At 64.8% G+C, this 55180-nt stretch carries 59 protein-coding genes (1 of these 59 only partly in view); 27 read left to right on the top strand and 32 right to left on the bottom strand.

Features of this window, described 5'->3' with window-relative positions:
• Positions 1 to 429 carry the 3' portion of a DUF547 domain-containing protein gene (locus ACFR99_RS19240; RefSeq protein WP_390290995.1) on the top strand. The gene continues 312 nt to the left of window position 1, outside the view, so 429 of the gene's 741 nt are visible here — the last part of the coding sequence; the start codon falls outside the window, past its left edge; it ends in the stop codon at positions 427 to 429.
• A gap of 13 nt (positions 430 to 442) precedes the next feature.
• On the opposite strand, the gene ACFR99_RS19245 is transcribed toward ACFR99_RS19240, so the two are convergent.
• Positions 443 to 979, bottom strand: coding sequence for an amphi-Trp domain-containing protein (locus ACFR99_RS19245; RefSeq protein WP_390290998.1), 537 nt, complete (start codon positions 977 to 979; stop codon positions 443 to 445).
• 109 nt (positions 980 to 1088) lie between these two features.
• Here ACFR99_RS19245 and ACFR99_RS19250 point away from each other — a divergent pair, with 109 nt between their 5' ends.
• On the top strand, positions 1089 to 1883 hold the full coding sequence (locus tag ACFR99_RS19250; protein ID WP_390291000.1) for an HNH endonuclease: 795 nt from the start codon (positions 1089 to 1091) through the stop codon (positions 1881 to 1883).
• A 9-nt stretch (positions 1884 to 1892) separates the two neighbouring features.
• On the opposite strand, the gene ACFR99_RS19255 is transcribed toward ACFR99_RS19250, so the two are convergent.
• The 5 genes from ACFR99_RS19255 to ACFR99_RS19275 form a co-directional block, all read right to left on the bottom strand.
• On the bottom strand, positions 1893 to 2621 hold the full coding sequence (locus ACFR99_RS19255) for a nucleoside phosphorylase (protein WP_390291003.1): 729 nt from the start codon (positions 2619 to 2621) through the stop codon (positions 1893 to 1895).
• A gap of 99 nt (positions 2622 to 2720) precedes the next feature.
• Entirely contained in the window at positions 2721 to 3023 is a 303-nt protein-coding gene (locus ACFR99_RS19260; RefSeq protein WP_390291006.1) for a HalOD1 output domain-containing protein, read from the bottom strand.
• A gap of 147 nt (positions 3024 to 3170) precedes the next feature.
• Positions 3171 to 4052 (bottom strand): ATP-dependent ribose-1-phosphate kinase, encoded by an 882-nt coding sequence (locus ACFR99_RS19265; RefSeq protein ID WP_390291009.1) that lies wholly within the window; start codon positions 4050 to 4052, stop codon positions 3171 to 3173.
• 87 nt (positions 4053 to 4139) lie between these two features.
• On the bottom strand, positions 4140 to 4961 hold the full coding sequence (locus tag ACFR99_RS19270; protein ID WP_390291012.1) for a DUF63 family protein: 822 nt from the start codon (positions 4959 to 4961) through the stop codon (positions 4140 to 4142).
• A 172-nt stretch (positions 4962 to 5133) separates the two neighbouring features.
• Complete coding sequence (locus ACFR99_RS19275) at positions 5134 to 6174, bottom strand: ribose 1,5-bisphosphate isomerase (RefSeq protein WP_390291015.1); 1041 nt, start codon at positions 6172 to 6174, stop codon at positions 5134 to 5136.
• Between the two features lie 72 nt (positions 6175 to 6246).
• On the opposite strand from ACFR99_RS19275, the gene deoC reads away from it, so the two are divergent.
• The 3 genes from deoC to ACFR99_RS19290 all read left to right on the top strand — a co-directional run bounded on the left by deoC (position 6247) and on the right by ACFR99_RS19290 (position 10146).
• Entirely contained in the window at positions 6247 to 6888 is a 642-nt protein-coding gene (gene deoC, locus ACFR99_RS19280; protein WP_390291018.1) for a deoxyribose-phosphate aldolase, read from the top strand.
• Positions 6889 to 6926: 38 nt separating this feature from the next.
• Positions 6927 to 8348 (top strand): HPP family protein, encoded by a 1422-nt coding sequence (locus ACFR99_RS19285; RefSeq protein WP_390291020.1) that lies wholly within the window; start codon positions 6927 to 6929, stop codon positions 8346 to 8348.
• A gap of 592 nt (positions 8349 to 8940) precedes the next feature.
• Positions 8941 to 10146, top strand: a complete 1206-nt coding sequence (locus ACFR99_RS19290; protein WP_390291022.1) for a Cdc6/Cdc18 family protein — start codon at positions 8941 to 8943, stop codon at positions 10144 to 10146.
• Between the two features lie 139 nt (positions 10147 to 10285).
• Here the strand turns inward: ACFR99_RS19290 and ACFR99_RS19295 are convergent, their stop codons facing one another.
• Positions 10286 to 11473 carry an NAD-binding protein gene (locus tag ACFR99_RS19295; RefSeq protein ID WP_390291025.1) on the bottom strand — a complete coding sequence of 396 codons (1188 nt, stop codon included), beginning with the start codon at positions 11471 to 11473 and terminating at the stop codon, positions 10286 to 10288.
• Between the two features lie 127 nt (positions 11474 to 11600).
• Here ACFR99_RS19295 and ACFR99_RS19300 point away from each other — a divergent pair, with 127 nt between their 5' ends.
• The 4 genes from ACFR99_RS19300 to ACFR99_RS19315 all read left to right on the top strand — a co-directional run bounded on the left by ACFR99_RS19300 (position 11601) and on the right by ACFR99_RS19315 (position 15522).
• Complete coding sequence (locus ACFR99_RS19300; protein ID WP_390291028.1) at positions 11601 to 12863, top strand: DUF8167 domain-containing protein; 1263 nt, start codon at positions 11601 to 11603, stop codon at positions 12861 to 12863.
• Positions 12864 to 12924: 61 nt separating this feature from the next.
• A complete protein-coding gene (locus ACFR99_RS19305) occupies positions 12925 to 14184 on the top strand; it encodes a TrkA C-terminal domain-containing protein (RefSeq protein WP_390291309.1) in 1260 nt (419 codons plus the stop codon).
• Between the two features lie 31 nt (positions 14185 to 14215).
• Positions 14216 to 14497, top strand: a complete 282-nt coding sequence (locus tag ACFR99_RS19310) for a ubiquitin-like small modifier protein 1 (protein WP_390291031.1) — start codon at positions 14216 to 14218, stop codon at positions 14495 to 14497.
• 86 nt (positions 14498 to 14583) lie between these two features.
• Complete coding sequence (locus tag ACFR99_RS19315) at positions 14584 to 15522, top strand: M48 family metallopeptidase (protein ID WP_390291034.1); 939 nt, start codon at positions 14584 to 14586, stop codon at positions 15520 to 15522.
• Here ACFR99_RS19315 and ACFR99_RS19320 read toward each other — a convergent pair.
• From ACFR99_RS19320 to gatD, 3 genes are all read right to left on the bottom strand, one after another.
• On the bottom strand, positions 15519 to 16469 hold the full coding sequence (locus tag ACFR99_RS19320) for a GNAT family N-acetyltransferase (protein ID WP_390291037.1): 951 nt from the start codon (positions 16467 to 16469) through the stop codon (positions 15519 to 15521). The two genes, ACFR99_RS19315 and ACFR99_RS19320, sit on opposite strands and share 4 nt — an antisense overlap.
• 41 nt (positions 16470 to 16510) lie before the next feature.
• The gene (locus ACFR99_RS19325; protein ID WP_390291040.1) at positions 16511 to 16690 is read right to left on the bottom strand and encodes a hypothetical protein; all 180 of its coding nucleotides are present in this window, start codon (positions 16688 to 16690) and stop codon (positions 16511 to 16513) included.
• A gap of 95 nt (positions 16691 to 16785) precedes the next feature.
• Positions 16786 to 18042 (bottom strand): Glu-tRNA(Gln) amidotransferase subunit GatD, encoded by a 1257-nt coding sequence (gene gatD, locus ACFR99_RS19330; RefSeq protein ID WP_390291043.1) that lies wholly within the window; start codon positions 18040 to 18042, stop codon positions 16786 to 16788.
• A gap of 174 nt (positions 18043 to 18216) precedes the next feature.
• Between gatD and mfnA the strand changes: the two genes are divergently transcribed.
• From mfnA to ACFR99_RS19345, 3 genes are all read left to right on the top strand, one after another.
• Positions 18217 to 19302, top strand: a complete 1086-nt coding sequence (mfnA, locus tag ACFR99_RS19335) for a tyrosine decarboxylase MfnA (protein ID WP_390291046.1) — start codon at positions 18217 to 18219, stop codon at positions 19300 to 19302.
• 216 nt (positions 19303 to 19518) lie between these two features.
• Entirely contained in the window at positions 19519 to 21609 is a 2091-nt protein-coding gene (metG, locus tag ACFR99_RS19340; protein ID WP_390291049.1) for a methionine--tRNA ligase, read from the top strand.
• 122 nt (positions 21610 to 21731) lie between these two features.
• Entirely contained in the window at positions 21732 to 22496 is a 765-nt protein-coding gene (locus tag ACFR99_RS19345) for a potassium channel family protein (protein ID WP_390291052.1), read from the top strand.
• A gap of 1 nt (position 22497) precedes the next feature.
• On the opposite strand, the gene ACFR99_RS19350 is transcribed toward ACFR99_RS19345, so the two are convergent.
• The gene (locus ACFR99_RS19350; protein ID WP_390291055.1) at positions 22498 to 22785 is read right to left on the bottom strand and encodes a GYD domain-containing protein; all 288 of its coding nucleotides are present in this window, start codon (positions 22783 to 22785) and stop codon (positions 22498 to 22500) included.
• Between the two features lie 126 nt (positions 22786 to 22911).
• On the opposite strand from ACFR99_RS19350, the gene pyk reads away from it, so the two are divergent.
• The 5 genes from pyk to ACFR99_RS19375 all read left to right on the top strand — a co-directional run bounded on the left by pyk (position 22912) and on the right by ACFR99_RS19375 (position 27913).
• Entirely contained in the window at positions 22912 to 24669 is a 1758-nt protein-coding gene (pyk, locus tag ACFR99_RS19355; RefSeq protein WP_390291058.1) for a pyruvate kinase, read from the top strand.
• A 91-nt stretch (positions 24670 to 24760) separates the two neighbouring features.
• On the top strand, positions 24761 to 25093 hold the full coding sequence (locus tag ACFR99_RS19360; protein WP_390291061.1) for a DUF7312 domain-containing protein: 333 nt from the start codon (positions 24761 to 24763) through the stop codon (positions 25091 to 25093).
• A 119-nt stretch (positions 25094 to 25212) separates the two neighbouring features.
• Positions 25213 to 25812 (top strand): NfeD family protein, encoded by a 600-nt coding sequence (locus ACFR99_RS19365; protein WP_390291064.1) that lies wholly within the window; start codon positions 25213 to 25215, stop codon positions 25810 to 25812.
• An 81-nt stretch (positions 25813 to 25893) separates the two neighbouring features.
• On the top strand, positions 25894 to 27072 hold the full coding sequence (locus ACFR99_RS19370; protein WP_390291067.1) for an SPFH domain-containing protein: 1179 nt from the start codon (positions 25894 to 25896) through the stop codon (positions 27070 to 27072).
• Positions 27073 to 27295: 223 nt separating this feature from the next.
• A complete protein-coding gene (locus ACFR99_RS19375) occupies positions 27296 to 27913 on the top strand; it encodes a winged helix-turn-helix transcriptional regulator (RefSeq protein ID WP_390291070.1) in 618 nt (205 codons plus the stop codon).
• Between the two features lie 38 nt (positions 27914 to 27951).
• On the opposite strand, the gene ACFR99_RS19380 is transcribed toward ACFR99_RS19375, so the two are convergent.
• The 3 genes from ACFR99_RS19380 to yjjX form a co-directional block, all read right to left on the bottom strand.
• Positions 27952 to 28620: an HAD family hydrolase gene (locus ACFR99_RS19380; RefSeq protein ID WP_390291073.1), complete on the bottom strand. Its 669-nt coding sequence runs from the start codon at positions 28618 to 28620 to the stop codon at positions 27952 to 27954.
• A 192-nt stretch (positions 28621 to 28812) separates the two neighbouring features.
• The gene (locus ACFR99_RS19385; protein ID WP_049911526.1) at positions 28813 to 29034 is read right to left on the bottom strand and encodes a DUF7123 family protein; all 222 of its coding nucleotides are present in this window, start codon (positions 29032 to 29034) and stop codon (positions 28813 to 28815) included.
• Positions 29035 to 29278: 244 nt separating this feature from the next.
• Entirely contained in the window at positions 29279 to 29794 is a 516-nt protein-coding gene (gene yjjX, locus ACFR99_RS19390; RefSeq protein WP_390291076.1) for an inosine/xanthosine triphosphatase, read from the bottom strand.
• Positions 29795 to 30012: 218 nt separating this feature from the next.
• On the opposite strand from yjjX, the gene ACFR99_RS19395 reads away from it, so the two are divergent.
• Positions 30013 to 30993, top strand: coding sequence for a transcription initiation factor IIB (locus tag ACFR99_RS19395; protein WP_390291079.1), 981 nt, complete (start codon positions 30013 to 30015; stop codon positions 30991 to 30993).
• A gap of 58 nt (positions 30994 to 31051) precedes the next feature.
• Positions 31052 to 31726 (top strand): type I 3-dehydroquinate dehydratase, encoded by a 675-nt coding sequence (locus tag ACFR99_RS19400; RefSeq protein ID WP_390291082.1) that lies wholly within the window; start codon positions 31052 to 31054, stop codon positions 31724 to 31726.
• Between the two features lie 110 nt (positions 31727 to 31836).
• Here the strand turns inward: ACFR99_RS19400 and ACFR99_RS19405 are convergent, their stop codons facing one another.
• From ACFR99_RS19405 to ACFR99_RS19415, 3 genes are all read right to left on the bottom strand, one after another.
• Positions 31837 to 32445, bottom strand: a complete 609-nt coding sequence (locus tag ACFR99_RS19405) for a DUF1102 domain-containing protein (RefSeq protein ID WP_390291085.1) — start codon at positions 32443 to 32445, stop codon at positions 31837 to 31839.
• A gap of 449 nt (positions 32446 to 32894) precedes the next feature.
• A complete protein-coding gene (locus ACFR99_RS19410) occupies positions 32895 to 34082 on the bottom strand; it encodes a DUF5305 domain-containing protein (protein ID WP_390291086.1) in 1188 nt (395 codons plus the stop codon).
• Between the two features lie 43 nt (positions 34083 to 34125).
• Positions 34126 to 35289, bottom strand: a complete 1164-nt coding sequence (locus ACFR99_RS19415; protein ID WP_390291089.1) for a signal peptidase I — start codon at positions 35287 to 35289, stop codon at positions 34126 to 34128.
• A 324-nt stretch (positions 35290 to 35613) separates the two neighbouring features.
• On the opposite strand from ACFR99_RS19415, the gene ACFR99_RS19420 reads away from it, so the two are divergent.
• From ACFR99_RS19420 to ACFR99_RS19430, 3 genes are all read left to right on the top strand, one after another.
• Entirely contained in the window at positions 35614 to 36192 is a 579-nt protein-coding gene (locus tag ACFR99_RS19420) for a DUF7344 domain-containing protein (protein WP_390291091.1), read from the top strand.
• Entirely contained in the window at positions 36189 to 36584 is a 396-nt protein-coding gene (locus ACFR99_RS19425; protein WP_390291094.1) for a hypothetical protein, read from the top strand. The genes ACFR99_RS19420 and ACFR99_RS19425 overlap by 4 nt, the downstream gene beginning before the upstream one ends.
• A 110-nt stretch (positions 36585 to 36694) precedes the next feature.
• Positions 36695 to 37120 (top strand): DUF7575 domain-containing protein, encoded by a 426-nt coding sequence (locus ACFR99_RS19430; protein WP_390291097.1) that lies wholly within the window; start codon positions 36695 to 36697, stop codon positions 37118 to 37120.
• Between the two features lie 33 nt (positions 37121 to 37153).
• Here ACFR99_RS19430 and ACFR99_RS19435 read toward each other — a convergent pair whose 3' ends face one another.
• Positions 37154 to 38344 (bottom strand): 3-dehydroquinate synthase II, encoded by a 1191-nt coding sequence (locus ACFR99_RS19435; RefSeq protein WP_390291100.1) that lies wholly within the window; start codon positions 38342 to 38344, stop codon positions 37154 to 37156.
• 569 nt (positions 38345 to 38913) lie between these two features.
• Here ACFR99_RS19435 and ACFR99_RS19440 point away from each other — a divergent pair.
• On the top strand, positions 38914 to 39585 hold the full coding sequence (locus ACFR99_RS19440) for an HAD family hydrolase (RefSeq protein ID WP_390291102.1): 672 nt from the start codon (positions 38914 to 38916) through the stop codon (positions 39583 to 39585).
• A gap of 32 nt (positions 39586 to 39617) precedes the next feature.
• Here ACFR99_RS19440 and ACFR99_RS19445 read toward each other — a convergent pair whose 3' ends face one another.
• Both ACFR99_RS19445 and ACFR99_RS19450 read right to left on the bottom strand, forming a co-directional pair.
• Positions 39618 to 40151, bottom strand: coding sequence for a hypothetical protein (locus ACFR99_RS19445; RefSeq protein ID WP_390291104.1), 534 nt, complete (start codon positions 40149 to 40151; stop codon positions 39618 to 39620).
• Positions 40152 to 40286: 135 nt separating this feature from the next.
• Positions 40287 to 40859, bottom strand: coding sequence for a SprT family zinc-dependent metalloprotease (locus ACFR99_RS19450; protein ID WP_390291107.1), 573 nt, complete (start codon positions 40857 to 40859; stop codon positions 40287 to 40289).
• Positions 40860 to 41031: 172 nt separating this feature from the next.
• Between ACFR99_RS19450 and ACFR99_RS19455 the strand changes: the two genes are divergently transcribed.
• A complete protein-coding gene (locus tag ACFR99_RS19455; protein WP_390291109.1) occupies positions 41032 to 41988 on the top strand; it encodes a cation diffusion facilitator family transporter in 957 nt (318 codons plus the stop codon).
• Positions 41989 to 42114: 126 nt separating this feature from the next.
• Entirely contained in the window at positions 42115 to 43557 is a 1443-nt protein-coding gene (locus ACFR99_RS19460) for an amidase (RefSeq protein WP_390291112.1), read from the top strand.
• Positions 43558 to 43616: 59 nt separating this feature from the next.
• On the opposite strand, the gene ACFR99_RS19465 is transcribed toward ACFR99_RS19460, so the two are convergent.
• From ACFR99_RS19465 to dapA, 8 genes are all read right to left on the bottom strand, one after another.
• A complete protein-coding gene (locus ACFR99_RS19465) occupies positions 43617 to 44411 on the bottom strand; it encodes a 2-amino-3,7-dideoxy-D-threo-hept-6-ulosonate synthase (protein ID WP_390291115.1) in 795 nt (264 codons plus the stop codon).
• Positions 44412 to 44435: 24 nt separating this feature from the next.
• Positions 44436 to 45302, bottom strand: a complete 867-nt coding sequence (gene trpA / locus ACFR99_RS19470) for a tryptophan synthase subunit alpha (protein ID WP_390291118.1) — start codon at positions 45300 to 45302, stop codon at positions 44436 to 44438.
• Positions 45299 to 46561 (bottom strand): tryptophan synthase subunit beta, encoded by a 1263-nt coding sequence (gene trpB / locus ACFR99_RS19475; RefSeq protein ID WP_390291121.1) that lies wholly within the window; start codon positions 46559 to 46561, stop codon positions 45299 to 45301. Before trpB ends, trpA begins: the two co-directional genes overlap by 4 nt.
• 25 nt (positions 46562 to 46586) lie before the next feature.
• Complete coding sequence (gene trpC / locus ACFR99_RS19480; RefSeq protein WP_390291124.1) at positions 46587 to 47384, bottom strand: indole-3-glycerol phosphate synthase; 798 nt, start codon at positions 47382 to 47384, stop codon at positions 46587 to 46589.
• Positions 47385 to 47532: 148 nt separating this feature from the next.
• A complete protein-coding gene (locus ACFR99_RS19485) occupies positions 47533 to 47937 on the bottom strand; it encodes a DUF8146 domain-containing protein (protein ID WP_390291127.1) in 405 nt (134 codons plus the stop codon).
• An 85-nt stretch (positions 47938 to 48022) separates the two neighbouring features.
• A complete protein-coding gene (locus ACFR99_RS19490; RefSeq protein WP_390291130.1) occupies positions 48023 to 48664 on the bottom strand; it encodes an RPA family protein in 642 nt (213 codons plus the stop codon).
• A gap of 1 nt (position 48665) precedes the next feature.
• Positions 48666 to 49595, bottom strand: a complete 930-nt coding sequence (locus tag ACFR99_RS19495; RefSeq protein ID WP_390291133.1) for a replication factor A — start codon at positions 49593 to 49595, stop codon at positions 48666 to 48668.
• A gap of 168 nt (positions 49596 to 49763) precedes the next feature.
• Positions 49764 to 50654, bottom strand: coding sequence for a 4-hydroxy-tetrahydrodipicolinate synthase (gene dapA / locus ACFR99_RS19500; protein WP_390291136.1), 891 nt, complete (start codon positions 50652 to 50654; stop codon positions 49764 to 49766).
• Between the two features lie 113 nt (positions 50655 to 50767).
• On the opposite strand from dapA, the gene ACFR99_RS19505 reads away from it, so the two are divergent.
• Together ACFR99_RS19505 and ACFR99_RS19510 are read left to right on the top strand one after the other, a co-directional pair.
• Positions 50768 to 51079 (top strand): DUF7091 family protein, encoded by a 312-nt coding sequence (locus tag ACFR99_RS19505; protein ID WP_390291139.1) that lies wholly within the window; start codon positions 50768 to 50770, stop codon positions 51077 to 51079.
• 1 nt (position 51080) lies between these two features.
• Positions 51081 to 52124, top strand: coding sequence for a mannose-1-phosphate guanylyltransferase (locus ACFR99_RS19510; protein WP_390291142.1), 1044 nt, complete (start codon positions 51081 to 51083; stop codon positions 52122 to 52124).
• Between the two features lie 26 nt (positions 52125 to 52150).
• Here the strand turns inward: ACFR99_RS19510 and ACFR99_RS19515 are convergent, their stop codons facing one another.
• The 4 genes from ACFR99_RS19515 to ACFR99_RS19530 are packed head-to-tail and all read right to left on the bottom strand — an operon-like array spanning position 52151 to position 55100.
• Complete coding sequence (locus ACFR99_RS19515; RefSeq protein ID WP_390291145.1) at positions 52151 to 52354, bottom strand: CbaC protein; 204 nt, start codon at positions 52352 to 52354, stop codon at positions 52151 to 52153.
• A gap of 1 nt (position 52355) precedes the next feature.
• Positions 52356 to 54098 (bottom strand): b(o/a)3-type cytochrome-c oxidase subunit 1, encoded by a 1743-nt coding sequence (locus ACFR99_RS19520; RefSeq protein WP_390291148.1) that lies wholly within the window; start codon positions 54096 to 54098, stop codon positions 52356 to 52358.
• Positions 54085 to 54876 carry a cytochrome c oxidase subunit II gene (locus tag ACFR99_RS19525; RefSeq protein WP_390291151.1) on the bottom strand — a complete coding sequence of 264 codons (792 nt, stop codon included), beginning with the start codon at positions 54874 to 54876 and terminating at the stop codon, positions 54085 to 54087. The genes ACFR99_RS19520 and ACFR99_RS19525 overlap by 14 nt, the downstream gene beginning before the upstream one ends.
• The gene (locus ACFR99_RS19530; protein WP_390291154.1) at positions 54873 to 55100 is read right to left on the bottom strand and encodes a hypothetical protein; all 228 of its coding nucleotides are present in this window, start codon (positions 55098 to 55100) and stop codon (positions 54873 to 54875) included. Before ACFR99_RS19530 ends, ACFR99_RS19525 begins: the two co-directional genes overlap by 4 nt.
• Positions 55101 to 55180: the final 80 nt, after the last annotated feature.

A 55180-nucleotide genomic window follows, 5' to 3' on the forward strand; every position in this document is an offset into this window, starting at 1 on the left:
GGGCTGCTCCGGAGTTCGAAATTGCCCTGGGGGATGGGCTATCTGCCGCGACTGTTCCCCTCGCCGTTCGAACGGCAGTTCCGCCTCGAGAAGTGTGATCCACGGGTTCACTTCGCGCTGAGTCACGGGGCTGACCACTGTCCGCCGATCGCGGTCTACTCACCCCGCGACGTCGACGAGGAACTGGACATTGCTATCGAGTGGTTCCTGGAGGAGAACGTCTCCTACGATCCTCAGAAAACGACGGCGACGGTGCCACGACTCTTCCGCCAGTATCGGGGAGACTTCGGGGGAACGAGCGGCATCGTCGCGTTCCTCAAGGAGTACAACGCCGTGCCGGCCGACACCACTCCGTCGCTCGAGTACGAGCGCATCGACTGGTCGGCCGATCTCGACGTCGACCTCGATGGGGACGACGTTCGGCGGTAGTCCGTCGCCCGTCTCAATCGCGCCGCTGAATAGTCGCTGTCGGCGCGGTGCGCATGACGCCTCGAGCCGCTCGTTCGGCGTTGAACCGAGAGGCGTAGCCTTCGCCGCTGTCGGCGATGATGTTGCCGTTCCAGTGGACGAGCCGCCAGCGCCACTCCCCGGCTGCGTCCTCGTAGACTTCGAAGCGGCTGGTTCTCCCGTCGTCGTCCGTCGCTCCGGCGTCCGTCGACTCGTGTTCGTCACGATCGACGACTTCGATACTCGAGCCGTCGGGGTCGTCCCATTCGAGCGCGAGCGTCAGGTCGGCGACCGGCGGGTCGCCATCGGAATCACTCGTTGCCTCGAGTCCGGCGACGACACGGTCTGGAAGCGTGACTCTAACCGCCTGACCGTCGCCAGAGAGGGTAACCGGCTGCCCGGACTCGGTAGCGGCCGTCAACTCGCGGAAGATCTCGGCGACGTCCGTGCGGTCGTATGCACGCTCGAGGGAGAAGCCGTCGCCTGTGTCCGATTCATCTGATCGATCGCCAGCATCCGAGGGGTCGGTCATAGCGGGAATTCGTGACGCTGTGTGTTAGTGTTGGTTCTCTCTCCCGTCGGCCGAGACCGATCGTGTCTCTGCCGGTGTGTTTTTGTCGCCGCGCTGTCTTCGCTCGCTCGTGACTGCACGCGACTGGACCGCCGATCGGGACGCTGTATTCGACCGCGACGCGTTCACGTGTCGCCACTGCGAAACCGTCGGCGACGATGCGACGACGCTTCGACTCTCCCCTGTCGGTGATGTACCACTCGAGGGAACGGTTCACGAAAGCGCCCTTGTCACCGTCTGTGCGGACTGTTTCGCGACGCTCGAGGCCGATCCCGCGACGGCCCCCGTCGACCCCGACGCGCTGTTTCGTCGCGTCCGCGAAACGACCCAGTTACAGGGTGCGACGATCGCTGCCGTCGCCGACTTCGCGTCGCTGGCGACGTCGCTCCCGGGGACGCTCGAGACCGCGCTCGACGACGAGACCGACACCGACCTCGCGGACTCGGTATCGGACTACCGCCGCACGCGACGCGACGTGTTGCTCGCGATCGCGGTCGTCGACGCCCACCTCGAGACTCTCGTTGCCCTCGAATCGACCGTCGACCCCGACGTTCGGCCGTCGCTCGTGGCGTTTACCGAGACGGCGGCGGCGCTACAATCGGGACTCACCGAGACCGTCGAACTGAGCGAGACGGTCGTCGGGGCACTCGAACGCTGTCACGGCTGTTTCAGCCCGCTCGAAGGAACGACGTGTGCGACCTGTGGGCTCGACGCGCACGGGATAGACGACTGGCGCAACGATGATGGGACGGACGCGTTCGACCGGCTGTTCGGGACGATCACCGAGACGCTGCAGGACGCCGCTGAGACGACCGACACGCTGACCGACCGGACGACGGCACTCGCAGAGCGGCTGACGGCGTAGTCCGCAGGCTCAGAGGGTCCGGGCCGCCTCGAGCGTGATGTCGATCGCACGACCCACGTTGTTCTTGGCCTTGTCGGGCAGTTCGTCGTCGTCGGTGTCGGTTCCTTTCTGGGTGCCTTCGACGAGGTTGCCGTCGACGGTACAGATCGCGCCGGCGCGCAGTCCCTTCCGGCGAGCCAGCGAGAAGACGGCGGCGGCCTCCATCTCGACGGCGAGCAGGCCGGCGTCCTCCCAGTCGGCGACGGTGTCGCCGGTTTCGGCGTAGAAGGCGTCGTCGGAGGCGATGGGACCGACGTGGACGTCCTCGTCGTTCGCTTGTGCTGCGTCGACCAGCGCTGATAGCGCGTCGTAGTCCGGCACTGCGGGATACTCGACGGCCTCGTAGCGCTTCGTGGTGCCTTCGTTTTTCGCCGCGCCGGTCGCGACGACCATGTCGCCGATCTCGATGTCCGACTGAAGCGCCCCCGTGGTGCCGACCCGGAGGAACGTCTCGACGCCGACGTTGGCCATCTCTTCGATGGCGATCGCAGCGGAGGGACAGCCGATCCCCGTCGAGCAGATCGTCAACTCTCGCCCCTCGTAGGTGGCGTTGACGACCTTGTACTCGCGGTTTTCGGCGATCGTCTCGGCTTCGTCACAGTGGTCGGCGATGCGATCGACCCGTCCGGGATCGCCCGGAATAAGCGCGATATCCGTCAACTCTCCCTCGTCGACCAGCAGATGTGGCTGCGTCGGCATACCGATGGCTTCCGTCGGTACTGAGAAAAAAGGTTCGTCGTTCCGGTTCTCGATGCCACCCCGCATCCCGCCCCTTACCGACGTGCGCCCAGAAGGTGGTCACCTGGTGGGACACACATCGATACGGTCGGGTCGGATCGTGACGACGGCGTCGTCGACTTCGAACTCAACTGTTCCAGTCGGCCGTCCGGCACCACGATTCGTTTCGGCAAAGAGGCTATCGAGCGCATCCGGATCGATGTAGTCGTACAGCCGTGTACTGGTCGCAGTCACATCGTCTCCGAAGTACTGGGCCAGTGCCATTGCAGCGGCGATACTCGGCGACTCGTCGGCGTCTCGATCGTATTGGATGCGCCGTCTGAGGCCACATCCGTTGGACTCGGTTACCCTTCCTTTCGTCATGTCTCTCAGTCACGAGATCGTGACCGTCTCACTCGAGTGGCCAACGCCCCTTCGTATATAACTACCGTCAGACAGCACCCGGTGAGAACCACCCGAGTGCAGTCGATTTCGCTGATTTCGCCACCCTAAAAAGGCGTTACTGATCTATCACTCCGTGAGAACGTCCTTGACGGCTTCGGCCGTCGGGGCGCTCCGCGCGCCGTCACGACTCGCAGTCAGCGATCCACAGGCGTTTCCGTAGGCGAGTGCGCGATCGACCCCCTCGTCCCCCAGCCAGGTCGCGAGAAAGCCCGCGGCGAAGGCATCGCCCGCACCGGCCGTATCGACCGGCTCGACGTCGAACCCGTCGTGGCCGTACGACCTCTCCGGCGTGTACGCTTCCGCGCCGTCGGCACCACAGGTGACGACGACGATCCGATCGTCGGCCAGCGCTGCCGTCGACTCGTCTGCGAGCAGCGCCGTCGCCTCTCGGTCGGTCACGAAGACGACGTCGGCAAGCGCGAGCGCGTCGCCGTAGTCCCGGTCGGCGAGTCGGCGGCCGGGATCGAAGCTGACCGAAACCCCGGCTTCGCTGGCGATGCGTGCGATCGCCGCGGCGGTGTCGGGCCGCTGGCCGGTCAGATGCACGTGGTCGGCCGCTCGGATCCGGGCCGGCTCGAGGTCGGTCGGTGTGACGGCCTCGTTGACGCCGTCGTTTCCGAGGATCGCGACCTCGCCGTCCTCGTCGACCAGCAGGTATTTGACGGCCGTCTCGGCGTCTTCGATCACGCGAACGCCCGAGACGGAGACGCCTGCGTCCTCGAGTTCCCGGCGGGCGAGCAGGCCGTTGTCATCGTCGCCGACACTGCCGATCAGCTCGGCCTCGAGGCCCAGCCCGGCGAGTGCAGCGGCGACGTTGGCAGCGCTGCCCCCGCCGGACTGGCGCTGTGAGCGGATCGCGGCCTCGCCGTCAGGTTCCGGAAGTCTGTCGACACGGAGGGTCACGTCCCAGTTGACGTGTCCGGCAACGAGAACCGATACCGAAGCCATTCGATGACAGTGGTGGACGGGATCCGCCGATAAAAACCTAGTGGCGGTGACCGTCAGTCCGCCGGAACAGACCTCCAATCGGTAGTGTCAGCCCACCATGAACAGCAGCGTGTTGTGAACGGCCGGGCCGAGCCCGACCGCGGCGACCAGCGCGAGGATCGTCCGTGCCTGTCGGGGGCGTTCGGCGACGTACTCCCGGAACAGCCCGAGGATGACCATCGCGAGGCCGACCTTGACGAGGACGAACAGCCATCCGGCACCGATAACGTCGGCGGTCGGAAGCATCTCTCCGGCTTCCAGGATCAGCAACGAGAGGGGGACGTTCTCGCTGGCCCCGAGGACGTCGTAGCCGACCGCGGTCGTCACGCCGTCTAACGTGTGCCCGAAGACGACGAGCGCCCCGGTCATGCCCGTCGTCGCCGCGACGTCGGTAAACCAGAGGCCAAGCACGAGCCACGCGATGGCGGTGACGATGCCGGCGACGATGACGGCGACGACGGGCCAGAACGGCGCGAAGGTCCCTCGCTCGATGCTCTGGAGGATCGCGACCATCGCGAAGACGGTGAAAAACGCCGTGCCGGCGATCCCGACGAACCGCGCGATCGTCGGCTGGAGGCCACCGACGTGAAGGAAGATCGCGACGATCCAGACGAGTCCCGCGACGACCGCGGTTACCGCATAGACCATCGGCGCACTGAATAGGGGCTCGATGGTCGACGGAAACGCGTCCAGCTTGTAGAGGACGTGGAGACTCGAGCCGAACATCATCCAGGGCGCAAACGCCAGCACCGTCCGGTCGGTCACCGGCGGCTCGAGTGCCCACAGTAGCGCGACGACGCCCCCCAGGACCACGACGGTCGGGACCAGCAGGTACCATGGCGGGACGACGAACCCCTCGGGAACTACCATAGCGTGGTGTTGCTCACACCAGTAACTAACACTTTCCGATTATCGAATACACGCGAAAGGAACGGTTCTCGTAGCTGCTGACCGACCGTATCATACGGTCTACTGCAAGTCATTGTCGGTGCAACCGCGACCGCCTTGCGGTTGCACCGAGACATCGGTACAGCAAACCGTCTCAGTCCTCCCACGGATCGTCAGTCGGCTCGCCGAACAGCTCTCGCATGAGCGTCACGATGCTTTCGGGTGGAAACTGACCGCGTTCGGTCACGATCGCGTCGACGTACCGCGGCGGGGTGACGTCGAAAGCGGGGTTCTCGACGGTCAGCCCGCTGTCGGTCGCCGGGGCCGGGTCGTCGGCGTCGCTTCCGGTCGCATCTCCCTTGGCATCGCCGTCTGTCGCCTCTCCGCCGACGATCGCCGCTCGCTCCTCGTCGGCGAGCAGTTCGCGTTCCGATCGCATCTCGATCTCGACGGTGTGGCCCGTCATCGTGTCCGGGTGAAGCTTGATCGTCTGGGCTGCGACCATCACTGGCACGCCGCGCTCGCGGGCGTTGACTGCCAGCCCGCTCGTGCCGATCTTGTTGATCACGCTGCCGTCGGCCGCAATGCTGTCGGCCCCGACGAGGACGTGATCCGCCCGGTCGAGATACCGCCGGGCCGCGTTGTCCGCGATCAACGTCACCGGGACGTCCCACTCGCGCAACTGTCGCGCCGTGATGTGGCCCTGCTTGCGCGGGCGGGTCTCCTTGACGATCGCCGCGAGCTCTTTGCCCGCCTCGAGGGCGGCCTCGACGCACGCGAGTGCGTCCGTCGAGTGACAGTGGGTCATCACGGTGTCGCCGTCCCGGAGGCGGTTCGCGCCGATCTCGCCGAGCCGATCCTGTGCCTGATCGAGGTCGCGCTGGAAGCGCTGGGCGCGGGCGATCGTCGACGATCGAAGGTCGGCGACGGTGTCGCCGTCCATCCCGCGAAGGACGTAGCGGAGGGCGTTCGGGAGACTGACCGCGGTCGGGCGCGTCTCGTAGAGCGTCTCCGCGGCGGCGTGAATCTCCCGCTCGAACGCCGCGGGACTGTCGGCCGTGGAGCGTTCGGCCTGTGTCTCGAGGGCCCCGGCGGCCGCGTCGGCGATCGCCGCGGCACCGCGAATCCGCATCTCGGTGATGTCGTCGGCGGTGGACTCGACGGCCGGCACCACACCGGGTTCGGCACCTTCCATGTGGGGTGGTTGCACACCGGTCGTGAAAAGTGACCGGGCGGGTTTTTGCCCGTCCGGCGAGTCCACACCGGTATGCATCGCAGCGATCTCGCGCCCCTGATCGACCACACCGTCCTCGGCCCCGCAACGACACCGGACGACGTGCGGACGGTCCTCGACGAGGCACAGGAGTACGGAATGAACGCCTGCATCCCGCCGTACGCGGTCGAGCTGGCCGCCGAGTACGCCCTCGACGTGACGCTCGCGACGGTCGTCGGTTTCCCACACGGCCACCACGACCCCGAGGTGAAACGCCGCGAAGGCGTGACGGCGTGGCGAGCCGGTGCCGACGAACTCGATGTCGTCCTCAACGTCGGCCGGCTGAAAGCCGGTGTGGACGACGCGGTCAGGGACGAACTCGCGGAACTGGTCGCCGCCGTCCCGATCCCCGTGAAGGTCATCATCGAGACCGCGCTCCTCTCTGACGCGGAGAAGCGCCGCGCCTGCGAGGCCGCCGAGGCTGCCGACGCGGCAATGGTGAAGACCTCGACCGGCTTCGCTGACGGCGGTGCCACCGTCGACGACGTCGCCCTCATGAGCGAGTATCTGCCCGTCAAGGCAAGCGGCGGCATCGGCAGCTACGACGAGGCCGTCGCCATGCTCGAGGCCGGTGCCGACCGCATCGGGGCCTCGAGCGGCGTGGCGATCCTCGAGGGCGCGCCGATACAGGAGTAGCCAAACAGTTTTGGTCGTGCCCGGACCAACGAAAGGCTATGCTCGAGGGGGTTCGAGCGCGGTTGTGGGCGCTCGCGAGACGACTGCGCCGCCTCGAGCGGCGCGAACTCGACGCCTTCTTGCGGTGGATCGAGCGGACGGGCAACCTCTTACATCTCTCGGTGCTGGTGTTCGTCCCGCTGTTGATCGCGGCAGTGACGTGGCTGGCGAACGCGAGCGCGGCGGTTTCGTTCCTGCTGTTTCCGCCGCTGGCGTCGGGGACGTACACGCTCTTTGCCGATCCCGAGGGAACGTACGCCACGCCGTCGACGTTCGTCGGCGGGATGACCGTCGGCGCGCTCTGTGGCTGGCTCGCACTCGCGCTGGCGACGACGGCCGGGTTCAACGGTGGCAGCGGCGTCAGCGCCTCGGGTGCCGCACTCGGCGTGTTCTTCACCGGCGTCTGTACGTGGGCGCTCGATCTTGAGGAGCCCGCGGCCTTCTCGACGTCGTTGCTCGTGCTCCTGACCGGCAACGCACAGCTGGCGTACGTCCTCGGGATCATCGTCTCGAGTACGTTCGTCTCGGTCACGTTCGTCATCTGGCGGCGTCACTTCTACGAACAGCGCGCCCGCTATCTCTACGGGACGACCACCGGCGACGATCACGTGCTCGTCCCGATGGGCGACGCCGACGAGACCGTCGCTCGCTTTGCCGCGGCGATCGCCGGAGCCCACGACGCCGGCAAGGTGGTGCTTTTCGATGTCGTCGACGAAACTGACGCCGAACAGCGTGACGACACCGACGACGGCCACGGCAAGTCGACATCCGTCGAACGCGCGGCCGGCAATGTGGCCCGCCAGCTCGAGTCGCTGTCGGCCGATCTCGAGACCACCTACGACGTCCCCTGTGAAGCTGTCGTCGCGGCCGCACCCGACCAGTCTGCGAGTCTCGTCCTTCGAACTGCCCGCCAGCAGAACTGTGATCTCGTCGTTACACCCTACGACGAACACGAGAGCGGCGGTCTCTCCTCGTTCATCAGGGGCCTGTTCGACAGCGAGATCGACGTCATCGTCTTCCGGTCGAACGGGACCCGTCGGCGACGCTGGCGAAACAGTCTGGTCGCGGTTCGGGGTGCCGGCGACACCGCTCGCGCGATGGTCGACTTCGCGATCCGCGTCACGGAGGCCGGCCGCGCGGTCACCGTCAGCACCTGTATCGACGACGAGTCGCGTCGCCGAACCGCCGAGAGTGCGCTCGCCGATCTCGTCGACGCGTTCTCGGGCCGGTTCGAGACCCACGTCGCGGCCGCGTCGGTCGAGACTTACCTCACTCGCGTTGCACCCCGGTACGACGTCTGCTTCGTCGGCTCGAGCACCGACCGCTCGGCCGCCTCGCGGTTCGTCTCGCCGCCGACGTTTCGCAAACTCAGCGATCTCGAGTCGGACGTTGCGATCGTCCACCGGGGACGACATCGCTGATACTGCCGGTTGTACCTGTGCCTCGACCTTTTGTACTGCGGGCTCGACACCGTCGCGTCCGCGACAAACTGTCGATCAAAATTCTGAGAAAATAATAGCAGTGATAGAAAGAGTGGGCTTCTGTGCCGCATCAGTATGATTGTCAGTCATTACTGTGACCCCTCGTACCGAGTGAGTGGGTGTCGTGATACGACTCTCACCGGACACCCCCCTCGTACCGAGTGAGGTTCTCAAAGAGAACTGCGTCTTTCCGCGGGACGACCACCAGAATCCTCCAGAGTGATCCTGTTCTCGCGAAGAGAACACGCCCCTAGTAATTAGTATTATATCTTTTGATATTACTGTTAGTTAGTGCAGTACGGTAGCTGTTTTTCCGAATACGATCTCTCTATCTACGGGGTATTTATATCGGCCGTATGAATTAGACACCAAGTGGAGTCGTCACTCACTCGGTACGAGGGGTGGGACGGCTCTCGACTATCCTTATTAAAGAACGTTGTATTCCCTCAATAGGATCTCTTGGACGCGAATTCCGAATCTCAGTCAGCATTAGGTTCGGTGCGTTTAATTCCCTGGAACGTAATCTCGGTCCATGGCAGAGAATGGGGAATTGACTGATATATTTGACACGGGTGATATTTTTGCGAACCGAGAGTTAGTTCGAGTCGGTCACGTTCCTGAACTCGACCGCGTTGTGGGCCGTGACGAAGAAATCCGATCGGTCGGGAGTGCTCTTGCTGCTGCAACCGAAGGTGGACCGCCAGAAACGACGATCATCTACGGGAAAACAGGAACTGGGAAATCCCTCGTCTCGAGATGTGTCACACGTCAAGCGTCCAGACGAGCCGCTAACAATGGCACTGCGCTCGAATATGCGTATGTGGATTGCTCGGATTATCAGACGGAAACGCAAGCAAGCCGTGAATTAGCCCGGGAACTCAGCGAGAATCTCGAGGCAGGCGAGTCGATCCCGCAAACGGGCTTGAGTGCGGTGGATTATCGCGACATCACGTGGGACTTGCTTTCTAATCACGAGGTCGACTCACTCGTCGTCATCCTCGACGAGATCGATAAGCTCGAAAACGAAGATCTGCTCCGAAGCCTGTCGAGAGCGCGTGAAAGTGGGAAATCAGACACGTTCATCGGCGTTATCTGTATCAGTAATAAAATTGAATATCGAGAACGGTTGAACGAGCGCGTGGATTCTAGTTTACAGGACAACGAGCTCGTGTTCGATCCATACGGCGCAAAACAATTACGTGCAATCCTGGAAAATCGGAAGGACGCGTTCAAATCCGGTGTATTGTCGGACGAGGTCATTCCGAAGACGGCAGCGCTTGCAGCCCGAGAACACGGTGATGCACGCAAAGCCGTCGAGACGTTCTACGAAGCAGGCCGTCTCGCGGAGAAGAACGGAGACGGGCAGGTAACTGCAGCGCACGTCGATGAAGCCATTACCCAGGCAGAGGTCAATCGATTCCATCGCCTCGTGAGTGGTCAGACACCACACGTGAAGTATATTTTACGAGCGCTTGCTGCACTGACCGCTTCGGAGGAGAAAAAACAGTTCCGGACAGCGAAAATCTACGATCTCTACACGACGATCGCTACTCAGGAGGGATCAGATCCCCTATCACATGATCGGGTCAGACGGCTCCTCAAAGAACAAGCGTTCCTCGGGATTACTGAAAGCGAGCATACCGGTGGTGGTGATCGGGAAGGGAGCTATCTCGTTCACCGGTTGATGCGTAACCCAGACATCGTGTTCAATGCTCTCAATACCGATCGCGGTATTTGATACTCCGTACTGACGTGCAACTGTTCCGCTTGCTGGAGTCACAGTCGCACAACCAGCGTCTCACTCACTCGGTACGAGGGGTGGCTGGATAGCTCCACCAGTGATGAGGGTATCAGAGAACACCTCCCGTCATCTGTGCCTACTCACTCTCGAGGATTCGATCGATCAGGTCACTCTCGTCGCTGCCGAGCGCCGAGCGCACGAGCAGGTGGCCGCCCAGTTGTGCAGGACTGATAACCGCGTTCGCGCCCGCGCGCTCGAGTTTCTTGACGTTCTCGCGGTCGGTTGCCGCGGCGACGATTCTGGTCTCAGGGGCGAGTTGGCGCGCGGTGAGAACGGTCAGCGCGTCCTCGGCGTCGTGGTTCGTGGCGACGAGGATTGCAGCCGCGCGATCGATCTTCGCGCGCTGCAGCGGGTCCTCGTCGCTTGGATCGCCGGTGATAACCGGAATGTCGCGGTTCGTCAACGCCGTCGCGGCCTCCTGGTCGCTGGTGACGACGACGAACGACCGGCTGCTGTCTGCGAGTTCGTCGACGATCGGTTCCGTCAGTTCGCCGTAGCCGAGCACGAGAAGGTGCTCGTCTAGGAGTTGGAGTTGTGAGTCGGTCATCTTTCCGAGTGTCTTCGAGATACGATCTTGGATCAGGGGGGCGACGAGTGCCCCGATGGCGATACCGAAGCTTGCGACGCCGAGGACGAGCACGGACATGGTAAACAGCATCGCCTCTACCGACGCCGGATTCGGCGTTACGTCGCCGTAGCCGACCGTACTCGAGGTGATCAGCGTAAAATAAAACGCATCGAGGATGTTGCTGATCCCGTCGAAGTGCTCTCGGAGGGTGTAGCCGCCGATGGTCCCGTACACCTGGACCCCGACCAGTGCTGCGCCGGCCGCGAGCTGGGTCGTCGACAGCGAGAGGGATTTGTCGAACCGCTCGCGGGTGAGCAGGAGAAACGGGATCGAGACGAGCGAGAGGACGACCAGCGGGAGCGAGTACGGGCTCGACTGAAGCAGGCCCTGTGCCGCGGTCAACGGAAGCAACAGCAGCGTCGCCCACCAGCCCGCCCGGAGCCCACGTCGAAGTGACAGTGCGCTGCCGACCATCAGAAAGCCGGTGAGTGCGCCGGTGAAGGCGGCGGCGTTCCGGACGGCGTCGGGAACGTAGTCCTCGAGTGGGCCGCCAACGGCGTTGGTCCCGATGTTGACGACGGCGGTCGCGACCGAGAGCAACGCGACGAGCAAGACCAGCACGACGGCTGCCCGTGTCGTGAGCACGCGTCGCCAGTTCTCCGGCAGCCGCGCTCGTAGCGACCGGTCGTCGACCATACACACCGCTCGGCGGTGGTGTTAGTTAAACGTCTCCGTCTCGCGTCCGCCCTCGCTGGCGGTGACCGTCCGGATCGGTGGTCCGATCGCCGATGCTCCTTTAACCGTTCCGCGCCACCAGCCCACAATGCCATCCCTTCCGGTCGAACTGTTGCTCGGTCTCTATCTCGGGCTCCTGACCGGCATCGTCCCGGCGTTCGTCGCCGGTTCACTGGGCTTTCTCGTCCGGTATTTCACCGGCGTCACGCTTCCCGGGTTCGGTGTCGTCGTCCTCGCACTGTCGATCGCCAGCGTACAGGGCGGCCTGCTCGGTCTCGTCGAACCCACCATCGCTCAGTCGCCGCGGCTACTGGTCGCCGTGCTGGTCGTGCTCATGCTCGCACTCTACGCCCACAACCAGGGCGACAAACTCGGCGCCGAACTCCCCCGCCGGCTCTCGCTGACCTCCATCCGACAGCGCACCCTCTCGACCGACGTGGTCGAACTCGTCGGCTCGGTCGGCCAGGTCACCGCCCGCCCGACCGGCGAGATCCGCGATATGGAAGGGTATCCACCGCTGTCGCCCGACCTCCGCGGGCGACTCAAAGCCGGCTCGTGGCGACTCCCCGCCGATCTCCCCCTCTCGGAACTCGAGACGCGGCTCGAGGAACGACTGCGAACCGAACACGACCTCGCAGACGTCGACGTCACACTCGACGAGCGGGCCCGCGCGACGATCGCGGCGGCACCGCCCTCCGGCAGCCTCTCGAGACGGCTCTCGACGGGTCACCGTGCCGTTTCGGTTGCGACGCTCGTCCCGACGGGCCTCGCCCGCGGCGACGAGGTAACTGTCCGAGTCGGCGACCGCTCGATCACCGGGACGGTGCTGAGCGTCCGGACCGAGATCGACGACGAGCGCGCCGCGATCCCCGTCTCCGAGGAGCCCCCGGACGACGAACTGGCGACCGACGGGGGCGACCCGACCGACGATGCCATCCCGACACCGAGATCGACCACGGCGACCGCTGGCGGCCCCGGCCGCGTGACCGTCGCCGTCGCTCGCCGGGACGTCAAGCCCCTTCTCGAGGCCGAATCGCTCGGACTCGTCGTCCGCTCGCGGGGGACGAGCCGCGAGTTCGAGGCGTTCGCCCTGCTCAAACGCGAGGGGTACGCCGTCCGCCGACTGACCGTGGGTACTGGCGGTACGGACGGCGAGACGGCCGACGAACCGCCCGCGTCGGCGGCGGTGACGGTCCTCGCCGTGCGACGACAGGGAAGTGAGACCGGCGGCCGCCGCCACGGCTGGGTGTTCGGCCCCGGTATCGAACGCTCGCTCGAGGCCGGCGACGAGGCGTTCGTCGCGGGATCCGACGATGCGATCGAGACGTTCGTGGAGGCGGTCGCGCGATGAGTCGGCTGCTCTTCGACGACGCTGCCGAGGCCCGCGACGATCACGGAGGTGAGCACCCGTGATCGACCCGGTCCTCGCCCAGGCGATCCCGACGGAGACGCTGCTGACGGCAGTCATTCGCATCCTCGGGTTCGTCCTGCTTGCGGCCGGTGCCGCGGCCGGCGCGGCGTTCACCTACCGGTGGTACAGCGCGGACGGAATCCCCGACGGCGTTGCCATCCTCGTCGGCGTTACGGTCGTCGCGCTCTGGCTCAACACTCAGACGGCACTCCAGCAGGCGATCATCGGGAACACCGGACTGACCGAACCCGGCACCGCCGTCTACACCGTCGCGGTGTTCGTCACCAGCGCGATCGCCGCCGACGGTGGTCGCCGACTGGGCGACTATCTCGCACGAGACGTGTTCCTGGTGGCGACGCCGCGGACGTTCACCGAGGTCAGCCAACTCGTCCGCTCGGCCGGCCGTGTCGTCGCCGTCGAGCTCCCCAGCGAGATCGCGGACATCGACGGCTACGACCCCGTCGACGAGTCGATCAAAGACGACCTTGCGGGAGAAACGTTGCTCTTCCCGCGCCGGCTCACCGTCGACCAGTTGCACGAACGGCTGGCCGCTCGTCTCGAGCGCGACTTCGGTGTCGGCCACGTCGACGTCGATCTCGATGCTGACGGGACGGTCGAATACCTCGCGGTCGGGAGCCGGCCGGCGGGGATCGGCTCGACGCTCGCGCCGGGAACCGTCGCCGTCGCGCTCGAGGCCGATCCCGCAGCCGACGCCAGCCCCGGTGACGCGGTTCAGATCTGGACCCGCGACGAGGGTGGGACCGCTCGGCTGGTCGCCGGTGGCGAACTGCGAGCCGCCGTCGACGACATCGCGACGGTCGCCATCGACGCCGACGACGCCCGCGAGCTCGAACCCGACCGGGCGTATCGCCTCACGACACTACCAGGCAGTCCCGGTGCCGAACGGGAACTCGTCTCCCTGCTCCGGGCGGCCGACGAGACGGTGACGGCGATCTCCGTCGATCCGGACGACCCGCTCGTTGGCCTGCCGATCGACGCGCTGCCGCTTCTCGTAGTGGCCCTCGAGCGCGCGGGCGACGACGAGACAGCCCTGGCGCTGCCGGCCGACGACGTTCGACTCGCGGCCGGCGACATCGCCTACGTGCTCGGCCGTCCGGACGCGCTCCGACGGGTCGCTGACCGGACGCTGGTCGAACCGACGGACGACGACCCCGATCGAAACCGAGCGTCGGCTCGCACCGGCGGATCGAACACGGATCGCACGCGCGATTCGGCACCCGAACAGGCGGGGGAGCGGTAGCTACTTGCCGTCGGCACCGATAGCGCCACGTATGCCAACGCAGTGGAAACTGTTCGCAGACCTCGCGGAACGCGCGGGGGACAAACGCGTGACCGTCGACGCCGCGGCTGGCGACACCGTCGGCGACGCCTTCGAGGAACTGCTCGCGGCGAAACCGGCCCTCGAGGAGCGGGTGCTCGAGGACGGCGAGTTGCGCTCACAGATCAACGTGCTTCGCAACGGGACGAACGTCTTAGTCGAGGAAGAGGGGCTGGCAACGGAACTCGAGGGTGACGACGAACTGGCGCTGTTCCCGCCCGTCAGCGGCGGGTAACGCTCAAGGGATCTCGGGAGACCGACAGCGACGACGGCACGACACCCGTCGAATTTCTTAACTGTCTCCCCTCGAAACGAGCAGCCGTGCGAATCCGAACGACGCTCAGCCTCGCGGGTCGTGCGGTCGGTGCGGCTGTGATCGGACTCGGAACGCTCGTCGTGGTGGGACTTGTCACCGCGATGCTGGGCGGGCTGGCGGTTGGCGGACTTATCTTCGGCGTGGTCGATCTCGTCGTCGACCCCGGTATAAAGGCGATCATCGTAATACAGCTCCTCGGGGTCGCGGTGGTATTGCGCGTCTGGATCGTCGGCGTGCGGGAAGCGGTCGGCCAAGGCCGTGCTCGGCTGCTCCGCGAGACGGTGCCGATCGACCTCGCACCCGTCGACACCGAGCGGGTCACGTCGACGACCGCCCGCCTCGCGGCCCAGTTCGATCTGCCAGTGCCACAGGTTCGTCACCATCACGCGACGACGCCGATCGCGTGCACGACTGAACGAGACGGTGAGGCGGTTCTCGTCGTCTCCAGTGGCTTGCTCGGAGCGCTTCCCGACGCGGAACTCGAGGCGGTACTCGCCCACGAACTCGCACACGTCGCCAACGGCGACCAGCGGTTGATGACGTGGGCGCTCGTGCCGCTGATCGCCGCCGAGGAGTTCCACGATGAGATAGACGACGAGGACGACGACCCCCGCGACATTCCCTGGGTCGTGCTCGGCCGGCTGCTAGTCGGCAGTTCGACCCTCGGCGTCGGGCTGTTCTCCCGCGGCCGCGAGTTCGCCGCCGACCGAGCAGCCGTCGCCGCGACCGGCGAGCCGGCTGCGCTTGCCGCGGCCCTCGAGCGTCTCGATTCGGCGGCCGCAGAGCGACCGCCTGAAGACCTGCGGGCACACGCCCGGTCCGTCGACGCGATGTCCGTCCTCCCGACGCTGGATCCGGACCGCGACGGCGGTGGTGGGCTCTTTGCGACCCATCCCGCGACGGAGCGCCGACTCGAGCGATTGCAACGGCTAGCAGCGGACTAAGTCGGCGTCGCTGTGAGATCGATTCCGAGCACGAAGTCGGGTTCGTCGGCGATATCTGTCCCCACAAGCGGCACGTCGGTGACGAACCGAACGGTTTCGGGGATCACGACGCGGGTTTTGTCAGCCCCGCAGTCGGCCCCATCACGGGCGATCGCAGCGAACAGCGAGCGGCAGGCGTCGACCTCGTCCCACGCGGCGAGGCCGTATTCGGCCCACGTCTCGGTTCGTGTCTGCCCATCTTCGGACTCGAGTTCGCGGTCGTACGTTCGGGAGCGGTAGGCCATCCCTGCCAGCCCGGCGTCGCTCTCGACAGCGAAGACGGCCATCTCGTCGGCCAGTTGCTCGAAGTCGTCCCGTGTAAGTTCCCGGACCGCCCACGACTCCTCAGGTGCGAACCCGAGTCCGGACAGGTGTTCGCGGGCGTCGCTGTGAGTCCAGTAGCGCCAGGCCGCGGTGGGGTCGTTCGAGACGCGATGTGGACCGTCGGCGTCCGGATCGGGATCCGGATGGGCGAACCGGAATTCGGTGATCGGTGCGAACCCGCTGGCGCGTGCCGCGCCGAGCGAGACGGCGTTCCACGAGAAGATCATAATCCGGCCAACGGTCGCGCCCTGCTCGCGGGCCCACGCGACGGCCGCCTCGTTCAGCCGGCGGCTCACACCCTGCTGGCGATAGTCAGCCGCGACGCGCATTCCCTGAAACCAGGCTTCGTCGGGAGAGAGCATCACGGCCTGCACGATCCCCACGGCCTCGTCGTCGACCGCCGCGAGGAACGTCTTCTTTCCCTGCTCGCGCTCGTTCTCGAGCCACTCGTGGTAGACCCGCGGAATGTAGTCACCGCCGCGGTCGGCCCAGATCTCGCTCGTGAAGCCGGCGACGGCCTCGTAATCGTCGGGGGTCGCACGGCGGATTTCGATAGCCGAATCCGCGTCCGAATCTGTCGGCATGCCGGTCGAAACACCTCACGTAGTCGTTCGAAAACGGTCTATTATCGCTCCCTGTGCCGATCAGTATTGGTGACGTCATCGAGCAGGTCAAGCTCGCGTTCTGCCTCGAGCGATCGTCGATGCTGGGGTGAGACGATCGGCTTACCGGCCCCTTCGATTCGCTCGTCAGGGTCCTCGACGGCAAGCCACTCGCGGAATCGCGAGAGAACGCCACGGATCATACGCGAACACTCGGCGGCCACGCCCAAAAGTGTAGCTCCAACTGAGTTTTGGCTCCTGGACGAGACCGCAGCCTGTCACTCCAGTCAGCGCAGTTCTACTCCCAGGGAACCGACCGCTCCTGAATCTCGCCGGCTAGCGACGTTCCCATCGCTTCCTCGACGTTCTCGGTGTTCGCGAGTGCCCACATCAGCTTGACTTTCGCCGTCCCCGGCAGCGTGTCACCGGCTTCGACGACACCTGACTCGAGTAAGTCCCGACCCGTATCGTAGACCCGATCACAGACCCGGCCCTCGAGACACTGGCTGGTCATGACGACCGTCGTGCCGTCCTCGACGAGTTCCTCGAGTCGTGGGATGAGGTCGGTGTGGACGTGTCCGAGGCCGGTGCCCTCGACGATCAGGCCCTCGTTGCCTTCGACGACGTCGAGGAACGCGGGGTCCATGCCGGGTGTGAACTTGACGAGTTCGACGTCGTCCTCGAGGTCGGCGTCGATCGCGAGGTCGGCCTCACCGCGTGCCTGATAGTCGCGACGGAACGTGATCTCCTCGGTCTCGTAGTCGACTTCGCCGAGCGGTTTCGCGCCGACGGTCTCGAAGGCGTCCCGACGCGACGTATGATTCTTTCGCACGCGAGTGCCGCGGTGGAGTGCACAGCGGTCGTCCGATTCGGTGGCGTGCATACAGACCATGACCTCCGCGCAGTCGCTTTTGGCGGCTTCGACGGCCGAGACGGCGTTCATGACGTTGTCGGAGGATGGCCGGTCGGCCGAGCGCTGCGAGCCCGTGAAGACGATCGGAACCGGCGTCTCGAGCATAAAGGACAGCGCCGACGCGGAGTACTGCATCGTGTCGGTGCCGTGCATGACGACGACGCCGTCGGCTCCGGCCTCGATCTCCTCGTACACTGCCTGGGCGAGTTCCTGCCACAGCGGCGGCTCCATATTCTCCGAGAGGATATTGGCGACGACGCGGCCGCGGTAGTTCGCCCGGCCCGCCAGATCCGGCACGGCGCGCAGCACGTCCTCAGCGTCGAACTGAGCGGTCACCGCGCCGGTTCGGTAGTCGACCGTCGAGGCGATCGTCCCGCCGGTCGAGAGCAGCGAGATCGTCGGCAGGTCGTCGTCGAACTCGATTTCGGAGCCCTCGTCCGCATCGGTTCCCGTCGAGTCCGTTCCGTCGATCTCGTAGACGTCCTCCGCGAGGACGTCGACGTCGGCACCGTCGCGATCGACGCCGACGTTGTAACCGCCCTCGAGTTTCACCACGAGGTGCTCGTCCGTGCTCGAGGGGAGCAACACGCCTTCGTACGTGCGATCCGCGCGGTCGACGCGGACGCGGTCGCCTGGGTTCATAGGGAGGCGTTGCGCGGCGGCGGACTTGAAGGCACGCTTTCGGCGGGCGTGAGCCGCCACCGTCGGCACCACCCCGACTCACCGAACGTCCACTCGCCGGCGGTGTCGACCGTCCACCGTCGAGAAACGTCGTCAAACGCAACAAATAAACCGACGACCGTTTACATACGTGATATGCAAATCGAGCCGCAAGCGTTCGACCGGGTTCTCTCGTCGATGTGTACGGAACCCCACCCGGCGGCGCGCGACGCGGCCGAGCGGTTTCTCGCGACGAATCCCGGTGATCCAGGTACGTATCCGAACGTCTCGGCGCTCGAGGACGACGCGATCAGCCTGTTAGGCGAGATCGCAGGCCTGGACGACCCGGCAGGCTATGTCACCAGCGGTGGGACGGAGGCCAACATTCAGGCCGTTCGCATCGCTCGCGAGCGGACCGACAGTCGGACGCCGAACATCGTCATGCCCGAATCGGGCCATTTCAGCTTCCAGAAAGCCGCCGACTTGCTCGGCGTCGAACTCAGAATCGTCCCGACCGACGACCGTCATCGGGCCGACCTCGAGGCCGTCCGCGCCAGCGTCGACGAGGACACGGCGCTGGTGATCGGCGTCGCGGGGACTACCGAGTACGGTCGCGTCGATCCGATCCCGGAACTCGGCGAGATCGCCCAGTCGTCCGACGCCATGCTCCACGTCGACGCCGCGTGGGGCGGGTTCGTGCTTCCCTTTACCGACTACGAGTGGCACTTCGGCCACGCCGCCGTCGACACGATGACGATCGATCCCCACAAGATGGGCCAGGCCGCGGTTCCCTCGGGCGGATTGCTCGTTCGGTCGCCGGACCTGCTCGACGAACTCGCCGTCGACACGCCGTACCTCGAGTCGACGTCGCAGGCGACGCTGACCGGCACCCGCTCGGGTGCAGGGGTCGCAAGCGCCGTCGCGGCGATGGAGACGCTGTGGCCCGCCGGCTATCGCAGCCAGTACGTCCGCTCGCAGAACAACGCCGAGTGGCTCGCCGATGCCTTAGAGAAACGCGGCTACCGGGTCGCAGACCCGACTCTGCCGCTGGTCGCGGCCGACGTGCCCCGATCGACGTTCGACGCCTTACGCGCGAAGGGCTGGCGGATTTCACGGACCGCCACGGGTGAACTGCGGGTCGTCTGTATGCCCCACGTCAGCCGCGAGATGCTGGCGTCGTTTATCGGGGATCTCGATCGGCTCGAGGTTCGTGCGAGCGTGCCCGTCGCGAGCGACGATTGAATAGCGCGCGTCTCCGACGACGAAGCGATCGCTTTACTCATACTGGAACCACACTCTTCCCAGCCGATCCGCTCGGGTACTCGTCTCTCTTCATCTTTCGCCCCCGTCGAAGCGCGCGCCACCGCAGGTCACCGCTCGTTTGCCGACCTGATCGCGGCTGTCGACGGGACGATCGAAACCGGCGGGTTTTACGCCCGGCAGCGCAACGTGACGACCATGAGCAACGACGAGTTTCCGACGGACGAACCCGCCGTCGTGACCTGCGGGTTGCCCTACGCCAACGGCGACCTGCACATCGGTCACCTGCGGGGGTACATCGGTGCTGACGCGTTCAACCGCGCACTGCAGACGCTCGGCCAGGACTCGATCTATGTCTGTGGCTCGGACATGCACGGCACGCCGGTCGCCGTCAACGCCGAACAGGAGGGCGTCGACCCCGAGGACTTCGCACTCGAGTGGCACCACCAGTACGAGGAGACATTCCCGCAGTTCAACGTCGACTTCGACAACTACGGCCACACCCACGACGAGACCAACGTCGAGACGACTCAGGAGATCGTCCGCACGCTGGACGAGGAAGGTTACATCTACGAGAAGGAGATCCAGGTCGCCTACGATCCGGATGCCGACCAGTACCTGCCCGACCGCTACGTCGAGGGCACATGTCCCTACTGCGGCGCGAAAGCCCGCGGCGACGAGTGTGACGAGGGTTGTCAGCGCCACTTAGAACCCGGCGAGGTCGAAGACCCGACGAGTACGATCACGGGTAACCCCGCGGAGTACCGCGAGCGGACCCACAAGTTCTTCGAGGTCTCGGAGTTCGCCGACTTCCTCACCGAATTCTTGGACGACCTCGAGGGGACCTCGAACGCACGCAACCAGCCCCGCCAGTGGATCGAAGACGGCCTACAGGACTGGTGTATCACGCGTGATATGGACTGGGGGATCGACTACCCTGGCGAGGATGGGGAGGATCTCGTCCTCTACGTCTGGGTCGACGCGCCGATCGAGTACATTTCGAGTACGAAGCAGTACGCCGAGCGCGCCGACGACTTCGACTGGGAACAGGTCTGGAAAGGTGACGGCGAGATCATGCACGTCATCGGCCGTGACATCATCCAGCACCACACGATCTTCTGGCCAGCGATGCTCGAGGGCGCGGGCTACAATACCCCGCGTGGCATCGCCGCGACCGGCTTCATCACGATCAACGGGAAGGGGCTCTCGACCAGCCGCAACCGGGCAATCTGGGCGAAGGAGTACTTAGAGGAAGGGTTCCACCCCGACCTGCTGCGCTACTACCTGACGACGACCGGCGGCCTCCAGCAGGACGTCGACTTCTCGTGGGAAGCGTTCCAGGAGAAGGTCAACGGCGAACTCGTCGGCACCGTCGGCAACTTCTGGTACCGCTCGCTGCTGTTTGCCTACCGCAACTACGAGGGCACCCCCGACACTGCAGTCTCCGAGGAGGTCGAAGAACGCATCGAGGAGGCGATCGCCGACGTCCGCGAGCACGTCAACGACTACTCCATGCGCGGGGTCGGCCAGGCCGCGACCCAGCTCGCCCAGTTCGGCAACGAGTACATCCAGCGCAACGAGCCCTGGAAGCTCACCGACGACGAGCCCGAGAAGGCCGCACAGGTCATCCGCGACTGTGTCCAGATCGCCAAGGCCGTCGCCGTCATCCTCGAGCCGATCGCCCCCGACAAGGCCCAGGCGCTCTGGGAGCAGATCGGCGAGGACGGCCAGATTGCCGACGCCAACCTCGAAGAGGCACTCGCGGCCCCACCACAGTCCTTCGACGAACCCGGCGAACTCTTCGGGAAGATCGAAGACGAGCGCGTCGAGGAACTCACCGCCAAACTCGAAGAGCGCGTCGCAGCCGCCGCGGCTGACGATGACGACGAGGCCGAAACCGAAAGCGACGACACCGATGGGGACGAAACCAGCGATATGGCAGACACCGAGGATCTCGAGCCGCTGCTCGAGGACCGGATCGGATTCGAGGACTTCCAGGAACTGGACATCCGCGTCGGCGAAATCGTCGCCGCCGAGGGGATCGAGGGTGCCGACGACCTCGCGCGTCTCGAGGTCGACATCGGTTTCGAGACCCGACAGGTCGTGGCAGGGATCAAGCAACTCCACGATCTCGAGGAACTGCCGGGAACGCGTTGCATACTGCTCGCGAACATGGAACCCGCGGAGCTGTTCGGCGTCGAATCCAACGGCATGATCCTCGCGGCGGGCGACGAAGCGGACCTGCTGACGACCCACGGCGACGCCGCGCTCGGCGAGAAGGTCCAGTAGCGACCGACCGTTCGTCCATTCTTTCGACGGTGTAATTCTCATTCTCGAGTTTCTGAGCTACTGGTTCGACTAACGTTTGCGCCAACGAACAGATATATGTGGGTTGCTATCGAGGACCAATCGTGCGCCGAGGATTCGTTTTCCACCTCGCAGGCCGGCCGCTTCTGCGGCGAGCACTGGTCCCGATCGGCTGCTTCGCTACGGTCGTCGTCGCCGGTATCGTCGGTTTCTCGGTGCTCGGCGGTGTCGGCCCCCTCGAGGCGACGTTCTGGCTGGTCGATCTGACGAGCATCGACTTGCACTTCCAGGAGCACGCCGGCCCCGAGCGAGCGACGAAAGCCTACGCCATCGTGGTGACGGCCGGGCTCGTCCTCTCGGGGCTGTGGATCGGCGAAACGGTCGTCACCGAGACGTTCGGCGGACGGATTCCAACGGAGGTATCACGAGCAACGATGCAACGACGAATCGACGACAGCGACGAGCACGTTATCGTCTGTGGGTACGGCATGTTCGGACGGACGATCGCCGACCGGCTCGCCGAGGCGGGCCGAACGGTCGTCGTCATCGAGAGCGACGAGGATACCGCGGCACGCGTCCGCGAGGACGGCCATCTCCTCGTCGAGGGTGACGCCAGACAGGAACAGACACTGCGTGCCGCAGGTATCGAGCGAGCGACGAAACTCGTCGCCGCGATCGACGACTCGAACGTCAACATCCAGATCGCGGTCGTCAGCGGGACGGCAACCGACGCACCCGAAATCCTCGTTCGCGTCGGCGAGGAAATGTACGAGTCGGTCGCGAAGGAGGCGGGTGCCGACGCAGTCATCATCCCCGAAGTCGTCAGCGGCGAGCGCGTGACTCGACTGCTCGAGCGGCCGGCGGACTAATTCAAACCTCGTCGACGACCTGCGAGAAGTCCTCGGTCGGGACGACCTCCATGGTCTTTCCCTCGAGGCCGTGGCGGTGCAGCGTCAGCGCCGATTTGAACGCCGCCTCGTTGTCGTCGGTTTCGAAGACGATGAGGAAGTCGAACTCGCCGAGGGCGGCGTAGGCGTCGTGTAGCTCCGCGCCGTGTGTTTCGAACTCCGTCCGGATTTCGCCCCAGATCGATGCGAGTTCCTGTGCGTTCTGGATCTCGCGGTCGTCGAGATCGACCAGCGTCGCGTAGGTTGGCATGTCGGGTCGGAAGGTCGATCCGCGGAAAACGGTTGGCGTGGCAGACGACGGGACGAGGGATACAGACAGCAACTCGAACGCGAGTAAGTGACCATCTTTTAGGGGGTGCTGGCGGTAGCTCCCGGTATGAGAAATGCGAAAATCGTCTGTACGCTTGGGCCCGCGTCGAACGACCGGGGAACCATCCGGGAGCTCGCTGCGGCCGGGATGTCCGTCGCACGCCTGAACGCGAGCCACGGCAGCCGTGAGGACCGCGCGGCGCTGATCGACCGCGTTCGCGCCGTCGACGAGGAGCGAGCGGAACCCGTCGCGGTCATGCTCGACACGAAGGGTCCGGAGATCCGGACCGCACCGCTGCCCGAGGGTGAGACGGTCTCCCTCGAGACCGGCACGGAGATTCGGTTCGTCGACGGTGACGAGGCAACCCCGGAGACGGTCGGGCTCTCGTTGCCGATCGACGCCGTCGAGCCGGGCGACCGCGTCCTGCTGGACGACGGCTTGATCGAGACGACCGTCCTCGAGACCGACGATGACGGGGTTCGCGCCCGCGTTGACACCGGCGGTGAACTGGGTGGCCGAAAGGGGGTCAACGTTCCCGGCGTCGAACTCGGGTTAAATGTCGTCACGGAGTCGGATCAGAAAGACCTCGAACTGGCCGCCGAGAAGGGCGTCGACTTCGTCGCGGCGAGTTTCGTCCGGGACGCCGAGGACGTCTACGCGGTCAGCGAGGTGCTCGAAGAACTCGGTGCGGATATCCCGATCATCGCGAAGATCGAACGCGCCGGCGCGGTCGAGAACATGGACGAGATCATCGACGCGGCCTACGGCGTGATGGTCGCCCGCGGCGACCTCGGCGTCGAATGTCCGATGGAGGACGTCCCGATGATTCAAAAACGGATCATCCGAAAGTGCCGCGAGGCGGGGCGACCGGTCATCACGGCGACGGAGATGCTCGACTCGATGGTCACGGCTCGTCGACCGACGCGCGCGGAGGCCTCGGACGTCGCCAACGCCGTCCTCGACGGCACCGACGGGGTCATGCTCTCGGCCGAGACGGCGGTCGGCGACCACCCCGTCGCCGTCGTCGACGCGATGGACAGCATCGTCCGGCAGGTCGAAGAATCGAACGAGTACGCCGAGTTGCTCGAGCAACGCGTTCCGGCCTCGGGCGAGGCGCGAACCGACGCGTTGGCTCGGTCGGCGCGCTTTCTGGCACGCGACATCGGTGCGGACGCCGTCGTGGCCGCGACCGAGTCCGGCTACACGGCGCTGAAGACGGCGAAGTACCGCCCCGGCGTGCCGGTCGTCGCCTCGACGCCGAGCCAGACGGTGCGCCGCCAGCTCGCGCTGAGCTGGGGCGTAACGCCGCTGTACGCCGATGTCTCGGGGCAGGGTGCCGACGCCGTCGTCGAGAACGCCGTGCAGGCCGCCCTCGATGCCGGTGTCGCCGAAAGCGGCGATACCGTCGTCGTCCTCTGTGGGATGATGACCGAACTCGAGGGAGCGAACACGACGAACATGCTGAAAGTCCACGTCGCTGCCGACACGCTGACGACCGGCCAGGTCGTTGTCGAAGGACGGGCGACCGGTCCAGTCGTCCACCTGTCGGACGGCGATCTCTCGGCGGTGCCCGACGGGGCCATCGTCGCACTGCCTGTCGACTTCGACGAGGAATTTTCGGGCGAGACGAGCCGGCTCGGCGGCATCGTCAACGCCGAGCGGGGGATGACCGGCTATCCGGCACTGGTCGCGCGCGAACTGGGGATTCCGATGGTAAGCGATGCGGATGTCTCGGCGCTGACGGATGGCGAACCGGTCACTCTCGACGCCGAACACGGCGTCGTCTACGGCGGGGATCTCGGGGATCGACACGAGCGAGCCTGAGACTCTCGGCCACCATCCGGTCCCCCCCTGTGCTCGTATCGCCCACGGCTCGGACCACGGGTTTTTGACGCCCGGGCCAGTATAGCAGCGTATGGCAAACGAGCCGTCCGGACCCGGCGACGACGCCGACGATCGATGGGGCGAGTCGTCGACGGCGAACCCGGACAGCGGACCGGCAGGCGACTCGAGCCCGGCCGATCGCGTCGAGCGAGCCGACGAAGACGATCGGATCCCGCTTGATCTCTCCGCGAACGACGAAGACGATGACGCGGCCGCGACCGAGTCGGACGGGTATACACCTGAAGCCAGCTCGACGCCGATCGAACCCGGCGACCCGGACCTCGAGAACGCGCTGTTCGTCCTGCTGGGCGTGATCGCGATGGTGCTCGTCATCGCTCGACTGTTGATGTTGCCGCTTGGCTGACGCGTTCTTGACTTGTCCGGGATCGTGGAGTTGCCACTCGTGGTCGTCCGGCACTCGACCGATTATCTCACTTCTTCCGTGCGGTAAACATTTAATCGGCACAAGACCTAACCCCGCATATGGTCGAATCCCTCGTCGGGAACATCCCGCTGTTGTTACTCGTTGCGGGGCTGGTGATGATGGTCCTCGAGGCCATCTCGCCCGGTGCCCACCTCATCGTCATCGGGATCGCGCTGGTCGGTGCCGGCCTCGTGGGCATGGTCTTCCCGCCTGCAGCGAGCCCGTTCGTGCTAGCTGCGCTGACGCTCGTCATCGGGCTTGCAGCGGCCTACGTCTACCGGGAGTTCGACTTCTACGGCGGGAAAGGATCGGGCCGGACGACGGACTCGGACTCGCTGTCCGGCAGGACGGGCTACGTCACCGAGACCGTCACGACCCGCGACGGGGAAGTCAAACTCGAGGGTGGCGGCTTTGCACCCTACTACAGCGCACGGACGACCGACGGGACGATCGAAGAGGGCAAAGAGGTGATCGTCCTCGATCCGGGCGGCGGGAACGTGCTAACGGTCGAATCGCTCGACGCACTCGGCGAAGACGAGATCGATCGGGCGCTCGCACGCATGGACGAGTCGTCCGCGTCCGATGCCGCCGACCGACCCGATGCCGAGCGAACTGACAGCGTCGACGACGAGCGGGAGACCGAAACCGAGACGGAATGATCGGATCGCTGAGTGAGAAACTCAGACATATGTTGATGAAACAAGGGAACGCTTTTCTCCCCGCCGTCGTAACTCCGAAATATGGAGATACCATTGGTTCCACTGCAAACCGCCGGCGGTGCCCTGTTGATCGTCGGTGCCCTCGTCCTCGTTCTCGTCATCGCCGCGTTGTTAAGCGCGATCGAGATCGTTGACGCCTACGAGAAACGCGCCCTCACCGTCTTCGGCGAGTACCGCAAGCTCTTGGAGCCGGGGATCAACTTCGTCCCCCCGTTCGTCTCGAATACCTACCGGTTCGACATGCGAACGCAAACGCTTGACGTCCCCCGACAGGAAGCGATCACGCGCGACAACTCGCCGGTGACCGCCGACGCCGTCGTCTACATCAAGGTAATGGACGCGAAGAAGGCCTTCCTCCAGGTCGACGACTACAAGCGCGCCGTCTCGAACCTCGCCCAGACCACGCTGCGCGCCGTGCTTGGTGACATGGAACTCGACGACACGTTGAACAAACGCCAGGAGATCAATGCGCGCATCCGCCAGGAACTCGACGAACCCACCGACGAGTGGGGGATCCGCGTCGAGTCGGTCGAGGTCCGCGAGGTCAACCCCTCGAAGGACGTCCAGCGCGCGATGGAACAACAGACCTCCGCCGAACGGAAACGCCGCGCCATGATCCTCGAGGCGCAGGGTGAACGCCGCAGCGCCGTCGAGAAAGCGGAGGGTGACAAACAGAGCGAGATCATCCGCGCCCAGGGTGAGAAACAAAGCCAGATCCTCGAGGCCCAGGGTGACGCGATCTCGACCGTCCTCCGGGCACGCTCGGCCGAATCGATGGGCGAACGCGCCGTCATCGACAAGGGCATGGAGACGCTCGCCGACATCGGCCAGGGCGAATCGACGACGTTCGTCATGCCCCAGGAACTCACCTCGCTGGTCGGCCGCTACGGCAAGCACCTCTCGGGCAGCGACGTCGAAGCCGACGGCGCGGAACTCGAGAGCCGCGAGTTCGACGAGGAGACGCGCGAACTGATCGGACTCGACGACATCGCCGAGATCATCGGCGAGATCGACCAGGAGGCGGACATGGATGTCGAGGCGATGGAACAGGAAGCCCAGGCGATCAAGGAAGGCAAGGACCCCGCGGAGATCTCCGACCCGGACGAGGTCATCGAGGAGATGGATCAGAATTTCCAACAGGCCGACGGCGGCACTGACGTGCCGATCGACGACTCGGAAGACACCTCGACGAGCAACTAACGATTGCCGCGGTCGGGTCAGCACCGGTCGTTCCACGTCGCCGGTTCCCGGTAGCGCCACGCCGCTCCCGAACCCGCGGCTACTGTCGGGCGGTGGTGGCCTTCGACCCCGCTATTCGTATCAATCAACCGAACAGTATTCGATGACTAATTAGTAGTTTTCAGTGAACAAAGCGGAGCGAAACCGGTTTTACCGGGCGCGCCGTGCTGGACGATAGATAGTAATGACAGCACCCGATGGGGTCGACGACGAGAAACGAGCGACCCTCCGCCGATTCGCCGCCCTCGGTGCCGCCTCTCCGCTGGTCGGTCGAGCGAGCGCGGCGTCGGCTGAGACGGGTGAAAGCGACGCCCGCGACGCGATCGCGGGCTATCTCTCCACGACACCCGGTGCGCACTTCTCGAAGATCCGTGACGACCTGCAACTCGGCACCGGCGAAACCCAACACCACCTGCGCCGGCTCGAGGACGCGGGTGCGATCGAACGCTATCGCGACGGCGATTACAAGCGGTTCGTCACGGCCGACCGGTTCGACGACTTCGAGAAACGAGCGCTCGGCTACCTGCGCCGGGAAACGCCACGCGGCATGCTGATCGAACTCCTGGCGACGCCCGACGCCACTGCCGGTGATATCGCCGAGGCACTCGACGTCTCGGCCCCGACGGTGAGCAAGTACGCCGGCCAACTCGAGGAGGCCGGCCTCCTCTCGCGGGACGACGGCTACGCCGTCGAACGCCCGGAGACGGTGTTGCTCCTGGTGGTCGGCCACGCCGATTCGTTCGGCGAGCGGGCTCAGGACCTCGCCCGGAACGCGGATCAGTTACTCGACTACCGCGGCTAAGTCGTTATTAGCGACCGGTAAGATCTTCTTACGACGCGCTACGGCGCTGATTCCGGTGCGTCGATGACCGACAGTACCCCCGTCAGCGACTCGAGTTCGTAGGTCGCGTTCGGTGGACACTCGCGCTCGCGGTTGTGCGGTCGTCGGAGGAATGCCGTCTCGAGGCCGGCCGCGTGGCCAGCCGTTACGTCCTTCGGGGAGTCGCCGACGTACAGCCCATCGGCGACGCCGAGGTCGGTGAGTGCATCCTCGATGTAGTAGGGGTCCGGCTTGCGGCGTTCGTAGCCCTCGAACGTGGGGTCGCGCCCGCGGACGACGTCGAAGTCGATCCCGACGTACTCGGCGACGAACGCGGCGGTCTCGTGGCGGTTGTTGGTAACGAGACCGGTCGTGGTCCGTTCGGTGACCTCGTGGATCGCGTCGATATCGTCGTAGACGCCGCGCTCGCCCGAACGGAGGCGATCGTGGGTGCCACTCGAGGCGTAGGATTCCTTCAGTTCCCAGTACCGTCCGGGATCGATCCCGAACGCCTCGCAGTGAGCCCGGATCGCGTCACACTCGTGTGTTCTGAAATCGCGCCGCTGGGCCGGCGTCGGGTCGGCTCCCAGTTCGGCGAGCGCCGCGTCGGTCGCGTCGGCGTACACCTGCGGATCAGTTCGGGGTCCCTCGAGGATGACCCCATCCATGTCGAACAGGACCGTCGTCATCACTCGTCATGACGGAGCGCAGCGAAAAGAGGGTTCGGCGTCGCTTCGCATCTCCGATCGAAACGATCGGTAAAATCGAGCTGAAATGGCACCGGACGCCGAGGTGGCGGTATACAGATCGCCGTCAATCATGGTCGGCGCACCTGGAACACGCCCCAGCGGTGTGCCGAGACCTCGTGACAGCAGCCCGTCTTACACATCGACTTTCCAGGTGGTACTCGAGGAGTACCCCCACTTCTCGATCTCGACGTCGTAGTCACCCTCCTGCAGGGCGGTGATGTTCGAGCCGACCTCTTTTGCCGTCATCCCGAGTTCCTTGCCGATGAGGCGGGACTTGAAGTACGTCTTCGTCGCCGCGTTGTTCCGGAGGTACTCCAGGATCCGCTGTTGTTTGCTCGTGAGGTCGGGGGCCATTGCAGTGCTCATACATCTGTGGATGACAGGATCGACCTTAGGGGGTTTGGTACGCACAGTTAACTGGCTGCCCTCATGCGGTTTTACCGGCGAGTAAGAGATGAATAATCGGCCGGAAAGCTTCCGTTGGTACGGCCGGTTAAAACATTCGATTTGCTGACAGTCTGCTGGTCGTGGTGATTACTGGCTGATCGATCCGGACCAATGTGTCGCCCGCCACGCGACGGTAGTCGATCGACAGCTGTCAATCGTAGTACTCTGTGAGGAAGGGGCCGAACGAACACGCGACCGCTTTACCGAGCGCCCGCGTTCGGTCGGTCAGTCCGGCTGTCAGCGCGCCGGCGGCTCCCGCGGACTCGGCGAGGCCGTCGGTTCCGAGCAGGTCGTCCATCACCGGCCCCAGCTCTGCACCGGCCTCGAGGCGCTCGGCGACGCCGTCGGGGAGTCGCAGCGTCGGGCCACTGCCTCTCTCTATCCGGTCGCCGTCGGTCACGGCACCCCACATAATCAGGGTGAGTCCCGGCACGCCCTCGTGCCGGGCGACCCCGCCCTCGAGGCCGACCCCATAGTCGGCCTCGGTCGCCGCGAGCGCTCGTCGGGCGCGGTTCTCGGCACCGGTGACGGTTTCCTCGATCGACCACGGCTGTTCGCTCACCCCGGAGTCGACGTCGACGGCGATCACGGTCGGCTCGTATCGCTCGAGCGTTCGCTTGACCGCGTCGATCTTGACCGGGTTCGTACTCCCGACTGCGAGCTTCATACCGGCCGTTCGAACGGGGGCAAGTTGGTGGCTCCGATTCGAGTCACTACTATTCTTTAATGTTTCTATCTATCATGCTCTTTTACCCGAATTACCCGTTTTCGAGGCGTATCTGGACGAGGTTTCGAAACCCTTAAACCTTGAGTGTCTGAACGTGGGAGGTAACGGATCCGTCCGGGCTTTTGCAATCGGTTCGGCCGGGCAGCAATCGCCACCGTATGACTAACGCACCATCGAATACGAGAGTACGACGTAGCGAATCCAAAACGAACGAACAGGAGACCGAGAGCGAGGATCAGGATCTGGTCTGTCCCGAGTGTGCTGGCCACCTCGTCGTCGACGACGAACACGGCGAAACGGTCTGTGAGGACTGTGGCCTGGTCGTCGAGGAGGACTCGGTCGACCGCGGTCCCGAATGGCGTGCGTTCGACGCCGCCGAGAAAAACGAGAAGTCCCGCGTGGGCGCTCCCACGACCAACACGATGCACGACAAGGGGCTCTCGACGAACATCGACTGGCGGAACAAGGACGCCTACGGCAATTCCCTTGGCTCGCGCCAGCGGGAGAAGATGCAGCGCCTGCGCAAGTGGAACGAGCGCTTCCGCACCCGCGACTCCAAGGAGCGCAACCTGAAACAGGCACTCGGCGAGATCGACCGCATGGCCTCCGCGCTCGGCCTCCCAACGAACGTCCGCGAGACGGCGTCGGTCATCTACCGCCGCGCGCTCGACGAGGACCTCCTCCCCGGACGCTCCATCGAGGGCGTCTCGACGGCCTGTGTCTACGCTGCCGCCCGCCAGGCTGGCGTTCCCCGGAGCCTCGACGAGATCGCCGACGTCTCCCGCGTCGAGAAAAACGAGATCGCGCGTACCTACCGCTACGTGGTCCGCGAACTCGGCCTCGAGGTCCAGCCTGCCGACCCCGAGAGTTACGTCCCCCGCTTTGCCTCGGGGCTCGAGCTCTCCGACGAGGCCGAACACCGCGCGCGCTCGCTGCTCCAGAACGCCAAGGAGAAGGGCGTCCACAGCGGCAAGTCGCCGGTCGGCCTCGCGGCCGCTGCGGTCTACGCCGCCGCACTGCTGACCAACGAGAAGACCACGCAGGCTGCCGTCTCCGACGTCGCGGACATCTCCGAAGTCACCATCCGCAACCGGTACCACGAGCTCCTCGAGGCCGAGGAGACCATCGGAATGGCATAACCGCGGACACTCGCCGGAACGATACCGTTTTTGTCGCGCTCGGTCCCAGTCGATAGCAATGGGACTGACCTTCGACTCGTTCGTCCTCGCAGCATCGACGGCCGACCTCGCCGACGAGCCTGCGGCCCGCGAACACGCCGACGCGATCGAATTCCGAATGGACCTGGCCGACGAGCCCCTGGCCGCGCTCGAGGCCTACGACGGCGAGTTACCGATCCTGGCGACCAACCGCGCCGAGTGGGAAGGTGGAGAAGCGAAAGACGAGGGTCGACTCGAGGCGCTGGCCGAGGCGACTGCGTTCGAGGCTGTCGAGGCGATTGACGTCGAACTCGAGTCGATTTTGGATGGGGAAGCCGAGGAGTTGCTCGAGACGGCCCGCGAGCGCGACGTGTCGATCGTCGCCTCGGCCCACGACTTCGAGGGGACGCCGCCCCGGAAAGAGCTAGTGCGGACCCTGACCGAGGCGGGTAAGTACGCCGATGTCGCGAAGCTGGCGGTGACGGCGGAATCGAAGGCGGATACGCTCGCGTTGCTGTCGGCGACCGAGCAGTTGACCTCGCACGGCGATACTGTCGCGACGATGGCCATGGGCGAAGTTGGGAGCCACACGCGTGCGGTCGCGCCGGTGTACGGGTCGAAAATTGGGTATGCGCCCGTGGAGCCAGCGGAGGCGACTGCGCCGGGGCAGTATGATCTGGCGACGCTCTCGAGGTTGGTGCCAAAATTAATATAAACAAAATAATAGTAAATAATATATTATGGCTCTACTTAGCCACAATAATACACTAATTATGTGAAATATAATTTGTCTAATTAGTAGGCACTAATCTTGATTATCAGTGTTTATAGACCGTTACCTAGTTCTTGAGCGACTACCTCGAATGTTCCATCCATGTCATCACTGTCCAAGTCCTCTTGGACGATTTTCACCCCAATATTCACGGCTTGACCTGGACTCAGCCCCTCACGATTATTCGAATTGATCGGAGTCCGACTTCCAGCGGAAGTACCCGTGTAAAACGTGATACCGTTAATATTCTCGTTGATCCACACCTCAACTTCGCCGACGCCACTTCCACTATTATTCGATAGATTTCGGATTTCGAACGTCTCGTCGAAGTAGTACGTTGAATCGGGATTCACACCCGAACCACCGAGTGAATTCCCTTCTTCAGGATCACCACTTCGTGCACTTGTGGGGTTATCGCTGGTGAAATCCAGTCCGAGCTTCTTATTATTGAATTCAACGAAATTTCCGTTTCGAGTGTCCCCATCGTCGCTGAGGCCATTTTCAGGTCTTTGGAGAGCAATATATGCCTTCGCGTCACCCACCGTTTCAACGCTAATATGCCTATCACCGGAGGTGAACTGCGACACTGCACCAGTACCAATTGTAGCCGCCGAGCCGGCGGCGAGCGATCCTACACCGATCATGAATTTACGTCGGTCCATAGTTGTCACCACTCCCTGTGCGCTCGGAGCTTCGACCGACCATCACCCGACAGCGTGGCATCGTATCCGAACGCATGCATCCCTGCCAACCCCGTCCCACCCCTTGTGTATACACTGACAGGAGGTTCGACACGCGGCTCCTGTAGTTCGGTATTGGCACACCCTTCCCCGGGAAGTCTCCCACTTTCATCGGTCTCTCCTTGCTTGATCGAGTCGGCCATCGACACGCCGTGTTCGCTCGGCCGATTACGTTCGAGATGGATGGGCCGTTCACAGTGATCGCCGTGTTGGACGACAGAAATAGTTCGAATCGTCCAACGGACGGTAAGATACTCTCTGTGGGTATCGCGACCCGTGTGGGGTGCAAGCAAAGCGCTGGTACTGACTTACTTCTCGAATCAATAACCTCCTACTGGCCGGGATAGACCAGATAAACCGCCGACAGTTGCCTACGAGTCGTCGTCTTCCGACGTCTCCTCGAGCACTGATTCACCGCCATCTGACTCATGAGCCACGTCGTTTTCTTCACCGGCACTTTCCTCTTCGAAGAGATCAGCACTGGAACCGTCGCCTGAATCAGCTTCGAACGCTTCTGGCTCGTACACGTACACCGCCTCCCCGTCGACCACATAGTACTCACCGGCCGATTCGTCCTCGAGCACGCGCCGATCACAGTCGATCGCCACGTCCACCAGGTCCTCGAGCGTCGAGACCTCGATCCGCGGCCGGTCCCGAACCTCGTCGGGCAGCGAGCCGCGAGAGATCCACTCGTCGAATTCCTCGCGCTCGTACTGCGCGCGGAGGCGCTCGAGTTCGGCCTCGGAGGGCGCGAGCCGCCCGCTGTGTTTCGCCGTGACGAGCGTGCCGAGTCCGCCGAGCGATCCCAGGAGCAACACCAGCGGGAGAAGCAGCCCGAAGCCGCCGGCGGAGGCAGTCGTGACCTCGCTGCCGGTCTGCTGGCCACCGTCTGGGTCGGTCCCCGTGGCGCTGACGGCATAGGTCGAGCCGTCGGGTTCGAGTCCCAGTTCGTACTGCTCGGTTCGCTCGACGGGCTCGCCGTCGATCGTCCCCTGGATCGTCACGTGCGCGACGACCGTCGTCTCGACCGAGCCCGGCGAGCCGCCGAGGCTCTCCTCGATGCGCTCGCTCTCGTTGACCGTCGCGGGGACATCGATCGCGAAGTCGGCTGTCGTCTCCTCGCCGGGTGCGAGGCCTTCGGTCGACGTCTCCGCGATCGTCTCGTTGACCTCCCAGTACTCCCGTTCGTCGTCGGCGGAGCGGATCACTCGCTCGAGTTCGACGTCGGCGGTCACGTCGCCGGCGTCGGCGGTGTACCGGTAGGTGAAGGTCCCCTCGAGTTCGGGCGTCACGTCGGTGAAGTAGACCGATCGATCGGAGAGCTGCGTGCCGACGGGGTACACCTCGTTCTCCGACGTGACTTCTGCACTGTGGTCGAAACTGCCGGTCGTCGACCACGAGTCGGTCGTGTCTCGATTCATCTCCTCGGCAGGGCCGGCGATCGACGTGTACGCCCCCCAGCCGCCGACCAGCGCCAGCGCGAGCAACACCACGACGACGAGGGTGTACCACTCGGCGAGCGCGGCTCGCGCCCGAACGCGCAATCGATCGCTGTTCACTGTCGATACCTCCCCAGAGTCGAACGTCTCGTATGCATAGCTATCACTTCAGGAATCCCTCAGTCGAATCCGATCGCCGCCGCGACCGGGTTCTGATCGTGCCCGTACCCGCGAGGAGCGCGACCGGCAGAACGAACAGCCCTGTGACGATAGTCGCCACGCTGGTCATCGCCACCCACGGATGGATGGCGTGCAGGCCGGCGATGATCGGCGGCGGAAGCACCGCGAAATACCGGCGTTCCGTGTACGAGCGCAGGTAGTAGCCCGTCTCGGGCGGCGCGGTCAGCGCGACGGTCGCGTTGACGCGCTCGCCGTGGGTGAGCACCCGCGGATCGTCGTCGATGTCGATACCGTCACTGGCCGGTTCCGTGATGCTCACGACCGGCAACACGCCGCCGTTTCGCAGCTCGGTCGTGTGTGTCTTCGTTTCGCCAGTGGGGACGACGTCGGGCCGCTCGGAGTCGAACTCGGCACTGACGAGACCGATCTCGACCGAGCCCGACATCGCGACCATGGTCGCGAGCGCGACCACGAAGACGAGTGCACCCATCCCGACGACGAGTCGCCGAGCATCGAACGCGTCGCTGCGCGAGCGCGCTCGAGCGCGCTCGCGGTCGGCCGTTCCGCGCCCGTCGACCGCGACCGACAGGGCGATGACGACCAGTCCGAACCCGAGCAAGAGATACGACAGTCCCTGACTGCCGGCCAGCGCTCGGACGCCGAGCGTCGACGCGAGCCACCACTGTACCGACTCGAGCCCGCTCTGGATGGCCATCGCGGCCGTCCCGAGGTGGGGAATCGTCACGACGTGGCCGTTTACCTGCCAGGCTTTCGCGACGATCTGGCCGTCGGTGACGTGGGGCTCGCTGCTGTCCTGATCGGTGAACGGATTCGCATCCCCCCGTGTCACGTAGCCGTGGTCGGTCTTCTCGACGACTCGATGGGTCGTCAGCCCGCCGCCCTCGATCTCCTGTGCGTCGTAGACGACGACGTCCCCCTCTTCGACGGGGCCGGCGACGGCGGCCGGAACGGCGACGAAACCGTCGCCGGCGTCGATCGTCGGCTCCATGCTGCCGGTCTCGACGTAGCCGAGCCCGAGTGGCACGCCGAGGACGTGTCCGATCACCAACAGACCGACGAGGGCGACGACACCGATCGTTGCCACTCGCCGAAGCACTGTCCCACCGCCTGCTCCCGTTCCTGTCATCGTCCTCTAGCCCTCGCTGACGCGACGACGTATCGACGAGATACGGTGCACGTCGTTTCACCGGACATGAGTGTCCGGTTTTGCTATGGGCTGATTTCCACCACTGCAGCCACCGTTTGTCGGCAAAAAACGTCAGATTAGAGCGCTCTCGTCTACTGTCGTTGAGCCCGTATCGGCTCGAATGACAGTTCATTTCAGTTATGTCGGTTTGAAGCGGTTCAGTGATGGTCGCTCCGAAACCGGGTCAGCGGTCCCCGAGGATCGTCACCGGTCTCGCGATCTATAGCTTCCAATTAATTAACAGACTAACCGATAACAGGGCTGGTGGGGGATGATGGGGTGACGACGCTTTCGAAGCGAGACGAATCGCAGACGGACGAACTGACTCGTGACGAGATATTCACGATGCTGAGCAACCGTCGACGGCGGTGGGTGCTCCACTATCTCAAGCAGACCGAGAAACAGCGCGTCGACCTGCGGTCGCTCGTCGACTCGATTTCGGCCTGGGAGTACGATGTCCCGGCCGACGAGCTGCCCTGGAAGAAGCGAAAGCGCGTCTACACCGCGCTCCGGCAGTCGCATCTGCCGAAACTCGACGAGGCCGGCGCAATCGAGTACGACCAGTCCCGCGGCGTCGTCGAACTGACCGACGAGGCGGCGGAACTCCAGATGTACCTCGAGTACGTCCCTGCACGGGACATCCCGTGGAGTCACGTCTATCTCGGGCTGACCGTCGTCGGGCTGGCACTGACCGTGCTCGCCCAGCATACAATTTTCCCGTTCGTCGAGCTCGGCGGCACGGCACTCGCGGGGATTTTCGTCGCGATGTTCGGCGTCACCGCGGTCGTGCATACGAGCTACGCACGTCGCAATCGAATCGGACGGGGTGACCCGCCGCGATGACGTCGAGAGTTGGAATCGCGATGGTCGGCCTCGCGCTCGTCTCGCTCCTCGTCTCGAGCGGTGGCGTGAGTTCGGTTGCGGTCGAACGGCCGGTCGAGGTGGCGATTGCCGATAGCGAGTCGGAGCAGCTGGTGTCGTTCAGCGGCACGCAAAACGGGTCTACCGTCACGGTGACGAACCGTGCCGAAGAGAACCTCACGGTTTCACAAGCTGATAGTCGGGCAGCAAATGTGACGGCCAACCCGCCCGATTCGATCGGACCTGGTGAGAACGGCTCGATCGACGTGACCGGAGCGTCTTGCGACGGCGAGGCCCGCGTGCCGATCGAAATCCGGGTCACGACGGGTTCGACGACGATCGAAACGACGGTCAACGCGTGCGACGAGTCGTAGCGATCTGACTGCCGAGTGGCCCCCGTTCGCAACGTTCTGTCAGTCTGGCGCGCGAGAATAATCGAAATCGGAATGTTAAGGGCAGCGGTCCCCTACCATCCCCACGTACAATGACATGGCTCCGCGCGATACTCGCTGCCGGTTTGTCGGTGATCATGCCCGGTGCGGGCCACGTCCTCTCTCGTGACTGGCTTCGCGCCGCCGTTTTCGCTGGCCTGTTCCTCGCGGCGAGTGCCTTCTTGCTCCCGATCGAGCAACTCGCGGCCGCCGAGCCGACGAGTTACGACGAGGCCATCACACAGGCGACCGCCATGGCCGAGAACATCGATCCGATGGCGCAATTTTTCCTCTCGTTTATCGCCCTCTTTGCGACGATCGACGCGGCCTTTCGCGCGCTCGGCTATTCGTCCGGCAGTACTGCGGACGAGGCGACCTGTCCCGAATGCGGCAAGGACGTCGACGAGGATCTCGCGTTCTGTCACTGGTGTACGACGCGACTCGAGTCCGACACGCTCGACCCGGAGAAAGACAGCTGAGACAGAATCGACCGGTTGTGACAAGCCGGGCCGTTACTTCTCGATAATACTCTCGTCGACGGCCTCGCCGAAGTGGCGGGCCGTATCCTCGTAGTACAGCAGGATCTCGTCGCCGGCTTCGAGGTCCGTCACTGCCTTGCGCCCTTCCGAGGAGGCGACTTTGATCGTCTCGGCGTTCTGAAGCAGCGTCTCGACCCGATCGCCGTTTTCGGTCTCGAGGGCGATTCGGAACATCGGCCGCTGCTCGATTTTGACACGGCCGACGATGGCCTCGCGGGTGTTGCCGTCGGTGTCGACGACCTGTACCTCGTCACCGCTTTGCAGTCCCGCGAGGTACTTCGTCCCGCCGTCGGGCGTGCGGACGTAGGCGTGGACTGCACCCGCGTTGACCCGGAACGGTCGGGAGGCGACGTACGGCGATTCGGCCGTCTCGGCGTGGACGAACACGAGCCCGCGGCTCATCGAGCCGACGAGCATCCCCTCGTCGTGCTCGAGCAGACTGCCGGTGTCGACACAGACCCGGTCGGCGCTGCCGGCCCGTTCGACGTCGAGCACTTCGGCGTACTCGAGGTCGAGGCTCTCGCGGGCGGCCTCGTCGCGAACCTCGACGGTCTTGCGGATCTCGTCGGGGTCGTCGGAGTCGAGCAAGACGGCGTCGGAGCCGATCTCGAGGGTTTCGAAGGCCGTCTTGGCTTCCTCGGCGCTGGTGACGCCGGCGACGAGGTCGGTCTCCTCGCCGATGCGGGCGATCAAGTTTTCGAGGGGAATGATCGTCCAGTCTTCGCCGACGACGATCGTGTGGTCGGCTTCCTCGGCGGCGGTCTCGGCGAAGTGCTCGTACTCCTTGCCGAGGATGCGGACGTACGCACCCCGTTCGAAGTCGCCGTCACGGCGCAGTGTCGAGAGGTCCGCCGAGCCGGAGAAGTCCTCCGGCAGATCGATCGTCGCGTCGCCTTCGCCCTCTTTCCCGACGATGATAGCGTCAGCCTGTGTGGACGGCTCGTCGTCGCTCTCGGCATTGTCGATGTCGTCGACCAGCGTCACGTCGCCGTCGGTCCGGAACGCCGCGACGTTGATGTCGCCGAGCTCGCGGACGCGCTCGACATCGTCCTCGTCGACCAGTACCCAATCTGCACCCGCCTCGAGCGCGGCGGTGATCCGCGCCCGGCGGTCGTCCCAGTCACCGACGGCGTCGTCGGCTTTTACCCAGACAGTTCGCGTCATAAATCGACCCTCGAAGGGAACCGGCTTGAACGTGGCGAATCGGGCAGGGGTGACGAGGTCGCCGATTCTGTCCGAGCGCCACAGGCAGCCACCCTGCCACAGCCGTCTCCACGAACGCTGATCGTGGAAGTACCCTGCGACTCGAGTCGAATCCGATCCGATCAACCGACCCGTTTCGGCGACTTCGGCACACGGACTCCTGGCAGTCAGTTCCGGTGCAACCTAATCCGTCCCGCGGTTGCACCGAAAAATCGGGACAGCAGACCGTCTCAAACCACCGCCGGGTGGGAATGAAAGGGGCGACACCGCACACGGAGCGAAACGACGCAAGCACCGCAGGCGAACGACGTGAGCCGAGGCGCGCAGCGAGTAGCAGCCCGTGTGCGGTGTCGGGGCTTTCGAGGTGTTCTCGACAGTGATACCAGCGACAGCTATAGTAACAACTGAAACTGTTCACACACTGATCGCCCAGTCCTCGTGCGATCAGGTGTGCACTGACTTTCAGTGGCTACTGTAGTCCATCTAGTCGGCGAAACGTTGAGAACGCCCGCGCGCTTACACCACCATAGATGGCAGCCTACGACGCGGTCTATTTCGATCTCGACAGCACCCTCTGCGAGCCGACCCAGGACGCCACGGACCTGCTCGAGGCGACGTTCGACCGGGCCGGCCACGAGCAGTTCTGTACGCCGGCAGAGCTGCGAGCGGCGGTTCCGGAGCTGCCGACCGCCGAGACGGATCGCGAGTTCTACGAACACCTCTTCGCCGAAGTCGCGGACAGATCCGGCGTCGAGACGGACGTCGCACCGACGCTCGCCGCGGAGTATCTCGACGTGCGAGATCCGACCGCCGTCGAGTTCAGACCCGGTGCGGAGACCGTACTCGAGTACGCCCGCGATCGGGCCCACGTCGGGCTCATCACGAACGGCGGCCGGCCGACACAGACGCAGAAACTCCGAACGCTCGGGATCGAGGACGCCTTCGACGTGCAGGTCTTTACGGAGCCGAGCGCCGGCATCGGTCCCAAACCGAGCGCGGCCCCGTTCGAACGCGCGCTGACCGAACTCGCGGTCACGCCCGACGCGGCGATCCACGTCGGCGACTCGCTGCACGCCGACGTCGCGGGCGCGAACGCGATGGGACTCGACTCGGCCTGGCTCGACCTCGGCCGCGACGAGCCCGGCGAGCACGTACCGACCTACGAACTCGCGTCGCTCGAGGGGCTCGAGATGATCGTCTAAGCCACGGGAGACAGCGCCGTTCGCGGGTTCCGTTACTGATCTGGCAAGAGGTCAGTGTGGACCAGCGCGCGGTACTGGGTGTCGGTACCTTCCTCGAGGCGCTTGAGCAGCGCCGCTGCCTTCGAGAAGGTCTCGGGGAGCTCGAACGGGTCGTCGTCGTCCTCGTCGCGTTGCTTGCAGAACTTGACGAACGCCAGCAGGTTCTCGTAGGCACCGATGCGAGCGTAGACGACGCCGATGTCTTGATCGATCGCGTCCTGCCAGGTGTCGATCATGGGCTCGACTGCCTTCCGGGGCTGGCTCATCTGTTCGGCCAGGTCGTCGGCGTCGACGCCGCCCTCGCCGACCACGCCGTCGAAGACCGACTGGAGATCGCCGCTGGCGTCCGCAAGCGGCGGTGCGTCCGCTTCGGCCTTGACCAGATCGGCGAACCCCTCGAGTTCGTCGCGCCGGACCGCGACGGGATAGACGAAGTCGTGTGTCTCTTTCGGGAGCGTGTACGATTGCTCTTTGATGCCCTGTTCCCCAGGGCGTGTCTTGCCCAGCATTTGCTCGAGTATTCCCATACCCAAAACAGGTGTCGTGAGGCGAATAAGTGTTCCGCGGTCGACTTGACCCGTTTTCGGCCATGATTCACCGGTTTGCTGTACTATCATCACGTTCTGACAGCCCCGGATGTGCTTACCCTGTCCAATCTCTTCCTACCAGTCGTCGCCGAGGGCCGCTTTTGCGCCGCCGTAGCCACTCGCGGTCGTCCACGTGCGGCCGCTTGCTGCGTGTTCGACCTCATAGACTCCGCCGCAGGCCCCACAGCGGTACTGGTTGGGTGCCTTCACCGGTTTCGAGGCGCGATGGCGCGTCGCGTGCCAGTCGCAGTCGGCGGCGCGACACCGGAGGACGTACCGCGGCTCGGCGAACGATTCGCAGTAGCGCGGGGCCTCGAGCGCCGCGGCCCGCTCGCGAAACCGCGACCCATGCCCGGACTCGCCGAACTGTTGAAACTCCCAGGCGTGGACGAGTTCGTGGCGGACGATTCCCGCGAATGCGGGCCAATCGTAGCGCTCATAGGCGCGCCGAGCGAGGACGATCGTCGCCACCTCCCGATCCGGCTGCCAGCGACACGCCCCCGCCCGGCGGCGTGCTCGTGCCGAGACGGTCCACTCGAGGGCCGACAGGTCGACCGCTAACCCGTATTCGTCGACGACCTCGCGGGCATGGATCCGTGCGCGGGCCACGATCTCGTCCGCGAGCGTGTATGCTTCGCCGTCCGTCACGGACTCGAGAAGGAAGCCCGCTGCCGAAATGGTTCCGGTAGAGCGACCGATCGAGGGATCGTCCGCTGCAGCTGTTAACAATTCAGATGATAAATGTTGCTAATAATGATAGTCTAAACGCCGTTTAATAGTAGCCGAATTAATAAGCAAGACGCCCCGAATTCGACGTACGATGAGCCCCAACGAGTCGGCGCACGCTCACGACGACTCACACGACGGTCACGGGCACGATCACGGCGGCCACGGCCACGGTGGCGAGTCGACGAGCAGCCGCAAGCTCGCCGCCGTCTCGCTGATCAACGTCGTCGGCTTCCTCGTCGAACTCGCGGGCGGGCTGGCGTTTGGCTCTGTCGCGCTCATCAGCGACGCCGTCCACATGCTGTTCGACGCGCTCGCGTACGTGATGGCCTTCGCCGCCGCCTACGTCGCCGAAGACTACGGCAACGGTGAGCGCTGGTCGTACGGCCTCCACCGTCTCGAGCCGTTCGCTGCCTTCCTCAACGGCCTGTTCCTGTTGCCGATGGTCGGCTTTATCCTCTGGGAGTCCTACCAGCGATTCCTCGATCCGATCGCTATCGGGACTGGGCCAACGATCGCCATCGCCCTCGGCGGACTGCTGGTCAACATTGGCTCCGTCTACGTCCTCCACGGCGACGCGATGAGTCTTAACGAGAAGGGCGCGTTCTACCACCTGCTTGGCGATGCCGGCGGCTCGGTCGCCGTCATCGTCTCCGTGCTGGCGATCGAACTGACCGGGATCCACGTCATCGATCCGATCACTGCGGCGCTGATCGCCGTTGTCGTGACCTGGTCGGCGGCCACCGTGTTGCGCGGCAGCGGCGAGATCTTCTTCCTCAAGACGCCCCTCGAGAGCGACGAGATCCGTGCGCACATCCGTGATATCGAGGGCGTCACGGCGGTCGACGACTTCCACGCCTGGCAGATCTGCAGCCAGATCACGGTCGCGACGGTCCACGTCGAAACGGACGTCGAGACGATGGCCGACGCCGAGGCAGTCACGCGCCGGATACACGACGAACTCGCCGGCCACGGCGTCGATCACGCCACCGTCGAACTGTCGCCGCGCTACGCCGACCGCGACGTGCATCTGGATACGCACTGCCACTGATACGGTCTACTGTAAGTCATTGCCGGTGGGACCGCGACCGCCCTGCGGTCCCACCGGTACATCGTTACAGCAAACCGTATGAGCGACCTCCCCGACTTTTATCACCTCGAACCGGGTCGATAGTTCATGAACACTGACACCAACTCGTCCGCACGGGAGCTCGCGGACGCGATCCGGCGCGGCGAGCGATCCTCGCTGGCAACCGTCGAGACCATCCTCGAGCGGATCGGGGCGACCGACGACCTGAACGCCTACGTGACGGTCATCGCGGACGCGGCCCGGGAACGTGCCCGCGAGGCCGACCGCGCGGCCGCGGCCGGTGAGGATCTCGGCCCGCTGCACGGGGTGCCAGTCGCGATCAAGGACCTCCGCGATCGAAAGGCGGGTGTCCGGAACACGATGGGGCTGGCGGCGCTGTCGGACCACGTCGCCAGCACGGATTCGGTCACCGTCGAACGGCTCGAGGCGGCCGGTGCGGTGATCGTCGGCACCACCAACACGCCCGCGCTCGCTCACACAATCAAGACCGACAACCGCCTCGTCGGGCCGACGGCGACGCCGTTCGACCGCGAGCGGTCTGCCGGCGGCTCCTCCGGTGGCTCCGCAGCGGCGGTCGCAGCAGGTCTCGCGACGATCGCTACCGGCTCGGACATCGGCGGCTCCCTTCGAGTGCCAGCGTCGTGCTGTCACGTTATCGGTCTCAAACCCAGCCTTGGGCGCGTGCCGGCCGATTCCCGGCTCGATGCCTTCGGGACGCACACGCCCTTTATGGTCGGCGGCCCGATCGGCCGCTCGACCGAGGACGTCGCGCTCGCGTTCGATATCCTCTCGGGACAGGACGATCGCGACCCACTCAGCGTTCCGGACGGCGACGACGTGTTCCCGGCGACGGATCGGCCGGCGGCCGATCTCTCCGTCGGCTATAGCCCAAACCTGGACTTACAGCCCGTCGATCCGATCGTCCGCGGGATCGTCGGCGACGCAATCGACGACCTCGCGGCCGCAGGCGTGACCGTCGACGATGTGGACGTCTCACTTCCAGCCTACGAGACACTCCGCTCGGCGTACTACACGCAAGTCGGCGGCTACTTCGCCGCGCTTGCGGCCCGACTCGAGGAGCGGTACGGGATCGACCTCGAGACTGCCGATGTCGAAGAAACCCTCCGGTCGACGATCGCCCTGGCCGACGACACGAGTGCGGTCGAGGAACGGCTCGCAAACGGTCCCCGGGCGCGGGCCTACGACGCGATCGAGGACGCGCTGACCGGCCACGACGCGCTCGTGACGCCGACGCTGACGGTGCCGCCGTACGGAAAACGGCTGGCCGATCGGTACCCGACGGAGATCGACGGACAGGCCGTCGACGGGATTCCGACCGACGCGATGCTCACCTGGGTGTTCAACCTGACCGGCCACCCGGTCGCGTCGGTCCCCGCCGGCCTCACCGACGACGGGCTGCCGATCGGCCTCCAGATCGTCGGCCGCCGGTACGCGGAGGCGGACGTGCTCGCGGTCGCTGGGGCTCTCGAGCGGGCCCGACCGTGGGCTGGCCACTATCCGGATAACTGAATGGCGGTCCAAAGTGGACCGAGCGGCGCGGAGAAGTAGGAGGCGTGAGGTGGGGACGCTCAGGCCTCGAGTGCGAGTCCTGCCTCGGCCAGTGCGTCGTCGGTCGAGAGATCGTCGTGGACGACGCCGGCGACCGCGCGGGCGATCGCTTCGGGGTCTTCGTGCTGGAAGATCGAGCGGCCCATCGAGACACCGGCACCGCCGGCATCCATCACGCCGCGGACCATCTCGATGGTCTCGCGGTCGGTTCCCTTCGAGCCGCCGGCGATGACCACCGGCAGCCGGGTCGACTCGACGACGTGCTGGAAGCTATCGGCGTCGCCGCTGTAGCCCGTTTTGACGATGTCGGCGCCGAGTTCTTCGGCGAGGCGGACCGCGTGGCCGAGCGCTTCGGGGTCCTCGGAGTCGACACCCGGGCCGCGGGCGTAGGCCATCGCGAGGACCGGCATCCCGAATCGCTGGGCCTGCTCGGTGACCTCCGAGAGCTGGCTGATCTGGTCGGGTTCGTGGTCCGAGCCGACGTTGATGTGGAAGGAGACGGCATCGGCACCGACCCGGACGGCCTCCTCGACAGTCCCGGTCATCCGCTTGTCCTGTTCGTCAGGACCGATCGTCGTCGAGCCGTTGAGGTGGACGATGTAGCCCTGGCCGTTCTTGTTGTCGTGGACGCGGGGTGCGACCCCTTTCTGCGTGAGGACCGCGTCCGCGCCGCCGCTGGTGACACCGTCGATGGTCGCTTCGATGTCTTTCAGCCCCTGGACGGCACCCATCGTGATGCCGTGGTCCATTGGGACGATTACGTACGATCCGTCTGTCCCGATTCGATCGAGTCGTGCGTCAATTCCTGTGGTCATTGCGGGAGTGTAGCAAGCTTGCAGTTATGGCTGTTCTGGTTCCGGTGCATCTTCGTGATCGACCGTGACGTTGTCCGCACCGCGGCGGGCACCCCGCTTGAGTTCGCGGGCCTTGGCCTCGAGTGCGTCGGCGGCGTCGCCTGGATCGTCGCTCGAGGCGATCAGGTCGATCAGCGCGCTGCCGACGATGACGCCGTCCGCGCCGGCCTCGATGATCTCGGCGGCGTGATCGCCCTCGCTGACGCCGAAGCCGACCGCCTTGGGCACGTCGTACGCCGAGAGCCGCGCGAGGCTGTCGTGGGTCGCTCCCGACACGTTCGCGCGCGCACCCGTCGTCCCGAGCCGCGCTTGCACGTAGGCAAAGCCGGAAACCTGGGACATAATCGTCTCGAGGCGCTCGCCCTCGGTCGTCGGCGCGACGATGAAGACGAGATCGAGCCCGTGATCGTCACAGGCCACGCGGAGCGGCTCGGACTCCTCGGCTGGCAGGTCGGGGACGATGATCCCCGAGAGACCAGCCTCGGCCGCGCGTTCGACGAAGGGACGAACGTCGGGTTCCGAGCCGTACTGGAGGATCATGTTGTAGTAGGTCATTACCAGCAGCGGGGCCTCAGTCTCGAGGTCGTCGACTAACTCGAAAAAGGCCTGGGGGGTCGTGCCGGCATCGAGCGCGCGGTTGATCGCGGCCTGGATCGTCGGTCCCTCGGCGATCGGCTCCGAAAACGGCAGGCCGAGTTCGATCAGATCCGAGCCGCCACGATCGAGCGCCTCGACGTACTCCTTGGTGTCCTCGAGCGACGGATCACCTGCGGTAATGTAGGTGATGAGAGCAGGGTAGTTCTCGCGAATGGCCGCCTCGATGTCACTGTCGTACTGTCGGTCGTCGCTCACTGGTCGAACACCTCCACTTCGGGTGCGGCAGCGAGATCGCGTTTCTCGGTCTCCTCGAGCACTGTCTCGAGGTCCTTGTCGCCGCGGCCGGAAACGTTGACGACGACGAGGTCGCCGAGGTCTTCGTGAGCCTCTTCTAAATAGCCGAGCGCGTGACTCGACTCGAGTGCTGGAATGATCCCCTCGAGCCGGGAGAGCCGGTGGAAGCCGTTGAGCGCAACCTCGTCGTCGACGCTCGCGGGCGTCACGCGGCCCGTCTCGACGAGATGGGACAGTTCCGGGCCGACGCCGGCGTAGTCGAGTCCTGCGCTGACGCTGTGGGACTCCATGATCTGCCCTTCCGTACTCTGGAGCAGCTTCGTCATCGCGCCGTGGAGGACGCCGTCGGTACCCGTCGACAGCGTCGCGGAGTTGGGCGCGAGCCCTTCGTCTTCGTCGATCTCGAGGCTCGAGCCGCCGGCCTCGACGGCGTAGAGATCGACGCTGTCATCTGGAACGAACGCGTGGAAGGTGCCCATCGTGTTCGAACCGCCGCCAGCGCAGGCGACGACGCTGTCTGGCAGCCGACCCGCTTTCTCCTGGATCTGCTCGCGGGCTTCCTTGCCGATGACCGCCTGGAAGTCCCGGACCATCTGCGGGAACGGGTGGGGGCCGACGACCGAGCCGATCACGTAGTGGGTCCGCTCGACGGTGGTCGCCCAGTCGCGCATCGTCTCGTTGATCGCCTCCTTCAGCGTCCCGCTGCCGGCCTCGACCGGGTTGACCTCGGCCCCGTTCATCCGCATTCGGTAGACGTTGGGGCGCTGGCGGTTGACGTCGGTTCGGCCCATGTAGATCTCACAAGGCATGTCGAGGTGGGCCGCGGCCATCGCCGTCGCGGTGCCGTGTTGGCCCGCGCCGGTCTCGGCGATGATCCGCTCTTTGCCCATGTACTTCGCGAGCAGGACCTGCCCGAGCGCGTTGTTCAGCTTGTGCGCCCCGCCGTGGAGCAGGTCCTCTCGTTTGAGGTAGATCTCGCGGTCGTAGCGCTCGCTCAGCCGATCCGCGCGCTGGAGCGGCGTCGGCCGCCCGCCGAACTCGCGCATCCGCTTGCGGAACTCGTCCATGAAGCCGTCCTCGTTGTCGAGGACGTAGCGCTCGTAGGCGTCCTCGAGTTCCTGGACGGCCGGCATCAGCGCCTCGGGCACGTACTGGCCGCCATAGTCGCCGAACGTCCCCGTTCGCCCGCTCTCTCCGTCGCGTTCGCGTTCCGTACTCATGTCTGGGTGTCTCCGTCTTGGTCGCTCATGTCGTCTCCGTCTCGGTCGCAGCGTCCGATTCCGCCTCGACCAGTCGACGCGTGTTCTCGGTTACGTCGCTGTCGCCCGCGCCGTGGTCCATGATCGCACTGCCGACGAGCAACGCGTCTGCGCCCGCCTCGCGCATCCGTCGCACGTCTTCCGGCGACGAAATCCCGCTCTCGGCGATCAGCGTCACGTCATCAGGTACCTCGGGTGCCACTGACTCGAAGGTTTCGAGGTCGACCTCGAGTTTGGCCAGGTCGCGGTTGTTTACGCCAATCAGGTCCGCGCCCGCCGCGAGGGCGGTCTCGAGTTCGTCGCGGTCGTGAACTTCGACCAGCGGCTGGAAGCCACGCTCGCGGGCAGCGGTGACGAGGCCTGCGAGGTCGTCGACGAACCGCGCGATCAAAAGCAGGAGGTCGGCCTCGACGACGTCCATCCCGGCTTCGTCGAGGACGAAGTCCTTGCGCAAGACGGGAACGTCGACGGCCTCCCGAATTCGGGTCAGCGCCTCGGGCGAACCGCCGAAGTGGGTCGGCTCAGTGAGCACCGACAGCGCCGTTGCGCCGCCGTCGACCATCGCCTGCGCTAACTCGACTGGATCGTCGTCTCGCGTCCCGTCGGCCGTTGGACTCGTCGGTTTTACCTCCGCGATCACTGGGACTCGCCCCGCGGCCTCGGCGTCGGCCAGCGCGTCGGGAACCGAGCGTGCGTCGACGTCGACGCCGTCACCGCCCGACCGCTCCCGGGCCGCCTCGAGAATCGACTGCACCGCGGGGGCGAGCTCCGTATCGGAGTTCATTATTGTACATCGACGTACTCATATGTACATAAGGCTTGCGCCATCGTGACGCGATTGGGCCTCACGAACCCGTTGCTGACAGGGCCGTCATGCTCGAACCTGACGCGTTTTGGAGAAGGGAAGGGCGGATACGATACGGGCGGGGACGCTACCGAAGCTGGTACGAGTCGCTCTCGTCGTCTAACTCGTCGAGCAGGAGCACTTCGTCTTCCTCGTCTTCGAGTCGATCCTGCAGCTCGTTGACGTAGCCCTTGTATTCGTCGAGTTGCTCCCGGAGGTGTTCGGCCTCGAGTTCCAGCCGCTCGTGTTCGCGGATGAACCGCTTCGGAACTTCGACGGTCGGCGGGAACGAGACGTCGTCGTCCTCGCTCGTACGGGCCTCGAGGTCGGCTTCGGGGACGACCTCGACCTGGCCGTCGTGTTCGACGAGCTGGTCGACGTAATCCCGGAAGACCGCGGACAGCGAGATGTCGCGCTCGGCGGCGATCGCTTGTAGCGCCTCGAACGCGTCTTCGTTGACCCGAAACGAGATGGTCTTGTTCTTGTTCCCCATCGATATCCCTAGTCGTCGTTCACGACACTTAACCATTCGTCAGACGGCGGAAAAACGAGGCTAATCGAACCCGCTGGCTGCCGCGTCAGACCGTCGCTTCCGCGTCGTCGTTCCCGACGGTCTCTAAGCTCTCGAGTGCCTGGATCACGTCGTTCCGGTAGTTGACGACGGGCGAGTCGTACTGTTCGCGGGCCATCTGGGCGTACTCGTTGGTCGGCGCGGTCGAGGCGCTTTCGGGTGCGTCCTGTTCGCTCTCCCACTGTTCGAAGGCTTCGATGCGGTCGAGCGTGCGCTCGGCGGTTTCGACGACCCAGCGGTCGCGCGTCTCGTCGTCGACGACCGAGATCGATTCGGGTCGCAGGGAGACGTTGATGGTGCCGTCGTCGGTCTCGTAGGTGCGGGGTTTGCCGACGATGGAGACGTATGCCGGCGGTTCCGTCTCTCGCAGGACCGCGGCGGCCTCGGGCTGGTACTGCCCGGCGTAGACGAAGAACGTCCCGGTCGGATCGACGACCCGGCCGCGCCAGTACTCGCTTTCGTCGCCGACGTCCTCCGTTTCAGTCAGGGTACCGGCGACGAACACGCGGTTCGCGCGATCGCCTGTCGGGAGCAACGCGTAGTTGGGCGCGCGCTCGTCGTCGCTCTCTTTGAATGCGTACGTCGAATCGTTGAATTCGGAGGCGAAGACGCGGCGGGCGACTTCGCGGGTGAGTTCAGCCTGGCTCATGTTACATCGACCTCGCTTTGATCAGCAGTTCCTCGGGATCCGCTGGCCCGCCGAGTTCCTCGACGTCGTCGGCCAGGACGTACCGGCCGAAAGTGGGCCCCTCGATGCGGTAGTAGGTGCCGACGATATCCTCACTGATCTCGTCTGCGACGATGGTCGTGTCCAAGGCGTCCATCGCCATCTCTTTCGCCTCTTCGAGACTCAGTCCCGTCAGCTCCTCGGTGGCGTCCTTGTCGAAGATGACCTCGTGGGCGTCGATGCCGTCGTCGACGACGGCCTTGATCCGGAGGTCGAACTCGCCTTCGACCTCGCCGTGTTCGTTACAGCGGCCGTTCTGGAGAACGCGCGTGCAATCGTCCTCCGGGCAGCGCTTGATGAGGCCGCTACCGCTTTGCATGTCGACCAGTGCACCCTCGATCTCGCTGGTGTCGTTGCCGACCTCGAGATCCTCGTCGAGTTCCTCGATCACCGTCGTCGAGTTGAGTTTGACCGAGTACCGGCCCTGATACTCGTCGGTGACGACGTTGCGAAGTTCGTAGACGCCGCCTTCTTCGAGCGCCGGAAGCTCCGATTTCGCCCACTTGGTGAACTTGATCGTCCCCGTTGGGTCGCCCAGCAGGCCGACCTGCGCGACCGAATCACTGCGGGGGTCCCAGAGTTCGATGACCTTCGCAGTGAGGTCGATCCACTCCTCGGGTTCGTCGACGTCCTCGATGTTCGCCGCCTCGCTGTCGCCGCCCGAGATGTCCTCGCGCTCCAAGCCGGCTTCCTCGAGGTAGTGATTCGTCACGCTCCGTCGTGCCTCGTCGATCGGAACTTTGTACTCGTCGACGAGGGTGGTCAGGCGCTCCTCGACGTCTTCGACGCTAACGTCTATGTGGTCCGAAAACTGCTCGTGTATGTCGTCCGCATGCTGTCGTACGTCGCTCATAGTGTCTCGCCTCCTCTTTGGTTTCACTGGGAGGCATGCCGCTGTTCGCGCCCGATAGTATTTAAAGTACCGCCACCGGAGCGAAAGTGAACAGCGCCGAAAGAAACCGCCAGCGGGCGTCGAGGGATGGGGTTCGGGATCCCACTCACCGGCGTCCTTAGGTCGACGCTAACGGTCGGCGACTGCGAGGGCGTCCTCGAGCGCATCGCCGATCGTCTCCCTACCGTCGTCATCGACGGCGACCAGCGGGGGGCGGACCTCGTCGGACGGAATGACGTCGCGTTCGGCCAGTGCGGTCTTCGTCGCCGGGGCGAAGTCGTAGGTCGTACACGCCTCAAATAACGGTGCGATCGCGTCGCGCTGGAGCTGTCGGCCTCGGTCCTCTTCGGCCCGCTCGAACGCCTCATGCAGGACCTCGGGAACGACGTTCGACAGCGCGTTGATCCCGCCGTCGGCGCCCATGCGAAGCGCAGGGACCAGCAGCGCGTCGTACCCCTGCAGACACAGGAAGTCGTCGGGCGTCCCCTCGAGCACCGAGAGGAAGTATTCGAGGTCGCCGCTCGAGTCCTTGATGCCGACAGCCCCGTCGCGCTCGGCGACGGCAGCGACGGTCTCGGGCTCGATCCGCTGGCCGGTACACTGCGGGATATTGTACAGCAGTACGGGAAGCGACGCCTCGTCGAGGACGGCCTCGAAAAACTGCTGGTTCCCCTCGGGTGCGTTCGCAGTCGTGAAGTAGGGCGCGACGATCGCGGCGGCGTCGGCTCCCGCGGCGGCGGCGCGGTCGATCGCCGCGACCGTCTCGTCGATGTTCGTCGCGGCGGCGCCGGCAACGACGGGAACCTCGGCGTGGTCGACGGTCACCTCGACCACGCGGCGGTGTTCGTCGACTGTCAGGCTCGGAAACTCGCCGGTTGTTCCGCAGGGAAAGACGGCGTCGATGCCGCCTTCCTGCAGGTGTGCGAGCAGGTCGGTGAGTGCCGCCTCGTCGATCGACCTATCGTCGAAGGGCGTCACCATCGGACAGGTGATCCCCCGAAGCGTGTCGCGGAGTGCCATGTCTGTGTGCGATGTGCGACCACGTCAAAACCGTTGTCATCGGCGGCCCGACGAGTTACCCGTCACCTCGGGCCGTCCGACAGTATATGTGTTCGGCAGCCGAACGGACGCACATGGCGGATCGGCGTCGGCTCGAGCGATTCGTTCGCTCGACGCTGCAGGGAGCAGGCGAGCAGTTCGAAGAGCTTCGCAGATCGACCGACGAGCAACTCGAGGAGGCCCGCGAGGCGTACGAGGTGGCGAAAAACGCCCGCCAGTTGCCGACCGACGAGGCAGGGCGAGCGAAGATCGTCTGTCGGCGCTACGCCGAACAGCGGGCGGCGAAGCTCGACGAGGAGTACCGGCCGGCCTGTTACGAGGCGGATCATCCCGATTGTGAGGGGTGTGCCGAGGACGTCCGCAACGGCCGGATCGAAACCTGGTGAGATGGACCGCCCCGTCGTCGCCTGTGTGCTGGCCGGCGGGATCGGCAGTCGTCTCTATCCGGCGAGTCGGAGCGACCGGCCCAAACAGTTGCTCTCGCTCGTCGGTGAGCGCTCATTACTCGCACGGACAGTGGGTCGAACGGCGTTCGCCGACGAGCGCTACGTCCTGACCCGCGAAGCCTTCGCCGACGCGGTCCACGACCACGCGCCCAGGGCGGGCGTGCTGGTGGAACCGGCCGGGAAGGATACCGGCCCGGCGCTGGTCTACGCCGCCTGGCGGCTCCGCGACCAGTTCGAGACGGAACCCGTTCTGGTCTGTCTGCCGAGCGACCACCACGTTGCCGACGACGCGGCGTTCGCGGCGCGCCTCGAGCGTGCCGCCGAGATCGCCGTCGAGACCGACGGACTGGTGACGGTCGGAATCGAGCCGACGCGGCCGTCGCCGGGCTATGGATACGTCGTTCCCGCCGGCGAACTGGAGGCGGCCGGCGACGACGAATCCGGTAGCGACTACGCGGCTGTCGCGCAGTTCACCGAGAAACCCGACCGCGACACCGCACGGGACCTCGTCGAGGGCGGCGCATACTGGAACGCCGGCGTCTTCGCCTGGACACCCAGTACCCTGTTGGCCGCGGCGCGCGACTCTTCGCTCGCGCCGCTGGTCGACGCGCTCGAGGCTGGCAATCCAGACGAAGGCTTCGACGCCGCCGCCCCCATCAGCGTCGATTACGCGATCATGGAACGCGCGACGGACGTCTTCGTCACCCCGCTGTCGGTCGACTGGGACGATCTCGGAACGTGGGACGCGGTCGGTCGCGTCCTTGGAGCGGGTGACGAGACAGGAAACGACGTCGCTGCAGGCGAGGTTCTCGCGATCGACGCCACGGGAAACGTCGTCGCCGCGCCCGAGAAACACGTCTCACTGCTCGCAGTCGACGACCTGATCGTGGCGGCGGTCGACGACCGACTGCTCGTCGCCCCCCGGGAGGCGTCCCAGCGGGTTCGCGAGGTGGTCGATCGACTCCGCGAGCACGATACGTTCTAAGAAATCGGCGGAAAACGCGTTCGTGTTTAACCGACTGGTTCTGCCTCGGTGTCACCGTTTGGCGGCCACAGCGCCCAGACGAGGACCGCGAGGACGAGTGCCGCGCCCAGTGCAATCGTTCCCCCGGCAGACAGTCTGATGCCGAGCCACGAGAGCACCGTTCGCAACTCGACGATCAGTGGCGCGAGGAAGGCCATGATGACGAGGAGGCCGCCCTTCGAGATGCGCATACTATGGCATCACCCCACGGATGGACTCGAGCGCGAGGTTCGGGTCGACCACGACGCCAGGTTCCCAGGCGTCGATGCCAGGACCGAACAGGCCACCGGCGTCGATGATGCTTGCGAGCGGCAGCGAGTAGGCGATGATCACGAGCACGGCGGCGATCGACGTCCAGAGCTTGAGGTTGTCGAGGATGACCGGCGAGTCCTCGGCGCCCGAGAGCGTGCCGGCGTAGGTGTTGTCCGGGATCGCGTCGCTGCTCGAGCCGCCGACGCTGGTCAGGACCATATTCACGATGAACAGGTACACCGAGATGGTCAGCAACACGGCGCCGAGGGCGACCTGTGCGTTGATTTCGCCGACAGTACCGACGGCGGGTTCGAAGTTGAAGCCCTGATACTGCGGTTCGGCAGTCCGGCGGGGCATCCCGAACAGCCCGGCGCGGTGCATCGCGTTCGACATGAAGGTCATGCCAATAAACCACAGCACGACCTGGACCAGTGCGACCGAGCGGTTCCAGAGTTCCTTGCCCGTCAGCTGGGGCATGAACCAGTAGGACGCCGCCATGAACGTCAGCGCGACGGCGGTACCGACGGTGAGGTGGAAGTGACCGACGACCCACCACGAGTTGTGGACGAGGTAGTTGATGTTCAGTCCGGCATTGATCATACCGGAGAAGCCGCCTGCGGCGAACATGAGGCCCGCAAGCGCCATCCCGGTGAACACCGGATCGCGCCACGGAAGCGCCTTGAGCCAGCCGAGATAGCCGTCACCGCCACGCTGGCGTGCACCGTGTTCCATGCTGGCGACGACGGTAAACGCCGTCAGCAGGCTCGGCAACAGGAGGAACATCGTATTTGTCATCGCAATGAACTTGAACCCTTCCGCGATGCCGGGATCCAGATACTGGTGGTGGATGCCGACCGGCGTCGACAGCAACAGGAAGAGCACGAAGACGACGCGTGCGAGCGGGTCGCTGAACAGCTTGCCGCCGGAGACCTTCGGCAGCATGATGTACCACAGCATGTACGCCGGCATCAGCCAGAAGTACACGACCGGATGGCCGAAGAACCAGAACAGCGTTCTGGTGAGCAGCGGGTTGACGGAGTCGATGATTCCCAGCGACCACGGCAGTAGGAACGCGAGGATCGAAATCGCGACGCCGAGCGTGCTGAGATACCAGAACAGCATCGTCGTCAGCGCCATGAACGTCGGCAGCGGGATCCGCTCGTCGGGGTTGTCCTTCTTCCAGGCCCACCACGTGCGGAACCAGTCAGCACCGGCGAGCCAGGAGCCGACGACGAACAGCACCAGACCCACGTAAAACGCCGGATGGGCCTGCAGCGGCGCGTAGAACGTAAAGAGGACGTCGGCGTTCATCGGAATCTGCTCGACGACGCCGCCGAGGATCGAGACGCCGACCAGGATCGTGCCGACGACCATCATGATGTACCAGCCCCATGTAAAGCGGATGTCCTCTACGCCGCGATCAAGGCTGGTCGTTACCGCCCATGTGAATATGCCCACGAGGAAGAAAATCGTGAACGTGATCACCAGCAACACACCGTGAGCGGTCAGGACAGTGTAGTAGTCCGTCGAGTCGATGAATCGGAGGACGTCCGTTCGATGAAGTCCCTGAATGAGGCCGAGCGTGCCGCCGATCGCCAGCGCGAGGAAGGAACTCCAGAGCGTGGCTCTGATCACGCGTGCCTCGGCAGGGAACTGGTCGACGTAGGCGTTACGCATCGCCATCACCACCTTCGGAGCCGTCGGTGACAGTGAGCGTGCCGCTGTCCTCGTGACCGTCGACGGTCACCGTCCAGTCATGGTCGTCAGTTCCGAGCTCGGTCGTGTCGACCGTGAATTCGACGTCTTCACTGCCGTCGGCGGGCACCGTGACGTCCTGTTCGACCGTCTGGTCGCCGATCTCGAGGGTCGCGGTCGTCTCGAGTTCGTCCTGCATGCCATTGCTCACGGTCGTCGTGATCGTCGTTTCGTTGCCGAGCTCGGCCTCGTCGGGAGCATCGGCCGACACCTCGGTCATATCGAACTCATCTTCGGGAACGACGTTCAGTTTGCCTTCCATCGTGTGGTGGTACTCGCCGCAGTACTCGTTACAGAGAATGCCGTACTCGCCGGGTTCGTCGAACTCGGCGGTCATCTGTGACACCTCTCCGGGGACGACCATCGTGTTGATGTTCGTGCCAACGACGGTGAAGCTGTGTGTCACGTCCCGGCTCGTCACGTAAAACGTCACTTCGCTGTTTGCCGGCACCGTGATCTCGCTTGGCGAGTACGACCACGCCTGTGCGACGATGTTTGCCTCGTATTCGTTACCGCCGACGTGTGTGACGCCGGTTTCGCTGAACCGCTCGTCGTCGTTGATCGTGTCCGGATCGATCGAGCCGCCGTCGTCGTCGATCATCGCGATGCCGGGACCGACCGCACCGTACGTGACCGTTGCGATGAAGCCGACGATCAATACCATCGCCACGGCCAGCCAAGTCTTTTCGTAGGTGTGGATGTTCATGCAAGCCCCACCACCGTCAGGAGTACCCCGGTGACGGTCGGCCCGTTCCCGAGGAACTCGACGAAGTACATGAATATCCACAGTGCAACCAGTATGAGAAAGTAGATCCCGACCAGGATCGCCGTTCCGATCGGGTCGTACTCGTCGTGACCGAGCTCACGAACCTGCTCGGTCTCATCAGTGGGATGCTTCCCATCCACCCCTTTTTCTATCGCCGAACTCATACGAGGTGGTTGGGAAAGGGGATGATTTACTGCCAACCCTCATTCCCGGCCACTGGGAACGGCTTAGGGAATTAAGCCGC

It is taken from the genome of Haloarchaeobius amylolyticus (assembly GCF_042678045.1).
GTDB classification, from domain to species: domain Archaea; phylum Halobacteriota; class Halobacteria; order Halobacteriales; family Natrialbaceae; genus Natrinema; species Natrinema amylolyticus_A.

Coding starts and splice junctions, on each gene's coding strand:
- ACFR99_RS19245 (WP_390290998.1), bottom strand. CDS start 979: ATGACCGACCCCTCGGATGCTGGCGATCGATCAGATGAATCGGACACA.
- ACFR99_RS19255 (WP_390291003.1), bottom strand. CDS start 2,621: ATGCCGACGCAGCCACATCTGCTGGTCGACGAGGGAGAGTTGACGGAT.
- ACFR99_RS19260 (WP_390291006.1), bottom strand. CDS start 3,023: ATGACGAAAGGAAGGGTAACCGAGTCCAACGGATGTGGCCTCAGACGG.
- ACFR99_RS19265 (WP_390291009.1), bottom strand. CDS start 4,052: ATGGCTTCGGTATCGGTTCTCGTTGCCGGACACGTCAACTGGGACGTG.
- ACFR99_RS19270 (WP_390291012.1), bottom strand. CDS start 4,961: ATGGTAGTTCCCGAGGGGTTCGTCGTCCCGCCATGGTACCTGCTGGTC.
- ACFR99_RS19275 (WP_390291015.1), bottom strand. CDS start 6,174: ATGGAAGGTGCCGAACCCGGTGTGGTGCCGGCCGTCGAGTCCACCGCC.
- deoC (WP_390291018.1), top strand. CDS start 6,247: ATGCATCGCAGCGATCTCGCGCCCCTGATCGACCACACCGTCCTCGGC.
- ACFR99_RS19285 (WP_390291020.1), top strand. CDS start 6,927: ATGCTCGAGGGGGTTCGAGCGCGGTTGTGGGCGCTCGCGAGACGACTG.
- ACFR99_RS19290 (WP_390291022.1), top strand. CDS start 8,941: ATGGCAGAGAATGGGGAATTGACTGATATATTTGACACGGGTGATATT.
- ACFR99_RS19295 (WP_390291025.1), bottom strand. CDS start 11,473: ATGGTCGACGACCGGTCGCTACGAGCGCGGCTGCCGGAGAACTGGCGA.
- ACFR99_RS19300 (WP_390291028.1), top strand. CDS start 11,601: ATGCCATCCCTTCCGGTCGAACTGTTGCTCGGTCTCTATCTCGGGCTC.
- ACFR99_RS19310 (WP_390291031.1), top strand. CDS start 14,216: ATGCCAACGCAGTGGAAACTGTTCGCAGACCTCGCGGAACGCGCGGGG.
- ACFR99_RS19320 (WP_390291037.1), bottom strand. CDS start 16,469: ATGCCGACAGATTCGGACGCGGATTCGGCTATCGAAATCCGCCGTGCG.
- ACFR99_RS19325 (WP_390291040.1), bottom strand. CDS start 16,690: ATGATCCGTGGCGTTCTCTCGCGATTCCGCGAGTGGCTTGCCGTCGAG.
- gatD (WP_390291043.1), bottom strand. CDS start 18,042: ATGAACCCAGGCGACCGCGTCCGCGTCGACCGCGCGGATCGCACGTAC.
- mfnA (WP_390291046.1), top strand. CDS start 18,217: ATGCAAATCGAGCCGCAAGCGTTCGACCGGGTTCTCTCGTCGATGTGT.
- metG (WP_390291049.1), top strand. CDS start 19,519: ATGAGCAACGACGAGTTTCCGACGGACGAACCCGCCGTCGTGACCTGC.
- ACFR99_RS19350 (WP_390291055.1), bottom strand. CDS start 22,785: ATGCCAACCTACGCGACGCTGGTCGATCTCGACGACCGCGAGATCCAG.
- pyk (WP_390291058.1), top strand. CDS start 22,912: ATGAGAAATGCGAAAATCGTCTGTACGCTTGGGCCCGCGTCGAACGAC.
- ACFR99_RS19360 (WP_390291061.1), top strand. CDS start 24,761: ATGGCAAACGAGCCGTCCGGACCCGGCGACGACGCCGACGATCGATGG.
- ACFR99_RS19365 (WP_390291064.1), top strand. CDS start 25,213: ATGGTCGAATCCCTCGTCGGGAACATCCCGCTGTTGTTACTCGTTGCG.
- ACFR99_RS19370 (WP_390291067.1), top strand. CDS start 25,894: ATGGAGATACCATTGGTTCCACTGCAAACCGCCGGCGGTGCCCTGTTG.
- ACFR99_RS19375 (WP_390291070.1), top strand. CDS start 27,296: ATGACAGCACCCGATGGGGTCGACGACGAGAAACGAGCGACCCTCCGC.
- ACFR99_RS19380 (WP_390291073.1), bottom strand. CDS start 28,620: ATGACGACGGTCCTGTTCGACATGGATGGGGTCATCCTCGAGGGACCC.
- ACFR99_RS19385 (WP_049911526.1), bottom strand. CDS start 29,034: ATGGCCCCCGACCTCACGAGCAAACAACAGCGGATCCTGGAGTACCTC.
- yjjX (WP_390291076.1), bottom strand. CDS start 29,794: ATGAAGCTCGCAGTCGGGAGTACGAACCCGGTCAAGATCGACGCGGTC.
- ACFR99_RS19395 (WP_390291079.1), top strand. CDS start 30,013: ATGACTAACGCACCATCGAATACGAGAGTACGACGTAGCGAATCCAAA.
- ACFR99_RS19400 (WP_390291082.1), top strand. CDS start 31,052: ATGGGACTGACCTTCGACTCGTTCGTCCTCGCAGCATCGACGGCCGAC.
- ACFR99_RS19405 (WP_390291085.1), bottom strand. CDS start 32,445: ATGGACCGACGTAAATTCATGATCGGTGTAGGATCGCTCGCCGCCGGC.
- ACFR99_RS19415 (WP_390291089.1), bottom strand. CDS start 35,289: ATGACAGGAACGGGAGCAGGCGGTGGGACAGTGCTTCGGCGAGTGGCA.
- ACFR99_RS19425 (WP_390291094.1), top strand. CDS start 36,189: ATGACGTCGAGAGTTGGAATCGCGATGGTCGGCCTCGCGCTCGTCTCG.
- ACFR99_RS19430 (WP_390291097.1), top strand. CDS start 36,695: ATGACATGGCTCCGCGCGATACTCGCTGCCGGTTTGTCGGTGATCATG.
- ACFR99_RS19435 (WP_390291100.1), bottom strand. CDS start 38,344: ATGACGCGAACTGTCTGGGTAAAAGCCGACGACGCCGTCGGTGACTGG.
- ACFR99_RS19440 (WP_390291102.1), top strand. CDS start 38,914: ATGGCAGCCTACGACGCGGTCTATTTCGATCTCGACAGCACCCTCTGC.
- ACFR99_RS19445 (WP_390291104.1), bottom strand. CDS start 40,151: ATGGGAATACTCGAGCAAATGCTGGGCAAGACACGCCCTGGGGAACAG.
- ACFR99_RS19455 (WP_390291109.1), top strand. CDS start 41,032: ATGAGCCCCAACGAGTCGGCGCACGCTCACGACGACTCACACGACGGT.
- ACFR99_RS19460 (WP_390291112.1), top strand. CDS start 42,115: ATGAACACTGACACCAACTCGTCCGCACGGGAGCTCGCGGACGCGATC.
- ACFR99_RS19465 (WP_390291115.1), bottom strand. CDS start 44,411: ATGACCACAGGAATTGACGCACGACTCGATCGAATCGGGACAGACGGA.
- trpB (WP_390291121.1), bottom strand. CDS start 46,561: ATGAGTACGGAACGCGAACGCGACGGAGAGAGCGGGCGAACGGGGACG.
- trpC (WP_390291124.1), bottom strand. CDS start 47,384: ATGAACTCCGATACGGAGCTCGCCCCCGCGGTGCAGTCGATTCTCGAG.
- ACFR99_RS19485 (WP_390291127.1), bottom strand. CDS start 47,937: ATGGGGAACAAGAACAAGACCATCTCGTTTCGGGTCAACGAAGACGCG.
- ACFR99_RS19490 (WP_390291130.1), bottom strand. CDS start 48,664: ATGAGCCAGGCTGAACTCACCCGCGAAGTCGCCCGCCGCGTCTTCGCC.
- ACFR99_RS19495 (WP_390291133.1), bottom strand. CDS start 49,595: ATGAGCGACGTACGACAGCATGCGGACGACATACACGAGCAGTTTTCG.
- dapA (WP_390291136.1), bottom strand. CDS start 50,654: ATGGCACTCCGCGACACGCTTCGGGGGATCACCTGTCCGATGGTGACG.
- ACFR99_RS19505 (WP_390291139.1), top strand. CDS start 50,768: ATGGCGGATCGGCGTCGGCTCGAGCGATTCGTTCGCTCGACGCTGCAG.
- ACFR99_RS19510 (WP_390291142.1), top strand. CDS start 51,081: ATGGACCGCCCCGTCGTCGCCTGTGTGCTGGCCGGCGGGATCGGCAGT.
- ACFR99_RS19515 (WP_390291145.1), bottom strand. CDS start 52,354: ATGCGCATCTCGAAGGGCGGCCTCCTCGTCATCATGGCCTTCCTCGCG.
- ACFR99_RS19520 (WP_390291148.1), bottom strand. CDS start 54,098: ATGGCGATGCGTAACGCCTACGTCGACCAGTTCCCTGCCGAGGCACGC.
- ACFR99_RS19525 (WP_390291151.1), bottom strand. CDS start 54,876: ATGAACATCCACACCTACGAAAAGACTTGGCTGGCCGTGGCGATGGTA.
- ACFR99_RS19530 (WP_390291154.1), bottom strand. CDS start 55,100: ATGAGTTCGGCGATAGAAAAAGGGGTGGATGGGAAGCATCCCACTGAT.